Origin of the sequence: Dulcicalothrix desertica PCC 7102 (assembly GCF_003991905.1) — a bacterium.
In the GTDB taxonomy this organism is placed as follows: Bacteria; Cyanobacteriota; Cyanobacteriia; order Cyanobacteriales; family Nostocaceae; genus Dulcicalothrix; species Dulcicalothrix desertica.
Genome location: NZ_RSCL01000029.1, coordinates 1 through 50,232, shown reverse-complemented (window position 1 = coordinate 50,232; position 50,232 = coordinate 1). Strand labels below are relative to the sequence as shown.

52 protein-coding genes and 2 pseudogenes are annotated in these 50,232 nt (G+C 37.7%); 32 read left to right on the top strand and 22 right to left on the bottom strand.

Going from position 1 to position 50,232, the window contains the following annotated elements; all coding sequences use genetic code 11:
* The 11 genes and pseudogenes from DSM106972_RS41400 to DSM106972_RS41355 all read left to right on the top strand — a co-directional run.
* Positions 1 to 231, top strand: a 231-nt coding sequence (locus DSM106972_RS41400; protein ID WP_148129269.1) for a DUF1206 domain-containing protein, incomplete at its 5' end; no start/stop codon positions are given.
* 416 nt (positions 232 to 647) lie between these two features.
* Positions 648 to 1,481 carry a hypothetical protein gene (locus tag DSM106972_RS41395; protein WP_127086171.1) on the top strand — a complete coding sequence of 278 codons (834 nt, stop codon included), beginning with the start codon at positions 648 to 650 and terminating at the stop codon, positions 1,479 to 1,481.
* An 83-nt stretch (positions 1,482 to 1,564) separates the two neighbouring features.
* A complete protein-coding gene (locus DSM106972_RS41390) occupies positions 1,565 to 1,804 on the top strand; it encodes a hypothetical protein (protein ID WP_127086170.1) in 240 nt (79 codons plus the stop codon).
* Positions 1,805 to 1,892: 88 nt separating this feature from the next.
* Positions 1,893 to 2,882, top strand: a complete 990-nt coding sequence (locus tag DSM106972_RS41385; protein ID WP_127086169.1) for a DUF389 domain-containing protein — start codon at positions 1,893 to 1,895, stop codon at positions 2,880 to 2,882.
* 628 nt (positions 2,883 to 3,510) lie between these two features.
* On the top strand, positions 3,511 to 4,158 hold the full coding sequence (locus DSM106972_RS41380) for a PRC-barrel domain-containing protein (RefSeq protein ID WP_127086168.1): 648 nt from the start codon (positions 3,511 to 3,513) through the stop codon (positions 4,156 to 4,158).
* Between the two features lie 81 nt (positions 4,159 to 4,239).
* The gene (locus DSM106972_RS41375) at positions 4,240 to 5,643 is read left to right on the top strand and encodes an Nramp family divalent metal transporter (RefSeq protein WP_127086167.1); all 1,404 of its coding nucleotides are present in this window, start codon (positions 4,240 to 4,242) and stop codon (positions 5,641 to 5,643) included.
* A gap of 46 nt (positions 5,644 to 5,689) precedes the next feature.
* A complete protein-coding gene (locus DSM106972_RS41370; protein ID WP_127086166.1) occupies positions 5,690 to 8,086 on the top strand; it encodes a glycoside hydrolase family 15 protein in 2,397 nt (798 codons plus the stop codon).
* A 76-nt stretch (positions 8,087 to 8,162) separates the two neighbouring features.
* Positions 8,163 to 8,471, top strand: a pseudogene (locus DSM106972_RS56050) (HAD family hydrolase); the annotation flags it as partial.
* A gap of 147 nt (positions 8,472 to 8,618) precedes the next feature.
* Positions 8,619 to 9,143: pseudogene (locus DSM106972_RS56045) on the top strand (LLM class flavin-dependent oxidoreductase); the annotation flags it as partial.
* A gap of 472 nt (positions 9,144 to 9,615) precedes the next feature.
* Positions 9,616 to 10,458, top strand: coding sequence for a DUF2382 domain-containing protein (locus tag DSM106972_RS41360; RefSeq protein WP_127086165.1), 843 nt, complete (start codon positions 9,616 to 9,618; stop codon positions 10,456 to 10,458).
* Between the two features lie 89 nt (positions 10,459 to 10,547).
* Positions 10,548 to 11,297 (top strand): hypothetical protein, encoded by a 750-nt coding sequence (locus tag DSM106972_RS41355; protein ID WP_127086164.1) that lies wholly within the window; start codon positions 10,548 to 10,550, stop codon positions 11,295 to 11,297.
* A 49-nt stretch (positions 11,298 to 11,346) separates the two neighbouring features.
* Here DSM106972_RS41355 and DSM106972_RS41350 read toward each other — a convergent pair whose 3' ends face one another.
* The 3 genes from DSM106972_RS41350 to DSM106972_RS51810 form a co-directional block, all read right to left on the bottom strand.
* The gene (locus DSM106972_RS41350; protein ID WP_127086163.1) at positions 11,347 to 11,682 is read right to left on the bottom strand and encodes a hypothetical protein; all 336 of its coding nucleotides are present in this window, start codon (positions 11,680 to 11,682) and stop codon (positions 11,347 to 11,349) included.
* Between the two features lie 137 nt (positions 11,683 to 11,819).
* On the bottom strand, positions 11,820 to 12,716 hold the full coding sequence (locus DSM106972_RS41345) for a tetratricopeptide repeat protein (RefSeq protein WP_127086162.1): 897 nt from the start codon (positions 12,714 to 12,716) through the stop codon (positions 11,820 to 11,822).
* 360 nt (positions 12,717 to 13,076) lie between these two features.
* Complete coding sequence (locus DSM106972_RS51810) at positions 13,077 to 13,238, bottom strand: hypothetical protein (protein ID WP_158632963.1); 162 nt, start codon at positions 13,236 to 13,238, stop codon at positions 13,077 to 13,079.
* A 539-nt stretch (positions 13,239 to 13,777) separates the two neighbouring features.
* Between DSM106972_RS51810 and DSM106972_RS41335 the strand changes: the two genes are divergently transcribed.
* Entirely contained in the window at positions 13,778 to 14,710 is a 933-nt protein-coding gene (locus DSM106972_RS41335; protein ID WP_127086161.1) for an RpnC/YadD family protein, read from the top strand.
* A gap of 119 nt (positions 14,711 to 14,829) precedes the next feature.
* On the top strand, positions 14,830 to 15,189 hold the full coding sequence (locus tag DSM106972_RS41330; protein ID WP_127086160.1) for a hypothetical protein: 360 nt from the start codon (positions 14,830 to 14,832) through the stop codon (positions 15,187 to 15,189).
* 187 nt (positions 15,190 to 15,376) lie between these two features.
* Here the strand turns inward: DSM106972_RS41330 and DSM106972_RS55570 are convergent, their stop codons facing one another.
* Both DSM106972_RS55570 and DSM106972_RS41325 read right to left on the bottom strand, forming a co-directional pair.
* Positions 15,377 to 15,751 (bottom strand): response regulator, encoded by a 375-nt coding sequence (locus DSM106972_RS55570; RefSeq protein WP_325052269.1) that lies wholly within the window; start codon positions 15,749 to 15,751, stop codon positions 15,377 to 15,379.
* 20 nt (positions 15,752 to 15,771) lie between these two features.
* A complete protein-coding gene (locus tag DSM106972_RS41325; protein WP_325052268.1) occupies positions 15,772 to 17,094 on the bottom strand; it encodes a sensor histidine kinase in 1,323 nt (440 codons plus the stop codon).
* Positions 17,095 to 17,501: 407 nt separating this feature from the next.
* Here DSM106972_RS41325 and DSM106972_RS41320 point away from each other — a divergent pair, with 407 nt between their 5' ends.
* From DSM106972_RS41320 to DSM106972_RS56035, 5 genes are all read left to right on the top strand, one after another.
* Positions 17,502 to 18,476 (top strand): sodium-dependent bicarbonate transport family permease, encoded by a 975-nt coding sequence (locus tag DSM106972_RS41320; RefSeq protein WP_127086159.1) that lies wholly within the window; start codon positions 17,502 to 17,504, stop codon positions 18,474 to 18,476.
* A 3-nt stretch (positions 18,477 to 18,479) separates the two neighbouring features.
* On the top strand, positions 18,480 to 18,776 hold the full coding sequence (locus tag DSM106972_RS41315) for a P-II family nitrogen regulator (protein WP_127086158.1): 297 nt from the start codon (positions 18,480 to 18,482) through the stop codon (positions 18,774 to 18,776).
* A 36-nt stretch (positions 18,777 to 18,812) separates the two neighbouring features.
* Positions 18,813 to 19,514, top strand: coding sequence for a carbonic anhydrase (locus tag DSM106972_RS41310; protein WP_127086157.1), 702 nt, complete (start codon positions 18,813 to 18,815; stop codon positions 19,512 to 19,514).
* A gap of 116 nt (positions 19,515 to 19,630) precedes the next feature.
* Positions 19,631 to 19,966, top strand: a complete 336-nt coding sequence (locus tag DSM106972_RS56040; protein ID WP_411675387.1) for a hypothetical protein — start codon at positions 19,631 to 19,633, stop codon at positions 19,964 to 19,966.
* A 9-nt stretch (positions 19,967 to 19,975) separates the two neighbouring features.
* Positions 19,976 to 20,245, top strand: coding sequence for a hypothetical protein (locus DSM106972_RS56035; RefSeq protein ID WP_411675386.1), 270 nt, complete (start codon positions 19,976 to 19,978; stop codon positions 20,243 to 20,245).
* 13 nt (positions 20,246 to 20,258) lie between these two features.
* Here DSM106972_RS56035 and DSM106972_RS41300 read toward each other — a convergent pair whose 3' ends face one another.
* Together DSM106972_RS41300 and DSM106972_RS41295 are read right to left on the bottom strand one after the other, a co-directional pair.
* On the bottom strand, positions 20,259 to 21,797 hold the full coding sequence (locus DSM106972_RS41300; protein ID WP_127086156.1) for a sensor histidine kinase: 1,539 nt from the start codon (positions 21,795 to 21,797) through the stop codon (positions 20,259 to 20,261).
* Positions 21,798 to 21,906: 109 nt separating this feature from the next.
* Positions 21,907 to 22,296 carry a hypothetical protein gene (locus tag DSM106972_RS41295; RefSeq protein WP_127086155.1) on the bottom strand — a complete coding sequence of 130 codons (390 nt, stop codon included), beginning with the start codon at positions 22,294 to 22,296 and terminating at the stop codon, positions 21,907 to 21,909.
* 182 nt (positions 22,297 to 22,478) lie between these two features.
* On the opposite strand from DSM106972_RS41295, the gene DSM106972_RS41290 reads away from it, so the two are divergent.
* The gene (locus tag DSM106972_RS41290; protein WP_127086154.1) at positions 22,479 to 23,600 is read left to right on the top strand and encodes a site-2 protease family protein; all 1,122 of its coding nucleotides are present in this window, start codon (positions 22,479 to 22,481) and stop codon (positions 23,598 to 23,600) included.
* A gap of 52 nt (positions 23,601 to 23,652) precedes the next feature.
* On the opposite strand, the gene DSM106972_RS41285 is transcribed toward DSM106972_RS41290, so the two are convergent.
* The 3 genes from DSM106972_RS41285 to DSM106972_RS41275 form a co-directional block, all read right to left on the bottom strand.
* Complete coding sequence (locus DSM106972_RS41285) at positions 23,653 to 24,192, bottom strand: hypothetical protein (RefSeq protein ID WP_127086153.1); 540 nt, start codon at positions 24,190 to 24,192, stop codon at positions 23,653 to 23,655.
* Positions 24,189 to 25,019 carry a TIR domain-containing protein gene (locus DSM106972_RS41280; RefSeq protein ID WP_127086152.1) on the bottom strand — a complete coding sequence of 277 codons (831 nt, stop codon included), beginning with the start codon at positions 25,017 to 25,019 and terminating at the stop codon, positions 24,189 to 24,191. Before DSM106972_RS41280 ends, DSM106972_RS41285 begins: the two co-directional genes overlap by 4 nt.
* 140 nt (positions 25,020 to 25,159) lie before the next feature.
* Positions 25,160 to 25,744: a hypothetical protein gene (locus tag DSM106972_RS41275; protein WP_127086151.1), complete on the bottom strand. Its 585-nt coding sequence runs from the start codon at positions 25,742 to 25,744 to the stop codon at positions 25,160 to 25,162.
* Positions 25,745 to 26,068: 324 nt separating this feature from the next.
* On the opposite strand from DSM106972_RS41275, the gene DSM106972_RS41270 reads away from it, so the two are divergent.
* Together DSM106972_RS41270 and DSM106972_RS41265 are read left to right on the top strand one after the other, a co-directional pair.
* Positions 26,069 to 27,550 carry an ABC transporter substrate-binding protein/permease gene (locus DSM106972_RS41270; protein ID WP_127086150.1) on the top strand — a complete coding sequence of 494 codons (1,482 nt, stop codon included), beginning with the start codon at positions 26,069 to 26,071 and terminating at the stop codon, positions 27,548 to 27,550.
* Positions 27,543 to 28,277 carry an amino acid ABC transporter ATP-binding protein gene (locus tag DSM106972_RS41265; RefSeq protein WP_272954046.1) on the top strand — a complete coding sequence of 245 codons (735 nt, stop codon included), beginning with the start codon at positions 27,543 to 27,545 and terminating at the stop codon, positions 28,275 to 28,277. The genes DSM106972_RS41270 and DSM106972_RS41265 overlap by 8 nt, the downstream gene beginning before the upstream one ends.
* A 14-nt stretch (positions 28,278 to 28,291) precedes the next feature.
* On the opposite strand, the gene DSM106972_RS41260 is transcribed toward DSM106972_RS41265, so the two are convergent.
* From DSM106972_RS41260 to DSM106972_RS41250, 3 genes are all read right to left on the bottom strand, one after another.
* Positions 28,292 to 28,786 (bottom strand): nucleic acid-binding protein, encoded by a 495-nt coding sequence (locus DSM106972_RS41260; protein ID WP_127086149.1) that lies wholly within the window; start codon positions 28,784 to 28,786, stop codon positions 28,292 to 28,294.
* A 37-nt stretch (positions 28,787 to 28,823) separates the two neighbouring features.
* Positions 28,824 to 29,579 carry a hypothetical protein gene (locus DSM106972_RS41255; RefSeq protein ID WP_127086148.1) on the bottom strand — a complete coding sequence of 252 codons (756 nt, stop codon included), beginning with the start codon at positions 29,577 to 29,579 and terminating at the stop codon, positions 28,824 to 28,826.
* Positions 29,580 to 30,037: 458 nt separating this feature from the next.
* A complete protein-coding gene (locus DSM106972_RS41250) occupies positions 30,038 to 31,435 on the bottom strand; it encodes a TldD/PmbA family protein (protein ID WP_127086147.1) in 1,398 nt (465 codons plus the stop codon).
* A 68-nt stretch (positions 31,436 to 31,503) separates the two neighbouring features.
* Here DSM106972_RS41250 and fni point away from each other — a divergent pair, with 68 nt between their 5' ends.
* Entirely contained in the window at positions 31,504 to 32,553 is a 1,050-nt protein-coding gene (gene fni / locus DSM106972_RS41245; RefSeq protein WP_127086146.1) for a type 2 isopentenyl-diphosphate Delta-isomerase, read from the top strand.
* Between the two features lie 111 nt (positions 32,554 to 32,664).
* Complete coding sequence (gene sppA, locus DSM106972_RS41240; RefSeq protein ID WP_127086145.1) at positions 32,665 to 34,503, top strand: signal peptide peptidase SppA; 1,839 nt, start codon at positions 32,665 to 32,667, stop codon at positions 34,501 to 34,503.
* Between the two features lie 45 nt (positions 34,504 to 34,548).
* On the opposite strand, the gene DSM106972_RS41235 is transcribed toward sppA, so the two are convergent.
* Positions 34,549 to 34,797 (bottom strand): DUF2171 domain-containing protein, encoded by a 249-nt coding sequence (locus DSM106972_RS41235; RefSeq protein WP_201800851.1) that lies wholly within the window; start codon positions 34,795 to 34,797, stop codon positions 34,549 to 34,551.
* Positions 34,798 to 35,144: 347 nt separating this feature from the next.
* On the opposite strand from DSM106972_RS41235, the gene DSM106972_RS41230 reads away from it, so the two are divergent.
* Positions 35,145 to 35,411 (top strand): hypothetical protein, encoded by a 267-nt coding sequence (locus tag DSM106972_RS41230; RefSeq protein ID WP_233787217.1) that lies wholly within the window; start codon positions 35,145 to 35,147, stop codon positions 35,409 to 35,411.
* A gap of 273 nt (positions 35,412 to 35,684) precedes the next feature.
* Here DSM106972_RS41230 and DSM106972_RS41225 read toward each other — a convergent pair whose 3' ends face one another.
* Complete coding sequence (locus DSM106972_RS41225) at positions 35,685 to 36,059, bottom strand: SH3 domain-containing protein (protein ID WP_127086144.1); 375 nt, start codon at positions 36,057 to 36,059, stop codon at positions 35,685 to 35,687.
* 7 nt (positions 36,060 to 36,066) lie between these two features.
* Here DSM106972_RS41225 and DSM106972_RS54265 point away from each other — a divergent pair, with 7 nt between their 5' ends.
* Complete coding sequence (locus DSM106972_RS54265; RefSeq protein WP_127086143.1) at positions 36,067 to 36,285, top strand: hypothetical protein; 219 nt, start codon at positions 36,067 to 36,069, stop codon at positions 36,283 to 36,285.
* A gap of 591 nt (positions 36,286 to 36,876) precedes the next feature.
* Entirely contained in the window at positions 36,877 to 37,590 is a 714-nt protein-coding gene (locus DSM106972_RS41215; protein ID WP_127086142.1) for a choice-of-anchor E domain-containing protein, read from the top strand.
* A 37-nt stretch (positions 37,591 to 37,627) separates the two neighbouring features.
* Here DSM106972_RS41215 and DSM106972_RS41210 read toward each other — a convergent pair whose 3' ends face one another.
* Positions 37,628 to 38,254, bottom strand: coding sequence for a GDYXXLXY domain-containing protein (locus tag DSM106972_RS41210; protein ID WP_127086141.1), 627 nt, complete (start codon positions 38,252 to 38,254; stop codon positions 37,628 to 37,630).
* Positions 38,255 to 38,265: 11 nt separating this feature from the next.
* Positions 38,266 to 39,645 (bottom strand): DUF2157 domain-containing protein, encoded by a 1,380-nt coding sequence (locus DSM106972_RS41205; RefSeq protein ID WP_127086140.1) that lies wholly within the window; start codon positions 39,643 to 39,645, stop codon positions 38,266 to 38,268.
* A 119-nt stretch (positions 39,646 to 39,764) separates the two neighbouring features.
* Between DSM106972_RS41205 and DSM106972_RS41200 the strand changes: the two genes are divergently transcribed.
* A complete protein-coding gene (locus tag DSM106972_RS41200; protein WP_127086139.1) occupies positions 39,765 to 40,721 on the top strand; it encodes an RsmB/NOP family class I SAM-dependent RNA methyltransferase in 957 nt (318 codons plus the stop codon).
* A 283-nt stretch (positions 40,722 to 41,004) separates the two neighbouring features.
* Here the strand turns inward: DSM106972_RS41200 and DSM106972_RS54260 are convergent, their stop codons facing one another.
* On the bottom strand, positions 41,005 to 41,457 hold the full coding sequence (locus DSM106972_RS54260) for an amidohydrolase family protein (protein WP_233787218.1): 453 nt from the start codon (positions 41,455 to 41,457) through the stop codon (positions 41,005 to 41,007).
* Between the two features lie 70 nt (positions 41,458 to 41,527).
* Positions 41,528 to 42,229, bottom strand: coding sequence for a class I SAM-dependent methyltransferase (locus tag DSM106972_RS41190; protein WP_201800850.1), 702 nt, complete (start codon positions 42,227 to 42,229; stop codon positions 41,528 to 41,530).
* Positions 42,230 to 42,639: 410 nt separating this feature from the next.
* On the opposite strand from DSM106972_RS41190, the gene DSM106972_RS41185 reads away from it, so the two are divergent.
* The 5 genes from DSM106972_RS41185 to DSM106972_RS41170 are packed head-to-tail and all read left to right on the top strand — an operon-like array spanning position 42,640 to position 49,009.
* Entirely contained in the window at positions 42,640 to 46,806 is a 4,167-nt protein-coding gene (locus DSM106972_RS41185; protein ID WP_127086136.1) for a DEAD/DEAH box helicase, read from the top strand.
* Positions 46,790 to 47,185, top strand: a complete 396-nt coding sequence (locus DSM106972_RS41180) for a hypothetical protein (RefSeq protein WP_127086135.1) — start codon at positions 46,790 to 46,792, stop codon at positions 47,183 to 47,185. The genes DSM106972_RS41185 and DSM106972_RS41180 overlap by 17 nt, the downstream gene beginning before the upstream one ends.
* Before the next feature lie 23 nt (positions 47,186 to 47,208).
* Positions 47,209 to 47,361 carry a hypothetical protein gene (locus DSM106972_RS54255; protein WP_186538489.1) on the top strand — a complete coding sequence of 51 codons (153 nt, stop codon included), beginning with the start codon at positions 47,209 to 47,211 and terminating at the stop codon, positions 47,359 to 47,361.
* 36 nt (positions 47,362 to 47,397) lie between these two features.
* Positions 47,398 to 48,258 carry an SMP-30/gluconolactonase/LRE family protein gene (locus DSM106972_RS41175; RefSeq protein ID WP_325052267.1) on the top strand — a complete coding sequence of 287 codons (861 nt, stop codon included), beginning with the start codon at positions 47,398 to 47,400 and terminating at the stop codon, positions 48,256 to 48,258.
* Between the two features lie 13 nt (positions 48,259 to 48,271).
* A complete protein-coding gene (locus tag DSM106972_RS41170) occupies positions 48,272 to 49,009 on the top strand; it encodes an intradiol ring-cleavage dioxygenase (RefSeq protein WP_233787219.1) in 738 nt (245 codons plus the stop codon).
* A 29-nt stretch (positions 49,010 to 49,038) separates the two neighbouring features.
* On the opposite strand, the gene DSM106972_RS41165 is transcribed toward DSM106972_RS41170, so the two are convergent.
* The 3 genes from DSM106972_RS41165 to DSM106972_RS41155 form a co-directional block, all read right to left on the bottom strand.
* The gene (locus DSM106972_RS41165; protein WP_127086132.1) at positions 49,039 to 49,467 is read right to left on the bottom strand and encodes a type II toxin-antitoxin system VapC family toxin; all 429 of its coding nucleotides are present in this window, start codon (positions 49,465 to 49,467) and stop codon (positions 49,039 to 49,041) included.
* A 2-nt stretch (positions 49,468 to 49,469) separates the two neighbouring features.
* Positions 49,470 to 49,727, bottom strand: coding sequence for a hypothetical protein (locus tag DSM106972_RS41160; protein WP_127086131.1), 258 nt, complete (start codon positions 49,725 to 49,727; stop codon positions 49,470 to 49,472).
* A 220-nt stretch (positions 49,728 to 49,947) separates the two neighbouring features.
* A partial coding sequence (locus tag DSM106972_RS41155; RefSeq protein ID WP_233787959.1) for a CTB family bacteriocin occupies positions 49,948 to 50,232 on the bottom strand: 285 nt, incomplete at its 5' end.

Genomic DNA, 50,232 nt, shown 5'->3' with positions numbered 1-50,232 from the left:
AGATTTGGAATTGCTGCTCGTGGCTTTGTTTTTGGTATCATCGGCATTTTTTTAGTTTTAGCAGCTATTCAAGTTGATGGTAGTGAAGCTAGAGGTTTAGGCGGTACATTGGCTGTCCTGGCACAACAACCGTTTGGTTCTTGGATTTTAGGTGTAGTAGCCTTGGGTTTAATTGCTTACGGTATCTATTCTGTAATACAAGCTCGTTATCGAAGGATTGCCAATTTATAGTTACAGATTCGAGTTTCAAATTAACAGGAACTAGAAGAAGCTTTTGAGCCTATTAAATATTTCCATAACTGAGGTTAAAAAACTACGTTGCGCTTAAGTTATTACTTTCAGCGCAGTTAAATTACCTCTTAAGTAGTGATTTAATGTGTGATATAACTTTTCCACCAAATTTCCACTATTGAGATATACATTATAAAGTGCGTTTATTTTTAAAGAACATTAATTGTTTTTTTTAAATTTAGTTAATGTTCAAAAATAAATAATCATCTATTTTTTTACGACTTCAGTACACCTTAATACATTAGGTTTACTATATATATATCCTTTAAGTTATTTCCAGCAACGTTTGATGTAATAACTTGATGAATAGCTAAACAATTAAACCAATTACTTCATAGTTTTTAACGGAGGAACTCATGATACATCAATTGATTACTAATTTGAGTGGCAAGCGCGCGCGTGAATGCCGCAGACCCTTTCAAATTGGAACTATTATGCTTGCATTAACGACAATGTTTTTGGGTGCTGCTTGCACCAACAATCTAGAAGCAAGACGCACTGAAGGAGAAAATAACGTAACAGCACAGGAAGTAGCTGACAATACAGTCCAGCTTGTTGGTAAAACTGTTACGATCAGAAGCCAACCTGTGAGAAAAATTAGCCCGACTACATTCACCGTTAGTGACCAACAATTTTTTGGTAGTGAACCAATTTTAGTTGTAAATGCTACAGGAAGTGTGGCGCCGTTACCAGAGAACATTGATTTACAAATCACAGGCCCAGTCGCTAACCTTGTAGTCGCTGACATTGAGAGACAGTATGGTTTGGACTTAGACCCGACTTTGTTAGTGGAATATGAAAATAAGCCAGCGATTATTGCACAATCAATTGCTTTAGCACCGAAACCAGGGGAAATCAGCAGTAATCCAAGTGCATACTATAACAAGGTTATTGCCGTCCCAGCAGAAGTCGAGAAAATCGTCGGACAGAATTCATTTACCCTTGATGAAGATAAATTACTTGGCGGGCAAGACTTGTTAGTGGTAAATCCAAATCCAAAAGTACCTATTCGAGCAGATGAAAGAGTTGTTGTTACTGGTGTGTTACGCCCCTTAGTTATTGCGGATATTGAAAGAGAATTTGGTTTCAATTGGGATACTGGTTTTAAAAGACAGTTGGAAGTAGAGTATAAAAATAGACCAGTGCTAATCGCTCAATCTGTATACCCATCGGCGTTAGAAAGAAGATAGTAAGTAAAAGATAAAAGGCATAAAGATTTTAACGTATTCTTCATGCCTTCTGATGATTTACTACATTTAAGGAATCTTTATTTATGTATGTTCATCTTTTTGCTGCGTTTGTCGGTTGGTTATTATTCACCATTCTAGTCAAAATATTGAAAGTTACCGCAGTGATAGCCCTTATCATTACTGCGGTTGTTGTGACTATACAAATCAGCAACCGTGTAGACCCTAGGGAACTCTGGCAGGAGGTGACTCAGTATTCTCAAAGCATTAATAATGTCGAAACTGCTAGACCGTTCGTAATTATTTCATCTATGAATGGGATGTGAAAACCTTGTAGAGACCGTATTAATTCGGTCTCTACATTTTTATTCATAGCTAAATTCAGCAGTAAAGTGAAAATCTTAGAACTGACCAATGATTAACAGTACTAGCAAACTGATTGAAAATTTTCTGCACCAAAGAGTTGAAGCAATTGAATTAGAGCAATTGCAAACCGAGTTGTTAGAAGAATCCACACCCTCACTGGCTTACCTGATTTTAACAATTGGTTCTTGTACTATCGCAACCCTTGGCTTAATTACTAATAGTGCTGCCGTTATTATCGGAGCTATGGTAATTGCACCTCTGATGCTGCCAATCAGGGGACTTGCCCTAGGCGCCCTTACGGGTAATATCATACTCTTTCGCAGAGGGCTAATAGCTATTGTACTTGGAACTTTACTATCGATTGGGTTAGCTTATAATCTAGAGTTACTAGTCAAAATTTCCGCTTTTGACACTGAAGTGCTATCTCGTTCTAAACCCACCCTGCTAGATTTAGCAATTGCACTGACAGCAGGTAGCATTAGTGGTTATGCTAAGGTAAAGCCCGAAATTTCTGGTAGTTTGGTGGGAACTGCTATAGCAGTCGCACTAATGCCACCTATTTGTGTTATCGGTTTAGGGCTAGCCCAAGCAAATTGGTCGCTTAGTAAGGGAGCAGCTATTCTTTACCTTACTAACCTCTTGGGTATTACACTCGCTTGTATGCTGACGTTTTTGATTATGGGCTATTCTCCTATAAAACGAGCAGGTACTGCGCTATTTTGGACATTATTACTTACCAGTATTTTACTGCTGCCTCTGAGTGTTAGCTTTGCCCAATTAATTCAACAAACAAATTTAGAAACTAGTCTCAAGAATGCACTGCTGACCAAAACAATTACATTTCAGCGATTGGAACTACTTAAAACCAATATCAATTGGTTAACAAATCCACCGCAAGCCAGATTGACTGTACGGACAAAAGTACCTGTGACTCCCAAGCAAGTTGGGTTATTAGAAGATTTTGTGCAAAAAGAAATGGGTCAACCTTTGACTCTTATATTTGAAATTAGCCAAGTTCAAGAAGTAAGAAAAAAGTGATTGGTTTACGCGAAACAAAAGGAAAATATTCCTATCTAATTTTCAAGCTAATCAATATTACCTCACCGGAATGCAGCATTCTCAACAAATCAAAAGAAACCGGGCTTCTTTACGATAAATTAGAATTTTATAGCAAAATTTGTCAAGAAGCCCGGTTTCTAAGCCTGGTGCAAGATGTGAGTTACGCTTCTGTACGCGGAGACCGTATTTATAATGAAAAGGCATCGGCAAAGCATATATACTGATTATTTTTATACTTCGGTATGCTTTAATAGTCCAACTAGTACACTAGGTCAAGATTTTTGGTCGTACTTTTAACATTTTATTGTGTTCATCTTAAAAAATCATTATCATCTCTTCCCTCTAACTAATGGCATATAATATTAGCTTCATCCTTGCGTCGATTGGATGAGTTACTGTTCAATGGTAGTTATAAATTTACTCAAATCGGTCTATCTATAGTATTAATCTATAAAAAAAATAACTCCTATCCACGAGTTTTCCACTATTTAAGCTTAACATCCAAGGGAAGGTAACTGGATAAATGTTTAGACCTGAATTAAATATTATAATTTGGATTACAGTGTTTTTCTCTTTTTACAAACTCGTTCAAATTTAGGAATATATTATGGCTTTGTTAAAGATAGAGGATTTTAATTCGGATTATAACCAAATTTTTTCCGGTGATAGTAATATTATTAATCTCAATGTTTATTCGGATATTACAGATGAAAAAATCGGCGCCGTTAAAGACATATTAGTTGATGAGCATGACGGTAGCTTTCGATATCTAATTGTAGATTTGGGTTTTTGGATTTTTGGTAAGCAAGTTTTATTGCCTATCGGTCGCTCTCGCATTGATTACTCCCAACAGCGGATTTATACTAAAGGTCTAACAAAAGAGCAGGCAGAACATTTGCCAGAGTTTAGTGAAGAATTAAAGATTGATCATGATTACGAAGAGCGAGTGAGAACGGGTTATCGAGACAGCACTAGTTTTGACCCGATTTATACTGTAGACCCATTAGGGAATCCAATTGCACCGACTGTTCCTTATGGGCCAATGGCTTTGAATGAAGTTGCAGCACTATCGGTTCCCCATACAAATGAAAGGACAATTAATATTCCAGGATCAGGGAATCTCCCGTTTGACCGAAACACTTACAGATATGAGAATGACCCTTCGCTGTATGAAATTAATGAGAAAGACCACCCATCTTTGAAGTCTTATTCTCAACGTTTAGCAGAAAGTAGAATTTACAGAAGAAAAAGTTAATTTTAGGAGTTCTACATTTTATAACAGGCGCCATCTCAAAAAATTAGACAACCAGTATTATTCTGTACGAGATAGCAAAAAATGAATAATAGAAGCGACTACGATTTACCAACAGAGATTATTAACAAACAGCAAGAACAAAACGCAATAAGTATACCTGATTCACCACATGGTCGGGAAAACTTGAAATGGCTGGGTCCAAGCTTTTTATGGATGCTTTCGGCTGCAGGTTCTGGAGAGTTATTATTTACACCACGAATTGCTGCACTCTATGGTTATAGCTTGTTATGGGCACTACTTGCAGCTGTTATTCTCAAATGGTTTATTAACGGTGAAGTCGGTCGCTTTTCAGTTTGTACTGGCGCCACCATCTTACAAGGTTTCAAGCAACTTCCCGGTCCTAAAAATTGGGCAATCTGGGTAATCCTATTGCCGCAAGTTGTCGTAGCAATTTCTACAGTTGCTGGGCTTTCAGGCGCCGCTGCTACGGCTTTGATTTTGGTTACTGGGGGAACAGTGCAACTATGGACGGTGATTATTATCGTTGTCACCGCAGCAATTGTACTGCTTGGACAATATAGCGTAGTCGAAAAAATTTCTTCTTATGTAGGAATTGCCCGCACAATAGCAGTGGTAAGCGCAGCTATTTTTGTTTTTCCCAAAGTTCGCCAATTAGCAGCAGGGTTAGTACCGCAAATTCCTCAAAATGTGCAGTATCAAGAAATACTACCTTGGCTAGGTTTTATGTTGGCAGGTGCTGCTGGGTTAATGTGGTATTCTTACTGGGTAGAAGCTAGAGGTTACGGCGCCGCGAGTGTAGAAGGAAAAGAGAGCATAGACCCAAAACAACTTAACCATGAGGAAAAAAATAAGTTGCGCGGTTGGCTGAATTTGATGACCATATCCAATACTTTAGCAGTGGTAGGCGCGTTATTAGCAGCACTGTCTTTTTTAATTCTCGGTGGTGAGTTGTTACGTCCTCAAGGACTTGTACCAAAAGAAAATCAAGTAGCAGAAACCTTGGGTTCATTGCTGGGCGACCTTTGGGGTTCGTTTGGCTTTTGGTTTATGATTGCAATCGTTTTTATTACTTTCTGTAGCACTGTACTCTCGGTAGAAGATGGTTTTGGACGGATGTTTGCTGATGGTACGCAAATATTACTGCAAGGATTTGGTGTCAGAAACAGTCGCTGGACAAATGAGAAGTTTTTGCAAAAATTTTTTATTATTGTGTTGTTAGCTGTGCTACCGATTGCAATTTATCTATTTTTTGGCGAACCAGTCGCCTTACTGCAAACCGCAGGTGGAATTGAAGCTGCCCACATTCCGATTGTTACTGCTTTGACTCTTTACTTAAATCACAAGATGTTGCCCAAAGAATTGCGACCATCGAAAATTGTCTTTGGTGGTACATTGATTGCTGGAATATTCTTTGGTGTATTTGCAATTATCTATCTATTGCAACTGCTGGGCATAATTGGCTAAATGTGGAAGTTGAAGTTAAAGCAAAAGATATTTCTTACAAGCAAAAATGACACAGCAACATCAAAGCATAGCTTTTGGAAAACCAGGAATAGAACCCCGTTGGACTCAAGGTAATAAAAACGGAGTGGGAACTGCTTACGCTATTTCCAGTCGAGTTTGGTTTACTCTCTCCAACGGTATTCTTAATGAAGTTTATTATCCGACAATTGACTGTCCCCAAATTCGGGACTTGCAATATTTAATTACTGATGGTTCTAGCTTTTTGCATGAAGAACGGCGCCATTTACATACCAAAACAGAACAAATCTCGCCACATGTTCTAGGATACAAGATTACTAACTCGGATCCAGAAGGACGTTATACAATTACTAAGGAGATAATTACCGACCCGCGAGATTCATGCATTCTTCAACACACGCGCGTTGCTGGTGATAAAGAGATACTGTCAAAACTCCGACTTTACGCGCTATGTTCGCCGCACATGGGTATTGGTGGTTGGAATGACAACGCCAAAGTTGTAGAAGTAGCAGGAGTCAAAATTTTAACTGCCCATCAAGATAATAATTGGCTGGCAATGGCTGCAACCGTTCCCTTTACTCGCCTTTCTTGCGGCTATGTCGGAATAAGTGACGGTTGGACAGATTTGGCGGATAATTTTCAGATGGACTGGGAATATATTGAGGCAGAAGCAGGAAATGTTGCCCTAACTGGGGAAATCAATATAGAAGAGCATCAGGAATTTACCTTGGGAGTAGCATTCGCCAGTCGTCTTCATGACGCAGTGACAACCCTTTTACTATCACTAGATGTGAGTTTTGAGAAACATAAGGCACGTTACATCGAACAGTGGCAACGCGCTTGTGAAAATTTTCTACCACTTGAAAAAGTCTCGTGTGATGGTGGTAATTTATACAATAGTAGTTTTAGTTTGTTATTGGCACACGAAGACAAAATATACCCAGGCGCCATGATTGCTTCATTGTCAATTCCTTGGGGTGAAGCACATAGCGACCAACAGCAGGGCGGTTATCACTTAGTTTGGTTCCGCGATATGGTAAATAGTGTGACAGCGCTACTAGCTGCTGGACATTCGACAACTGCGTTGGAAGCGTTGATTTATATTGCTGCTAGCCAACAGGCGGATGGTGGATTTGCTCAGAACTGTTGGATAAATGGTGAACCTTATTGGACAGGAATTCAACTTGACCAAGTGGCGTTCCCAATTCTGCTTGTGTGGCGCCTTTATCGAGAGAAAGCTTTGCGGCAGTTTGACCCTTATCCAATGGTAATGAGGGCAGCTAAGTTTTTAATTCATCATGGTCCAGCAACGCAACAGGAAAGATGGGAAGAAGCCAGCGGTTATTCTCCATCGACTCTTGCATCTCAAATTGCAGCTTTGATTTGTGCGGCAACATATGCGCGCTCTAGAGGGGATAATTCAACAGCCCAGTTTATTGAAGAATATGCTGATTTCTTAGAAAGTCACTTAGAAACTTGGACAGTAACGACCGAGGGAAGCTTAGTTCCTGAAATTAAACGCCACTATATCCGCATTAATCCTGTAGATATTCATGACCCTCAACCAAATGAAGACCCAAATCAAGGGATGCTAGCCATTGCCAACTATCCAGAAGGAGAAAAATCACAATTTCTAGCAAAAGAAATTGTTGATGCAGGCTTTTTGGAATTAGTACGGTATGGAGTTCGCTCTCCTCACGACCCCCTAATCGTTGATTCTTTAAAAGTTGTGGATGCGGTGCTAAAAGTAGATACACCCTATGGTTACTGTTGGCATCGTTATAACCACGATGGTTACGGGCAACAAGAAGATGGCAGTCCTTTTGTTAGTTATGGCAAAGGACGAGCGTGGCCACTTTTAACAGGAGAGCGGGGACATTACGAGTTAGCCGCAGGACATGACGTGCAACCTTTTATTCAAGCAATGGAGGCTTTTGCTTCTGATACAGGATTATTGCCCGAACAAATTTGGGATGAACAAGACCTTCCTGAAGCTCATTTGTATCTAGGAAAACCAACTGGCTCGGCAATGCCTTTAGCATGGGCACATGCTGAGTATATTATGCTGCTACGGTCAGCTAAAGATGGGCGAGTATTTGAATGGATACCAGAAGTTGCACAGCGGTATCAAAATGGAGGTAAACAAACTAAATTTCTCGAAATCTGGAAATTCAACCGTCAAATTAACGCTCTTAAAGCAGGATACACACTGCGAATTCAAGCCAACACTCCTTTTCGCTTACATTGGTCAATTTCAGATTGGCAAACAGCGAATGAAACTAATTCAACGGCAACGACGCTTGATATTCACTTTGTAGATATTGATATTGAAGCGAATCAAAAACATCCTATCAAGTTTACTTTTTTCTGGATTGAAGCGAACCATTGGGAAAATCGTAACTATCAGGTTAATGTTACTGGTTAGTTTTGATAATGGCGCCTGATAGATATAGTACTTAAGTACGTTTTTGCCTTGATACCGTAGTTTATAAGATATTAATATGACAGTTGTAACAAAACCTTTTTCTAACCGTATCGCCGTAGTATTTGATTTCGATGATACCTTGGTACAAGATACCGTTGATGCTTTATTATCAAGCTTAGGTATTGACCCTCTTAAATTTCGTCAAGAAAAAATAAAACCTTTAATTGATAAAGGGTGGGATAAAATTCTGGCTCGGTTTTATGCCTTGATTCAAGAATCAAAGCGACAAGACAATAAAATTACACAGGAATATATTGCTAAGTTTGGTCAAGAGCTAGCTCCCTTTGATGGTGTAACTGATATGTTTGACCACCTAAGACAACGTACACATGAACTCAATCCAAAGGTAGAACTTGAATTTTACCTAATTACTTGTGGAATGGTGGAAATTGCCCGCCATAACTGTATGGCTCCAAATTTCAAAGCAATGTGGGGTTGTGAGTTTTACTACGGAGAAAGCGGTGGAAATAAAGGTAAAGTATGTGTTGAATAAGCAAAACTTTATACTCGTCCAGAAATCATACCCCCAATTATTGGCGCCGCTATTACTCCTGAAACTGCGGAATGGTTAGGTAGTTGGGCTGAAGGGTTAATTACTATTTCTCGTCCACCAGAAAAACTGAAAACAGTTGTTGATGCTTTTCGTCGGGGTGGTGGAGAAGGCAAACCAATGATTTTAAAAGTACAGCTTTCTTATGACCGCGATGAAGATAGTGCATTACAAAAAGCATATCAACAGTGGCGCAATAACATTTTTAAAAATATTTTGATGACTCAATTACAAACTCCCCAGCAATTTGATGCAGCTGGAATGTTTGTACAACCGGAAGAATTACATGAACATGTTCGTATTTCCGCAAACCCACAGCAGCATATCGAGTGGCTACAAAAAGATATTGAGTTGGGATTTGATGAACTAATTCTACACAATGTCAACAGAGGGCAGCAGCAGTTTATCGAGGTTTTTGGCGAAAAAGTTATTCCGGCTTTGACATAAAGATATTTTAAATTTATTAATAAGTAAGTTAAAAAAAAATGAATAGAAATCAACGTCCTAGTAATATTTTTATCAAAGTAATTGTTGCAATACTATTACTATTCGGCTGTTATTTAATTGGAACATTTATATTTAATGCAGTTAGAAGGAATAATGATGATTATAAGGAGTCTAGGAAGTTTAATGTTCATTGTAGTAATAACAATTATGATTTGATATGCGTAGCTAGCAAAAACGTTTATTCTGCAAACATTTTACGTATGCAAGATATAAATAGTATCTTTTTTCACTCAATATAATTATTTCTTATAGTTAGAGTAATTAAGTTTATAAATATTAAACAAAAAAATAAACAAAAAAATAATTTTATATCATTTGATAGAGGTTATATTTTCAACAAAATTTTAAATTAAATATAAGTTAAATGGTTGTCGAAAAGAAAATCAAACACAACAAATAGGAGTTGATTTGAATGGCACTTGTAAAAGTTAACGATTTTTACCCCACTTACAACGAAGAATATTCTGATTTAGAGTATGTTGAGAACTTCGATGTTTACGCAGAAGGACGTGAAAAAGTTGGTAAAGTGTCCGATATTTTAGTTGATGAAGATACAGGTCGTTTACGCTATTTAGTAGTAGATACCGGATTTTGGATTTTTGGTAAAAAAGTCTTGCTTCCTATCGGTCGCGCACGTGTTGACTATGGAGACAAAGAGGTGTACGCATCTGGTCTGACTAAAGAGCAAGTTGAAAATTTACCTAACTTCGATGAATTAGAAAAAGTTGATTACGACTATGAAGAGCAAGTTCGCGGTATATATCGTCCGATGGCTGCTACTTCTGGAATGACTCAAAGTACTACTGATTACGACCGAAGCACTTATAATTACGAGCAAGAACCGTCATTATATGATGTCGATGAACAGGATAATCAAACCCTGAAACTTTATGAAGAGCGATTAGTTGCTAACAAACAACGTCGTAAAGCAGGGGAAGTCTCTATTGGTAAACACGTAGAAACTGATACTGCTCGTGTAGCTATACCTATTGAGAAAGAACGAGTAGTAATTGAGCGTACTAATCCTTCAAGCACTACAACTAGTAACCCGACTGGCGCCTTTCGTGAAGGTGAAGTTGCTAGAATGGAGCTTTACGAAGAAACACCAGATATCCACAAAGAAGCTGTTGTGCGAGAAGAAGTCCGAGTCAAGAAAGTTGTAGACCGCGATACAGTTGAGTCAAAAGAGACAGTTCGACGCGAAGAACTTGATATTGATACAGATGGTCGTCCAATAGATGAAAGAAAAATCTAGCATAAAATTTGGCTTACAGGTAAAATATATACTTTCATCTGTAAGCCACAATGATTTGCTTTGATTAGATACTAGTACAAATTACAAAAATGTCTGCACCTAATTATAATAACTTTGTTCTATCAGGATTAGTTGTAATTTGTCTAGCACTTACACACCTATTTTCTGGAAAATTAAGATTTATAAATATTCCTCGAAGTCGTTGGCTTTCCGCAGCAGGAGGTGTTTCTTCTGCTTACATTTTTGTACATATCTTACCCGAATTAAGCAAACATCAAGCCGTGCTGAAGGAAGTAGGAGAAGGAGTAATTCCGTTTGTAGAACACCATGTTTACTTGATTGCATTAGTAGGACTAACTGTGTTTTATGGATTAGAACGAATAGCGCTCATTACTCGCTTGCATCGTAAACAAATTGGTAAAGGTGATGCAACTAGTTTAAATGTATTTTGGCTGCATATGGTTTCGTTTGGTTTTTACAATGCTTTAATTGGTTACTTATTACTTCATCGAGAAAAAGTAGGTATTGTTAGTTTATTAGTATTTAGTTTAGCAATGGCAACTCATTTTATTGTAAATGATTATGGCTTGCGTGAACACCATCAGCATATATATGACCGGGTTGGCCGTTGGATTTTAGCAGCAGCAATTATTGTCGGTTGGGTACTTGGCACCCGTACACAACTAGATGAGGCTGCAATTGCTGTATTATTTTCTTTTTTAGCAGGTGGAATTGTTCTGAATGTATTAAAAGAGGAATTACCTCAAGAGCGAGAAAGCCGTTTTTGGGCTTTTGCTTTGGGTGCAGCAGGTTATGCAGCACTTCTGTTGGTTATTTAATTTTTTCAGCAGATTAAAGCCCGTTGCGAAAGAAGCGTCTTGCTTGTTTTTACGGGTCAAAGTTTTCTCCTCCAGTAATTTGACGTAGTTCTTCAATACGTTTTATGACTTCTGGGTTTTTAAAAAATTCTCCATATTCTTGAAGCAGTTTTTCTTGAGTTTTTCGCAGTTCGATAATGCGCTGTTGCTGTGTACTACTACGTTTGTCACGGGGAATGGTTTCTAAGTCGCTGAGTTCTTTGCCAAGGGCAATAATTTGATTTTTCGGAGTGCTATCAACACCTTTACCCGCGCGCAAATAATCTTGAACTTCTTGATATTTGAGTAGTTCTAATACCTGTTGTGCTTCTGCGGTACGTCCAAGTTTTAGTAATAATGTTGGCATAGTGACGGTAAATGTCAGCCCTTTTAACTTTATCAAAGTCTACCGTAGCTAGTAAATAAGATGATTGGAGTTCTTGTGGTAGTCCTTGGATGTTACGACGCACGTTTTCTATCTGGTTAATTGCTTGACGGTACTATTTAATTGCTTCGTTGGGTTGCGGTATGAATATTACTGAGTGTAGAAAAAGCAGTTACTTCTCCATAATAGTTTTTACTATTACGCGATAATTCTAAAGACTTTTGTACTAATGGAATTGCTTGCTCATATTGTCCTTGGTTTTGATAAACGCGCGCGAGAATTAACAAGGCAATAGCTTTGCTACCAGAACTATTTGATTCTTCTGCAATCGCTAAAGATTGATTCGCAGCCTCTAAAGCTTTCGTAGTATCGCCCAAAGATAGATAACTTTCACTTACATCAATCAAAGCAGCCATCTCATAGTAGCGAATTTTTAATTGTTTTGCAAGTACTAATCTTGAATCTGCGGTTGCAGCAGCTTTTTGATAATTACCTTGTTGATTATAAATTTTATATAATAATCCTAATGCGGTATTTTGAAAATTAGGATTCCCCTTGTCTTTCGCACTAACTAAAATTTGATTTGCAGAATCTATTGCTTGGATGTAATTTCCTTGTTTAATGTAAGCATCACTTAAAGACTGTAATGCCTTTATTTCAAGACTAGGTTCTTTAATTTGTCTTGCAATCGTTAATGCTTGCTGACTAATTTCGGCGGATTTTGAATAATTTTTATAACTAAGACTATATAATGAGGCTAATCTCAACAGTGCATCTACTTCAAAATCACGCTTACCAAAAGCTTGCGCGCGTTTTAAAGCTTGTTCTGCTGATTCTAAAGCTTTATTATTTTCTCCTAGATTATCATAACTAATACTCAAACCGATTAAAGCATTAAATTCTAATAGTTGAGGAGAGTCTTGTAAAGAAGGAGGCAACTTTGCATTATCAATCTTTGGAATTATTGCCAAAATTTGTTGGTATGATTCAATTGCTTTTGGATATAAACCAACCACATTATAGTTACTGCCGAGAGTCAGTAAACTAAATCCTAATCCCCGAATATCATTTTGCTCTTTACTAATTTCTACTTGTCGTAAATTCGTTTCTATCAGCTTGCGATTGTTTCCTTGTCGTATATAAATATCTGCAAGGTGATTAAGAATAGTTGTTTCTTCGTTAAGTGAGCGGTTTTTGCGCGCAATATTTAACGCTTACTCTAAGAGGTTGTTTGAAAAGTCAGATAAGGTATAAATTGTCCCAAGCGAGTGGAGTCTTACGGAACGTAAACGTAGTTTTCCCGCAGGGTAGAATCTAGGGTTTGAAACTATATACCGAGATGCTTCGTTCCTCAGCATGACATGAAAGCACACTTTTCAAACATCCTCTAAGATAGTGATAGCTTTATCTTGTTCTCCTAACTCTTTATATGCTAACGCTTGGGCGCCTAAAGCATTCGACTCAGATAATGGTTTTTTCAATTCCCTAGCTAAAATTAAAGCTGACTGCGATAACTCAATAAGTTTATTTATGTACACCTATATTTCTCACAGCCTTAAACTCATGCACTAATTTCCACCACATGATTTAACATATTTTTGTAGGTTGGGTGGAGCGTCCGCGCGTAACCCAACATCTTAATATCTATCCATCAAGTATCAAGCTGACATATCATTTACATAGCAAATATATAGAATGAACCACAAAAACACAAAGGACACAAAGGAAGTTTCTCTTTGCCCACAGAACTATCAACAACGGATTGAATCAGCTATTTGGTTAGGTAAGACACCGTGAGCCTACCAGATTTAATCACAAGACCACTAGTATCCAAGTTATCTTTTGAAAGTTTCATCAGTTCACGCGGTTCTAGGCGCCGCAACTACACAGTAGATTTGTTTTATTAATTTTTTGTGAAGACAGGAAAATATCAATTAATACAAGATATAGTTAGTACAATTATTCGACAAAGGACATTAAGTGTAAAAAGCATCTACTCAAAAACAGCGCTTTCTTAAGGTAGGCGCCTTTTTGTTGCTGCGTTCATATGACATGTAAAATCAATACAGGTATAAGAATGACAAAAAATCCATTTGACCAATTCTCAAAACAGTTCTTTGAAGAATTCCTGAGTCCATACGGTCAAGTTAAAATTAATGATGAAGTACCAGGCGAATCGACTTTTGTAGACATATACTTCAAACCTACAGTAGAACCAGAGAAAATACCCAAATCTCTGGGTCTATTGCGTCGTATAGCTTCAACACCGTGTCTAATAGAACCTTTCCGTAATCAACCAACAGATGAAGAAGTCGAGAGTTGTTCATATAAGCTACTTGCTACTCGTAAGGAATGTAGACGTGAAGCAAAGCGCGATGAAAGGAAAGTTACTGAAGAAGAACTGCCGAAGTTATGGATAATTACACCTTCAGCATCAGAAACCTTACTTAATAATTACGGCGCCCAATCTCGTAATGGCTGGGTTAATGGTATATACTTCAGCCCAGATGGTGATCATAGAAGGTTTGTATCAGTCAACCTACTGCCTAAAAGAGCGGAAACAAGATGGTTAAGACTTTTTGGTCGGCAAACAGTACAAGGGGAAGCCATAGACGAAATTCTTGCTTTGCCCAATAATGACAAGCAACGGAATGCAGCATTGCGTCTATTATCAGCATGGAAAGTTACCATAGGATTAAAACCACAAAACGATGAAGATTTGGAGTTCATGATGATAGTATCAAAAGCATATGCAGAGTGGGAAGAAGCTACCGAACGTCGAGGATTAGAACGTGGTATCGAGCAAGGTATCGAGCAAGGTATCGAGCAAGGTATCGAGCAAGGTCAACGTATTGTGATTGAGAATTTACTTAAAGCGCGCTTCGGTACACTTGACGCTGAGTTAATCAACATTATTCCATCGCTTTTAACGCAACCTATCGAAGAATATACTCGTTTACTACTCTCATTATCTCGCGAAGAGTTAATCACTCGCTTTAATCAACCATAGTCACTGTTATATTATCTTAATATTAGGCGCCGCTATCTACTTCCGATGAATACAGGCGCCTTTATAAATATGGCTCAGGGCACCTTGTAACATGTAAGTATAAATTATGCCGCAAATTCATGTCAACGGAATTGACTTATTCTACAACATTAAAGGTTAAGAAAAATTGCTGTGACTTAACGTGGATAGCTTGGTATTTAAATACACCTTTGGATACTTGTTATACTTGGAATCAAAAACGTGGGCGCCAGGTTCCCGAAAATATTATTAAAATGATGTCAGAATCTGTGCATCAGTTTCCACCACTAGCAGCAGAAGGATTTGGTTGTGTAGAGGAGATAAATGTTACCTCTCCCAAATTTAGCAATGATTTAATACCTTATCGAATCAAAACTTTAAACCAAAGCATTATTAACAGTAACAATAGAACATTATATAAAAACATCACTTTACATCGCTATAGTAATTTAATTGATTAAGGTAGTTAACTTAACTCAAACAAGCTCTTTCTCGTAAAATGGTTTGGGAAATTCAGTTTTGCCACGAAACACGCAGTCAACTTCAAACACTTGATTGTGGTTTGGATAGCCCTCTATATATATGTGACAGGCAAGGATGCCTATCCCACAAGATACAAATATATGGGACTTTTCAAACATCCCCTTATTAAAACTTTCCTGTTCTTCCTGTTAGGCTGGCAATTACCGTTGCTAACTCCTCTGGTTCTACGGGTTTTGGAAGATGCATCTGAAAACCTGCTAATAGAGCCTGCCTGCGATCTTCGCTCTTTGCATACGCCGTTAGTGCAACGGCTGGCATCCAACCACCACGCTGTGCTTCAATTTGCCGCAGTTTCCGAATTAGTGAGTAGCCATCCTCATTCGGCATCCCAATATCGCTCACTAAAACATCTAAGCTTTTCACTGTGGCGTTTTCGATGATTTTCAATGCCTCACTAACAGAGGCAGTGGGAATAACTTGAGCGCCATACCCTTGTAGAATTGTACTTAGTAATTCCAGGGAATCTACCTCGTCCTCCACAATTAATATTTGTAAGCCTTCTAAGCTTGGCGCCGATCAATATTATTATTAACAAGGGGGATTACGTCTAATGGCTCTGGCTCACTCGGTGTTTCGTGGATAATCATGACGGGCAACTTTATAGTAAAGGTTGCCCCCTGTCCTATTCCTGGACTTGTCACGCTTACTGTGCCACCATGTAATTCAACTAGTTGACGAACAATTGCTAACCCCAAACCTAGTCCACCATAACTTCGGGTGCTGGTACTGTCGTGTTGGCGGAAGCGGTCAAACACATAAGGTAGAAAATCTGGGCTGATGCCAACTCCTGTATCGCTAACTATTATTTCGACATGAGAATTGACGCACTCCAAGCGAATTTGTACTTGCCCTCCTAGAGGCGTAAATTTAATGGCGTTTGAAAGCAGGTTCCAAATGACTTGCTGTAAACGGTCGGCATCTCCAGATATGTAATTATTTGAAGAATCCAAGATGCTTTTAATGCGAATTGACTTTGCCTCAGCTGCTAACCGCACAGACTCAATGGCTGCCTCAATTATTGTAACTAAATTTACTGGTTGGACTTGCAAACGTAGCTTGCCTGTTATAATGCGAGAAATATCCAGGATGTCTTCAATGATCTTAGCTTGGGATTGAGCGTTGCGCTCGATCGTCTCCAAAGCACGCATTGCTCTATCCTGACTCAGATGTTGTTTCCGTAAGATTTGCGACCACCCCAAAATCGCATTAAGCGGTGTTCTCAATTCGTGAGAGAGAACCGAGAGAAACTCGTCTTTTGCGCGATTAGCTGCCTCAGCCTCCGCTCGGACAACTTGTTCGCGGATTAAAAATTCATCTTTTGCGCGATTGGATGCCTCCAGTTGTGCTGTGCGTTGCTGCACCCGTTGCTCCAGTTCCAAATTAATCGATTGGATGCGGTTTCGGCTATCTTCGAGTTCCTGGTTTGTGATAGCTAGCTGGGCTGGACTTGGTGCATCCAGAGCAACTGGAATTAACGGAATCAATAAAAAGGTGAACGCATAGGATGACCATAGGGCATTAAAGACTTTCAGCAGCCCTGAAAACCAATAAATGGGATACCAGAGCGTAACAACTCCCATTAAATGGGTACTACCACACAGGGCAAAGACAAAAAAGTACCCAGTGAGGAGCGTGACAGTGTTGGCTGGAAGGTCTTTGCGCTCATTTCTAAAGTAAACAATTGCGATGGCGACCGAGTAATAAGCCATTGCGGTCAATGCATCTGAAGCCAAATGTAGCCAGACTAAACCGGGCTTCCAGAGGTAACAATGCCCGTGAGGAATAAAGGCAGTTGAAAGGAAGTTGCTGAGTAAGTCAGGCATATTGTTCTGATTTTCGGCTGTTGGATATTGGTTGCAGTCGCTAGCGGCATACGGTCTAAGTCAAATCGTGCCACAATGATATATATTAAATTCAATTAGGCGCCATATCCTATAGTTTATACTAATTTCATATTTACGTATATAGAATAAGCACATTAACATTACTTAGGTTAAATAAAAATTTTAAAGCGTTGTGTAAGAAAGAAGATATAGCGCGTCCAGTATTGCGATAACTTAATATTTATTCTCAGCAAAGACTCGAACGAATACTCCTGCAACATTATATGATAACCATAGCATAAGACCGTTTTAAATCACTAAGTGCGGTCATTACTCAGGTATCAAAAAACTGTGATGAGAAAAGCGTGTTTTTACTGGCGGTTATGTAGTAGGGAGGAGATTTAGGAATGGATATCAGCTTGGTAATGTCCAATATCCTGAGTCCAGCAGTCCTTTCCTTTTTTCTGGGAATGTTGGCTGTGACTCTTAAATCAGATTTAGAAATTCCTCAACCTTTGCCTAAACTTTTTTCTCTATATTTGTTGTTTGCAATTGGATTTAAGGGAGGGGCAGAATTAGTTAAAAGTGGTATTAATTCGGAGGTACTTTTTACCCTTTTAGCTGCTATATTTATGGCTTGTGCTGTACCAGTGTACACATTTTTTATTCTCAGACTCCAACTAGACCTGTATAATGCAGCCGCTATTGCAGCTACTTATGGTTCCATTAGTGCCGTCACGTTTATTACAGCAGGGTCTTTTTTGAATGAAATCGGGATTGAATTTAGTGGCTATATGGTAGCAGCCTTAGCTCTAATGGAATCTCCAGCTATTATTATAGGACTGTTGTTAGTAAAAATATTTGCACAAGACGACAAAGAGGATGGGGACTTCTCTTGGTCAGAAGTTTTGCGAGATGCTTTTCTTAACAGTTCTGTATTTCTCTTGGTGGGTAGTCTTGTAATTGGGATTGTTTCTGGAGAAAAAGGCTGGAAAATGGAGGAACCATTTACTCAAGGAATATTTTATGGTGTTCTGACTTTCTTTTTGCTAGATATGGGGTTAGTAGCAGCTGGCAGAATTAAAGACTTGACTAAAACTGGCCCATTCTTGATTACTTTTTCTATCTTGATCCCAATCGTAAATGCAACAATTGGCATACTGTTAGCAAAACTAATTGGAATGTCCCAAGGAAATGCACTTTTATTTTCAGTTTTGTGTGCTAGTGCTTCTTACATAGCTGTTCCTGCTGCTATGAGATTAACAGTGCCAGAAGCAAACCCCAGTCTTTATATTACTGCCGCTTTAGCACTAACATTTCCTTTTAATATCATTGTTGGAATCCCTTTATACCTTTATGGTATCAGTATCCTTTGGAGGTGAATTATGCACCCAGTAAAAAGAGTAGAGATTATCGCCAATGCGGTAGAACTGGGAAAAATTTTAGATGGCTTAGAGAAAGCAGGGGCGCCAGCACACACAGTAATTCGCAATGTGGCGGGCAAAAGTCCTGGTGCAACTGCAACTGAACTGGACAATATTTTTATCATAGTTTATTGTCCACCAGAACAACTCAAGCCAGTGGTAGAAAAAATTAGACCTATTCTCAACAAGTTTGGGGGTACGTGTTACATCACTGATGCAATAGAAATTCGTTCTACCAGGTGCGTTGCTTCTCTATAAAAAATTTCCCGTTTTTTACTTGATGAAATAAATAAAATGACCCGAATAAATGGATTTTTAGGTCGGCGCCAGCTTTTACAACTTGCGGGCAGTAGTATTCTAATGTCTATTGGTGGTGCTATTGTTAGTCAAGCAACTGCTGTAGCCGAACAAAAGTTTGAAACCATAACTCCTGATGCTGCATTAGAAAGACTATTAGATGGTAACAAACGGTTTATACAGCAAAAATCTCAACATCCTCACCAATCACAAACTCGTTTAAAAGAAGTCGCACAAGTCCAGCATCCTTTTGCGACAATACTAAGTTGTGCTGATTCTCGCGTATCTGGAGAAATTCTTTTTGACCAAGGGATTGGGGATTTATTTGATATTCGCATAGCAGGCAATATTATTACACCTGAAGCATTAGGTAGTATTGAATATGCCGCTGTTAATTTAAATTGTCCCTTAGTTATGGTGCTAGGTCACGAAAGATGCGGCGCCGTAACTGCTGCGGTAAAAGGCGAACCATTACCTGGGCAAATGAGCGCTTTTGTTAAAGGCATTAAACCAGCAATTAGCGATATCAAGGGTTTTTCAGAAGAAGCAGTTGAGAAAGCTGTGGTTGAAAATGTGAAATATCAAGTTCACAAAATGAGGCTATACTCTCGACTTTTATCTCAATTGGTAGATGCAAGTAAGCTCAAAATAGTGGGCGGACGTTATGATTTAGATACAGGAGAAGTCGTAATTATTTAGTTAAAGGGGCGGGCTGTTGTTTAAAGGGGCGGGCAAGGATGCCCACTCCACAAGAAGATTTTGATGTTTTTAAGGAGCGCTAATTTGTCTCAAAGGTTAAAAATAAAGGTGGAAAAATGGCATACAGTGATTTTACTCTTTCTCAGGCACAAAGCAGCTTTAATTTAACACTTGATGAAACTGTAAATTTATTTAATGATGTAAGTCCAGTTTCACCATCAGAAATTTTAAAAACAATATTGGCTGACTATATTCCTTTAGCAACTTCAGTAGGCACTCAAAAAGCTCGTTCTGAATTAATGATTGCACCAATTTTAGTTGAATTAAGAAAGCTATTAAGCAATAAGATATCATTCTTTTCTGGGAACGAATTTAATATTGATGCGACAAAAGGGTTACAAGGGCGTTGCGATTATATTCTTAGTGGGTCACGCGAACAACTCTTTATTTAGGCGCCTGTAATGTTTATTTTTGAAGCGAAAAAAGAAGATATTATTGGAGGTCTTGGCCAATGTGTTGCGGCAATGCTTGCAGCACAATTATTCAATCAAGCTAAAGGAAATGAAGTCAAACGAATTTATGGTTCTGTTACGAGTGGAACTACTTGGAAATTTTTATTTATCGAAGATTCTACTGTTTATATAGATTCTGTTGAATATTATATTAAAGAGGTGGATAAAATTTTGGGTATTTTATTGCAAGCATTTCAGCCTATTGTCTCTCAAAATTAAAAGATTTGATCAACTACAATAATGGTAATAACAAAGTAAAGCAACTACCGCGTCCTACCTCTGACTTAAGTATAATATCGCCTCCATGTAATCGAGCTAAATTTCTCGACACAACTAACCCCAACCCTGTACCTTGCCGTTTTCTATACTTGCTACCAACTTGCTGAAATAATTGAAACAGCTTTTCTCCTTCCTCTGGAGAAATACCAATACCAGTATCGATAACAGCAAATTTAATATATTCTGCCTCTCTATCAACTTTTAACGTCACAGAACCAGATTCAGTAAACTTGACGGCATTTGAAAGTAAGTTCAATAAAATTTGTTTCAAACGGCGTTCGTCAGCGTTACAAATTGTAACATCTGGTGAAATCTCTAATAATAATTGTAAACCTCGTCTCGTTGCTGGCTCCCTCACCACCGAAATACACATATGACAAATCTCTTCTACCGATAAAGTGACGATTTCTAGTTCTTCTCTTCCTGCCTCAATTTTGGCTATATCTAGCAAATCGTTAATTAAGTTTAACTGCTGATATCCACACTCGTGTATTACATTTATATATTGTCGCTGCTTATCGTTCAATGCACCAACTGTTTCCTCTAAAAGGACGCTCGAAAACCCAATAATTCCATTTAACGGTGTTCGCAGTTCGTGATTCATATTGGCTAAAAATTGTGTCTTGGCTTTGTTAGCTGTTTCTGCTGCTTCCAAAGCCGTTTCTAGTTCTGCTGTGCGCTGCTTAACAAGTAGTTCCAGCTTTTCTTCGCTTTGTCGTAAAACTTCTGTTTGTGCTACTTCTGCACTCAGGCGCCGACCAAAAAATGCAGAGAGTTCCGCTAATGTCAAGATAATTAAAGCCGCAATACTAATGGCAATTACCAATGGTGTGTTGTCTACGGGAGCAAGCTCAGACACGTTCAAAGATTTTACCGTGCGGTAGCGAATACCAGCTATTGCAATATAATGCATTCCACAAATCGCAATTCCCATTAACAAAGAACTGCCAACTTTTTGTACATTCCAAGGCGCCCTTAGCTGTTTGTAGAATGTTACCCATAATCCCATAAAAGATGCAGCAATTGCCACTACACCACTCAGTATAAATAACTTTAGGTCATGTGACTCTTTAGCTGGGACTAACAGCGATGACATAGCAGTAAAGTGCATCCCAATAACGGCGCCGCCAATGAAAAGACTGCCAGCAAATAAAGTTAACCATCCGACTGTTGAGGCGCGTGTAACAATAAAAAATCCGATACCCGAACCAACAATTGCCACAACCATTGAAATCATCACGATTGTGTAATTATAATCAACTTTTATCGGTAATTTATACGAAAGAAGAGCCGTAAAATGCATCACCCAGATACTAATACCCAAAGTAGTGGCGCCACCTAACAGCCACCTAACGCGCGCGCGTCCTGATGCAACAAAAACTTGTTCAGATATATCTAAAGCAATACAAGAGCCAACTATTGCAATGGCAACTGAAAGGATAATTAGACGGACATCAAAGGTAGCTGTTAAAACCGCACCTACTTCAAACATGATATTTTTTCACAAGTAATTATAATATTGCTACATACAGAAACCGGGTTTCTACGATAAATTGTCATTTTTAGAATAAATATGAATAAGAAACCCGGTTTCTAACATGTTATAAATTTTCTAAACTAATTCTCCATAAGCCTTCGAGAGGATTTGATTGCGGTAAACCACTACCTCCCCACTGCGAATCATAGACTAATCCAACACTAAATGTTTGATTTACAGGATATTGTCCTAACTTTCCAAAACCTTCAATAACCTTTGAGTCAGTTATAATCTTTTGGTTTAACTGTATAGTTGTTTGGTTGCCATCAGAAAAATAAATAGTTGCTCGTCTTTTATCAAAACGCACCTGAACATTGTAAACTCCGCCAGTCGCATAATAATAAGCTTTAGCACTAAACTTTCTACCATCTATACTCTGTCCTTGATACTCAACAGCAACAGCAGGAGTTGTCAGCAGGAACAATGCAGCCAAAGCTGACCCGAAAACTTTCATTTTTTAACTTTCGCTTCACTAATAGTTTTTGTATATAGACAAATTCTATCCTTATTTGCCTTGTCAGATAACCCCTGATAGGAAAAACCACACCATAACAGACGGACACCACTACCGTTACAAAGATTAAAATTGCTTAACATTTCGTTACTATAGAGATATCGAAATCAAAGGTAGGCGCCATGAATGGAACAATTCGGATAGGCAACCTCTTTAACATTCCTTTTTACATCCACCCATCCTGGTTTTTAATCTTAGGTTTAGTAACTTGGAGCTATAGCAGTGGACTAGCAGGGCAGTATCCTTACCTAGGTGGTGGACTTGCAGCACTACTAGGACTGACAACAGCACTATTATTATTTGCTTCTGTCGTCGCTCATGAATTGGGACATAGCTTCGTTGCCCTGAGTCAAGGTATTGACGTAAAGTCAATCACACTCTTTATATTTGGTGGTTTAGCAAGCTTAGAAAAAGAATCAAAAACCCCAGCTGATGCTTTCTGGGTAGCCATTGCAGGCCCTTTAGTTAGCTTATTACTATTCGTCATATTTACAGCTATTAGTTTCGGCGCCTCTGCAAGTGGGCCACTCGCTGCAATCCTAATGGTGCTAGCATCTGTTAACTTATCATTAGCACTATTTAATCTAATTCCCGGCTTACCACTTGATGGTGGAAATATATTAAAAGCCATCGTCTGGAAAATTACAGGCAACCCTTATAAAGGTGTAGCTTTTGCTAGCCGAGTCGGTCAAATATTTGGTTGGGTAGCAATTGCCTCTGGCTTAATTCCCCTACTCATGTTTGGTAGCTTTGCCAACTCTTGGAACTTATTGATAGGTTACTTCCTGTTGCAAAACGCTGGTAATGCTTCAAGAGCCGCAACCATACAAGAACGACTAACAGGACTAACAGCAGCAGATGCAATCACTCCAAATAGCCCAATTGTTAATTCCAATATGAGCTTGAGAGAGTTTGCAGACGAACAAATATTAGACGGGCAATATCGTCGCTTCTTAGTTACAGGCGCCCTTGGAGAATTAGTAGGAGCAGTATCAGTAGATAACTTGCGCGCGGTACCTACTACATTATGGTCAGAAACGCAAATCAGCCAAGTAATGCGACCAATCGAAGCATCCACAACTGTAGAATCTGATAAATCATTGCTAGATGTAGTACAACTACTAGAACAACAAAAGTTATCCGCACTTGCTGTAATTCGTGATAACGGCGTACTACTCGGAATCTTAGAAAAAGCTTCCGTCATTAACTTGCTTCAGAAGAAAATGCAAGCAAACCCTGCATAATTTAATCCCCCTTAGTCCCCCTTCCGTGCGCGCGGGGTTGGGGGGATTAATTTCACTCATGTTGTAAATAAAAGCGTTCTACAAAGTCAACAATTAAATCGCATGGGTCTTCCCCTCTTTCTTTAAGAAAGAGCATTTCCTTCAAATCTTCCTTTGTAATAAAAAGAATAACTTTACGGCGCCGACTATAAAGATTGTTACGTTGAATATGGGCGGCATTATTCGGAATCTTGCTACATACTATAATTGCAAGTCGCCCCATAGGGTCAGTTAAATAATTCTCAGTTTGAATAACTTCTTGAGACCCTATTTCCATTTTGTCATAGTTTTTGAACTCAAAAAGAACCATTCTTGCTTCTAATTCTCGAAGAAGCAAACCCCAATTATGCTTTTCATCAAAATTACGGTTAGGAAATACAGCATCGCGTCTATTTGTACCAGAATATGTTCGTGCTTGAATAATTGGTCTCACTAAAGGTGGAACGAATAGAAATTCAAGAATCTCCACACATAAATCTTCAAATTCTCTCCAACCTTTGTCTCCAGCAGGACAATTATCAAGTCGATTGGTTAAATCACTTACTCGACTCATCTAATTACACCGTTACTAGTAGCAAAGTATTTAGATACCAAATCAGTATTTTGTAGAAGAAGTCGTTTTAACTCAGTTCCATCAACTACACGGATAGGGACTCCAGTAACTTTTGGTGCATCATTAACCCAATCAAGAGCAACAGATGTAAGATTTCCGTCAGTAACTACAAGTGCTTTATCTATATTTGAATTGCTTTTTGCATGAAGAGCTAGTTTTCTAATACTTCGTAGATCAGCACGCGACTCTCGATATAATTTAGTTTCAAGAGCATATATATCGCGAGTTTCGGCGCCAAACGGGTCTTTGTGACGAAACTCTACGACACCATTAATGCCATTATTTTTTTCCTCCATCTGCAAATTAATAAAGCCAAGTTTTTGAAGAAGTTCCACAACGAGTTGTTCAAATATTGGCGAAGATAATTTTTCAAAGTCAATCTCTGAAGTATTTTTGAGTGCATCAACAAGTTTCTCTAAGTTTTCTTCGACTGGGTTTCTAAGATCGAAATGCTGGTAAGAAGTAAGTGATAATGGAATATCACAATCATCTAGTAGTACTGGTATAAGAGTAATGTCTCGGAATTGTAATTCTCTAAGGGCAACTTCAATATCATGATTACAGCAAAAATTTGTTGATTTGGATAGTAACAGTATTAAGTAAGCATTTGCTGATAACGTAGTACGGTTAAATTCAATCCAATTTATATTAGCAGAAAGTTCTGATAGCGAAACATCAAGCCCTTTAGAACTAAGTGCTTCCATCAGTATTTTTGCTACTGCTTGGTCTGGTGTTGCGTAACTTATAAATACATTTGTTTTTTTCATAACTTCACTTTCGCTCTAGGGTAAGAAGTTAAGCAGATAAGTTAAATTATACTATAATTAATATATATATTGGTAGAGACGTGATTAATCACGTCTCCCTATGTTTATTAAGGCGCCGACCAAAAAATATCAATCAGCTTTTAAGTTAACTGTTCAATACAGCTAATCTCTGTCACCCGACCACCTTCAATTTCAAAAATAAAAGCAGCGGGAATATCTTTCAAATCTATTTGATAACTTAGATAACTTTTCCGACCTTCTTGCTGTGGAGATACCTGACCATAAGCTTTTATGACTTTCGCTCGATTGTCTCCCACACGTATACTACCTGGCGTGACATATTTACGACTTCTCGTAGAAAATCTATATACAGAAAATTTATTAGAATTATCGCTATCCTCAACCAAACCCACAGAGATATCTTCGTATTGCAAGTAGCGAAGTTTACCGACTGCTGGACTATCCTCATTTTTGACACTTTTAGGTTTGCCCAGAATTTTGCGAACTTGGGCTTCAGTTATTGATAGACTAATGCCACCCAGCTTTGCTTTCGCGTGAGGAATTAATGAAGCTTTTGGGGTTTGGTTGCTTGAAGATTGAGCAAGTAAAAGCTTTTTGGTTAAAAGATTAGTTTGGTTAGCGGCAGTTGCTGGCATTACCATCTGTACGTGAGATAACCCAGTTAGTACCGTTAGACTCAAAACAATCATCAAATGCTTAATCATAAATTTAGTATATATTGATACTTGTATTATAGCAGTATGATGATTAAGGCGCAATTTTTACAGCAAATTTCAGGTACATGAGGTACATGCATAATACCCGAAACATTGTAGAGACGCGACATGTCGCGTCTTTACATGTGTCGTATGAACACACAATCTGCTGTATTTGAAGAAGAAGATGATGAAATTGAAGATGATGAAAATGTTTTTAAAGAAGCTTGAGCAGAGTACAACTTAAATAAGTAAAACTCTTGTGGGGTGGGCATCCTTGCCCGCCCCATATATCCCCTATATAATAAACTGTGCATCTACATTATTGGATAAATGAAAAAGCGGAAAAAGTCTATATTTAACATACTTCTTGCAGCAACATTAGCAATTAGCATCATTCTCAGTCAGAGTAATCCTTTACAAGCGTTAGTTGGTAAAGACACACTGACAATGATAACCTCTCCCGATTATCCTCCTTATGAGTATTACGATACGGAAGGGTCAGGAAATATTATTGGGTTTGATATTGATATTGCTAATTATATTGCCAAGGAATTAAAATTTAAACTGAATGTCATTGAATCTGATTTTAATGGCTTAATTCCTGCGCTTGCTACAAACAGGGTTGATTTTGTAATGGCTGGTATGTCTCCAACGCCAGAACGTTTAAAAAATGTTGATTTCTCTATTATTTATTATACTGCTCAAGATACAATTGTGGCGCCGAAGGGTAGCAACCTGCTCAAAGCTCAACAGTTATCAGGTAAAATAGTCGGGGTGCAATTAGGAAGCATTCAAGAAAAAAACCTTAAGGAAATTGCTAAAAAAGTTACAGGAATTCAATTAAAGCAGCTTAATCGAGTTCCAGAAGCTATTCAAGAACTTAAATCTAAGCGTATTGATGCGGCAATTATTGAAAATAATGTAGCGTCAGGATTTGCAGGAAGTAACCCAGATTTAGAGTTTAATGCAATTCCTTCACAAGAAAATTCTGGTTCGGCAATTGCTTTTGCTAAAAACTCTCCTCTAGTGGCGCCTTTCAATCAAGTGCTTCAAAAAATGAAGGACAATGGTACACTTAAGCAACTCGCGACTAAATGGTTTTCTCAAAAGACAAACATTGCTAATTTATCCTCAACAGAAATAAAAACAGGACTGAATTTAGATTTTAGTAGAATTAGTAGAGATATTCCTTTTATCCTTCGAGGTATTCCTTTAACTCTATTGTTTACTATTATCTCTGTATTTCTAGGCTTAATTTGGGGAACTGTATTATCTTTACTCAAAATTTCTGATATTAAACCGCTTCAGTCACTTGCCAATGCTTACACCTCAGTATTTCGAGGTACTCCATTGCTTTTACAGTTAGCGTTGGTTTATTATGCAACACCCCAACTTACGGGTTATAACATTTCCGCATTACAAGCAGGTGTATTAACTTTTACACTTAACTCCGGCGCCTACATGTCAGAAACCATCCGGGGTGGAATTCAGGCAGTAGATAAAGGGCAAAGTGAAGCTTCCATATCTATGGGTATTCCCAAATGGTTGATGATGAAGGATATAATTTTACCCCAAGCTTTGAAGAATATTTTGCCTGCATTGGTAAATGAAACCATTGGACTATTGAAAGATTCGGCGTTAGTGTCAACAATTGGTGTAGTGGAAATTTTACGCAGTGCCCAAATAGTCGGCGCCAATAAATATATTTACTTTGAGCCTTTACTATTTGCTGGATTAATTTATTATATTTTAGTCATGGGTTTAACACAAAGCGCATTTATTTTAGAAAAAAGGTTAAGACGCAGTGAGTGAAGCAATTATTCGTACAGAATTTTTATATAAGTCTTTTGGTAAGCTCAATGTACTAAAAGATATTTCGACGCAAATAAATAAAGGCGAAGTAGTTGCAATTCTTGGACCCTCCGGTTCTGGCAAGTCAACCTTTTTGCGATGTATGAACTTACTAGAACGCCCTACCAAAGGACAAATATTCTTTAAAGACCAAGAAATTACCAATCCCAAAGTAAATATAGCCAAAATCCGTACCTCTTTGGTAATGGTATTTCAGCACTTCAATTTATTTCCTCACATGACAGTGCTGCAAAACGTTACATATGCTCCCATCAAAGTCAAAGGAATTACTAAACAACAAGCAAACTCACAAGGTTTAGAATTACTCAAAAAAGTTGGACTGTCTGAAAAAGCAGATGTTTACCCATCGAAATTATCAGGAGGTCAAAAACAACGAGTAGCTATCGCGCGCGCGTTAGCAATGGAACCAGAAATGATACTATTCGATGAACCAACAAGCGCACTCGACCCAGAAATGGTCAAAGATGTCCTAGAAGTTATGAAAGATTTAGCAAAAACTGGTATAACAATGGCAATAGTTACTCACGAAATGGGATTTGCGCGCTCAGTTGCCAGTAGAATTATGTTTCTAGACCAAGGAACTTTAGCAGAAGATACTACACCCAACGAATTTTTTGCAAATCCCAAATGCGCGCGGGCAAAAATCTTTCTAGAGAAAATGCTTTAATAATAATTTTGATTCTACTGCGACTTTGAAGGCTGTGGATTAAAGCAATATTCAACCGTTATATCTTCCCATCTTCTAGCATCCGTATATCTTCGTAAGTCACTTACATTGGAAGTAGGGATAATGGAATATTCTCCTGTCTCTTGAGACAAAATAATTGATTGTGCTGCTAAAATAACATCAACATCTATTTTATCTGCGTTCGCAGTTTGTTGTCCTGTTTTTCTTGCCCAACCCCATAATTCAGATGCTTTTGGCATAACTGCTGTTGTGATTGGAGCATAAACTATTCCCATGTCTCCTAGTTTATTTAAATTTTCTATTCCTTCTACTTTGTTTGCATAAATTAATACCCTACGAAGTTCATAATCAATTATTTCTGGAGTGACTACAAATACTTTATGATTAATTAGTTGCTTAACCCTATTCTTACAATTTAATGCTTCTGCCTTTGAACTTGGATGCGATACAAGTGACAGAGGGTGTGAGTCAAGCATTACAATAGGCATTTTGGTAACTGCAACAAGTATAATTAATAATTTTATACTAATTTAGGAATTTTTCAAGAAAATCTAGTATATCTGACTGTTTTTTAGCTTCTTCAGCATTTTTTGCCTCTAATTCGTCAAGTCGATGAACTCTTTTTTGGCTTTCTTCCAATAATTCTTGGTAAGATTTTTTACCTACTATTAATTTCCAAGATGTATTTGATATATTACTTTCTGCTTTTCTGAGTATAAAGCTGGCTGAATTTTTTAGGCGCCTCTTATAAGTTTTTTTTTGAGATTCATTATCATTTCTAACAGAAGCGACAGCTATTATTTTTTTTGCTAATTTCTCTATATTCATCCAAGTCTCTTCTGAAAAAGTATTCGGATTATCTATTGCTTCTGAGAAAAGTTCAATCCATTCTGTCCATTCTTTTAAAGTTTTTAAACTACTATTTTCTGTGAAGTCTTGATGAATCTTAGAAACTGCGATAAAAACGTCAGCCCATAATTTGAGATTATTTGAATGTGAAACAATAATATCGTATTCTTTTTCCGGCATTAAATAAGAGTATTTGTTTGCTAAAATGCTCAAATATTTTGATGTTTGTAAAGCTTTATCAGCAGTATATTTAAAGTTTGTACTATCCTCAATCCTGTCTATGGTGGCTATAATTTTATGGCAATCTTCCTGAAGCTCAATAGATGCACTAGATTGAGTATAAAAAAGTTTTTCTAGTTCTTCTTTGATAATTTTTAACTGTGCGATTTCTTGACTTTCTTTCACTAATTCTTCTGTGGAGATTGTAAACATTCTCTTAATCCCTCCCTAACGTTGATTAAATCGTACTAATGATTTTAGCGTATTCTATATGTAAATGTATTCCAAGCCTTACCAAAGCTAACTTATACACACATCGTTCGATGCAGTTACATATTTTCTTTGCGTTCGCGCGCGGTTCGTAAAAAAATAACTACTGTTTCACGTCATTAAAGAAAGGTGTGTTGTTTGCAACGGATATAAACGTGGATAAGTTATTGCTTACAAACAAAATTTAATTATTTAAAATCAACCATCCGTTACATCCGTTTATAATCCGTTGCCAACCTTCTCTGTGCCGCGCCAGTCGCCTCAACGGGGGAACCCCCCGAAGTTTTGTGCGCTTAATCCCCGACACACAAACTTCTCTCCGCACGGCGCTGGCTTCTCTGTGTCTCTGTGGTAAATATATATACCATCTAAATTTATAAAAGAAAGCACTGAAGTGCTTATTACGTAGCTTCTCCACCTACTACTACATTTTTAATTCTCAAAGAAGGGCCACCGCAACCTACTGGTAAACCATTTTGTCCACCTTTGCCACATCCCCCTGACTCATCCCAATAAAAGTCATTACCAATACCCTCAATATCTTCTAAGGTTTGAAACACATTTCCTGATAACGTTACATCTTTAACTGGTTCGGCGATTTTACCATTACGAATCATCCATGCTTCCCCAGCGCTAAATGTAAACATTTCACCATTCGTCATTCCACCCAACCAGTTTCGTGCATATACACCTTCTTTAATGTCGCTAAATAAATCTTCAACAGGTGTTTTACCACGCTCAATCCAAGTATTCGTCATGCGTACAATGGGAGCATAGTGATAATTTAAACATCTAGCGTTACCTGTCGGCGCCTCATCTAATTTCCCAGCAGTTTCGCGTGAATGTAATCTTCCTACCAACACACCATCTTTAATTAATTGTGTAGTTGTCGCAGGTACACCTTCATCATCATAAAAATAACTTCCTCTGTGCCCAGCAGGCGCCGCACCGTCAAAAATTTGTAATTCTTTACTTCCAAAACGGCGCCCTATTGTCATAACCTCAAGTAAATCAGGGTTTTCATACGCCATATCAGCTTCACTTAAATGCCCAAAAGCCTCATGAACAAACAACCCTGTTAATATGGGGTCAATAACCACAGTATAAGTATTACCTAAAACCGATGGTAAAGATAAAGCATTAATCGCGCGTGTCGCAGCACTTTTAACTTGGTCGTCCAAATTAGTCAAATCTTCAAACGCTTTACGTGAACCTGTAGTCTCACGTCCAGTTTGTACAGTTTCGCCATTTCTTGCAGTTGCAGCAAAACGCATTTCCATGTCAACCCAAGATTGTTCAATAAATGTACCTTCACTGGTAGCAATCATTACTTTTTGCGCGCTGTCAGCATAGCGAACCGAGGTTGTAGTAATGCGACCATCTACACTTTTAAGTAGGTCTGTATAAAAATCGCACAATTCCTTTTTCTTTACCAGAGGAATTTTGCGGGGATCAGTTCCTGTTAATGGTAAATTACAACTTGCTCGCACTGGTTTAATAGGCGCCAGTATAGTTTCCTCATCACCTATCATGCGTGCGGCAGCAATAGCTTCTTCGATACGCTCTGTAATTGTATCAATACGGTTAAAACTACTTAAACCCCAGCCACCTTTATAACATGCACGGACATGTCCACCAATTGAAATTGCTTCGCTGAGAGTTTCCACTTTGTCACCACGCAACAAAATATCTGTTCCAAGAGCTTCTTCAAAACGAATCATTAAATAATCGACACGCGAAGAGTAGCGCTTTATCAAGTCTGAAAGCAGGTTCTGTAAGTTAGCTAATTTTGTTGCCATTTTCGGAGGTGTGCGAGTAACTATATTATATTGAACGAAAAACGACATACTTTATTGACTTAAAACTCGTGAACGTTCCTGTAAATATCTCGGCACAAACACAATCGCGTAAAGCAGACCACATCCGTATCTGTTTAGAAGAGGATGTCCAGTTTCGACAAACCACCAACGGTTTCGAGAAATATCGCTTTACTCACTGCTGCTTACCAGAAATCGACTGCGATGAAATAAATCTTAGTCAAACCTTTCTGGGCAAGACACTAAACGCACCTCTACTAATTTCCTCAATGACTGGAGGTACCGAACAAGCGGGTATCATCAATCTTCGTCTTGCCCAAGTCGCGCAAGACTATAAAATTGCAATGGGTGTGGGGTCACAGCGGGTAGCAGTAGAAAAACCCCAAGTTATCGATACTTTTGCAATTCGTAAACACGCACCAGATGCATTACTGTTTGCTAACTTAGGCGCCGTTCAGCTTAACTATAAATACGGCTTAGACCAATGTCTACAAATTGTGGACATGCTAGAAGCTGATGCATTAATTTTACACCTCAACCCTTTGCAAGAATGCATTCAACCGCGCGGGGATAAAAACTTTAAAGGTTTACTTGACAAAATAAATATATTATGCTCAAAGCTAACAGTGCCAGTGATAGCAAAAGAAGTAGGTAACGGTATTTCTCAACAAATGGCGCAAAAGCTTATTGCAGCTGGCGTAAAAGTAATTGATGTGGCAGGAGCAGGTGGTACTTCGTGGGCAAAAGTCGAAGGTGAACGCGCAGAAACAGTTTTGCAAAGGTGCCTAGGCAGAACTTTTGCAGATTGGGGTTTACCGACAGCAGAGTGTATAAATAGTATTCGCGCAATAGCTCCCGATATACCTTTAATTGCATCGGGAGGACTACGTGATGGTTTGGATGTAGCCAAAGCTATTGCACTGGGCGCCAATATTGCCGGGTTAGCAATGCCATTTTTACGTGCAGCAGCAGATTCAGAAGCGGCAGTTTACGATTTAGCATCAGTTTTAGTCGCCGAAATCACAACAGTGTTATTCTGTACTGGTAACACTACTTTAGCTTCCCTTCAATCTTCAGGAAGTTTGCAACGTTTAGAATAGATAATAGTGGTGAAAGAAGTGGAAATGTAAATATTTCAATAGTCATTAGTTTTTGTCATTTGTCATTTGCTAATTGGCTATTAACTATTGACTACTTGAAAGTGGATTATAATGCGTAATTTTATCAAACAAACATTTGCTAGCGTAATTGGAAGCTTACTGGGGCTATTTATATTTTGCGGGGTCGGCGCCACAGGTCTTTTGGTACTGCTATTTGCCGCAGCATCAAGCGATAGTGGACCCCAAGTTAAGGACAAGTCGGTTTTAGTATTTGACTTGTCGATGAATATAACCGATGCTGCTCCCAGTTCGAGTGAAGTATTTCAACAAGCACTCTCAGGTTCAGAAGAACAACGCATGACTTTGCGAAACGTTCTAGATGCTATAGAAAAAGCCCGAACCGATAAGCGAATTGTTGGTATTTATCTTGATGCAACAAAAGGAGCAGGAACTGGTGGCGCCGCTGGGTTTGCCACCCTCAAAGAAGTTCGACAAGCTTTAGAAAAATTTCGTGCAGCAGGTAAAAAAGTCATTGCATACGGCATGGAATGGAGCGAACGCGAGTACTATGTAAGTTCAGTTGCTGATACTGTAGTAGTAAATCCTTTGGGAGCAATGGAAGTCAACGGTTTTAGTTCGCAACCAATGTTTCTAAGTGGCGCCTTACAGAAGTATGGTGTAGGTGTACAGGTAATACGGGTTGGTAAATTTAAGGGCGCCGTAGAACCTTTTGTACTTAATAAACTAAGTCCTGAAAACCGCGAACAAACACAGAAACTACTAGGTGACGTATGGAGCGAATGGCGAAGTGCAGTTGGAAACAGTCGTAAAATAGACCCAACGAAGTTACAAAATATAGCTGACAGTCAGCCAATATTAGAAGCAGCAGAAGCCAAAAAGCTAACTTTAGTAGATAAAGTAGCTTACCAAGACCAAGTAGTTGATGAACTTAAAACCTTAACCGACGCCAAACGCGAAGATAGAACCTTTAAACAAATTAGTCTCAGTGACTACGCCGAAGCAACAGATAAAAAGCTTGACTCAGAAATTTCGACAGCAAATAAAATAGCTGTAGTATACGCAGAGGGTGAAATAGTAGACGGACAAGGTGAAACCGGACAAGTTGGAGGAACTCGATATGCCAGAATCTTAAATAGAATTCGCCAAGACAAAAACGTCAAAGCAGTAGTACTGCGAATTAATAGTCCTGGTGGTAGTGCCACTGCTGCCGAAGTAATTCAACGCGAGGTAAAATTAACTCGCGAAAACAACATACCCGTTGTAGTATCAATGGGTGACGTTGCAGCATCAGGCGGTTACTGGATAGCCGCAGACTCCAACCGTATTTTTGCCGAACCCAATACAATTACAGGTTCCATCGGAGTATTTGGACTATTACTTAACTTCCAAAAGCTTGCCAACGATAACGGTATAACTTGGGATGCAGTCAAAACAGGCAAATTCGCAGATAACCAAACGGTCGCACGTCCCAAATCACCCGAAGAATTAGCAGTATATCAACGCAGCGTAAACCGTATTTATAATTTGTTCCTTAATAAAGTATCCAAAGGACGCAAATTACCCCAAGAAAAAGTTGCAGAAATTGCCCAAGGTCGCGTATGGTCGGGAACTGCCGCAAAAGAGATAGGTTTAATAGATGAAATAGGTGGTTTAGACGCAGCCATAGGACATGCTGCCCAAATTGCAAAACTAGGAGAAAATTGGAAACTGCAAGAATATCCTAAACGAGGCACTTTTGAAGAACGCTTTTTCAGCCGCGCGGCAGATGAAGTGCAAACCGCTTTGGGCATAGACAACACAAAACCAAATCCCAAACACCTGTTAAATTCAGAACTGCAAAAACTCCAGCAAGAAATTCAAGTATTACAAAACCTCAACGACCCACTCAACGTATACGCACGCTTACCGTTTAACCTCAAAATCGAATAATAAACACACATATGTAGAGACCGGATTAATACGGTCTCTACAATATTAAACAGGTTGTTCGTTAATTAACTGTTCTGAAACCTCATCAACTGTTTTATTCAAATAGACCGCGCGCTCATCGACTGCTCTCACCCAGTCAATAGGGAACCAATGATGCTGTCCATCAGCAGCGCTAGTTTTAGTAAGTTTAATATACTTGCCACCTTCGAGCTTATCTACAGTACCAATATGCACATCAGCAGCTCCGCGTGAAGCATAAATTGGTTTATCCTCTCTAATCTCATCTAAATCCATTTTTAGCCTCTTGGTAAAATATAACTTTGAACTTGTCGCTTTTGGTGTTGTAAGCTACTGTTTAGCCTATCGCCCCAGCTAGGCATAAATCCTCATCCTCAAGAAATAAACGCGATATGTAAGGTGGGCACTGCCCACCCGAAAGACACTTAGATTTTTAAGCGCAAACGCAGGCTACGCCAACAAAAACAATTTATAATTTCTATATCTAATTATAGATGCGCTCTACTCAGTATTTATATAAAATTATGTATCCGCTCAATAAGTAGGGTAGCGACAATGTGCGAGCGCACGTGCCTTCCAAAATGTAAAATAAACATATTGTCATATTTAGGCAGTGATATTAATTGACTCCGTTTTTTCCTTGCCACCAGGAGATTTTAGACAAATTTCTAACAGAATTTTGGGACTATTACCGAGAATTACTTGCTTATAGAGATTCTCCAAGCGAAAAGAGAAAACTTGAGTTGGCATCAAAATTTTGGGAAATTTTTGGTACTAAAAGCGGTTATGAGCAGTTGGATGAGCGACGCAACATTAGTTATGCAACTCAAACAACTCAGGGTACGCTCATCTTGGGACATTTTTATGTCTCTTGTCGCGACTACTCGTAAACTAGGAATAATCCGCCCCGCGATACCGTAAACCCAGCGGGTGCAAATATCAATTATTCAACTTTCTGTAAGCTGAGAGAAGCTTATTTTGATGAACATTAATCAGGACTTACGCACACTCTATAATTTCTTGCTACTCTTGGCATCTAGCCTGTGGGAAAATCTCCAGTTTTGGCAGTTTAGTAAATCATAATTTCTGAGATTTTTGCGTAAGTCCTGTTAATATCCAAACGTTCTGGAGCTAACAATTATTCTGCTTGAGTTGTTAATTAATCATTCCTGGTAGCAAGACAGAAAATTAGAATTAACCCAGCCTTCCAAACCATTAACTTTACGATTCGGTCCATTAGTTACACGAACATAAGCCCAAGTCCCAGAACCATTCGCTATCAGTGCAACTGTATTAGCATTATCCAAACCCGCTTTGGATTTTGATTTTGCATTTGGTGAAAAACGCAAAGCTAATTGACCCGACTTTAGATTGATTACAGTGCAACTGAATGTTGGTGCTTGCGCGAGAAGTGTTTTACTTGTTTTCGTGTTGTTGATTTGACTAGAATTAGCAAAAGCTACAGATGTAAAGTTGACAGCGAATAAAGATAAAGCTATTAAAGGAATATTAAACAAAGAACAGGTAAGTTTTTTCATTGCTTTGATGGTAAATTTGCAAAAAGATTTGTTAAAAACTGATTTAACAAACAATTACTATCTGGAACCTGGGTTGATAGCTGAGTTAGGCATCTGCATCATATCTTCTAAGACTTTTTTCCTAGTTGCACCAGAGACTTTACATCGAATTCATTACGACACTGCCTCTTGTGTCCAACTCAGAGATGAATCTCCGCATTTTGAACAGGTGACTTCTAAAAAATAACCATGAATACCCTTTGCGAAGGTTTTATTATTTTCATGATTCGTGTAGATTCATGCAAAGCTTACTTTCCTAAAGTTAGCTTTAATAAAAAAAATTGTAAACATAAAATATACGGAAAGCATAGTTACTTTTATTCTTTTTTTTAAGTATTATTACATATTAATGGCAATAGATGTAGGAGAATAGGGGACTAAGTTATCTAACTCTAAGTTGTTTTCGTGCGCTATTGTGGGAAAACGGCACCGTAACAGACCTCAACACTCTAATTGACCGTAAGTCCTAATAATGTAAAAGCTTCATATATTTAATATAAAACTTTATAAATTAACAATATCTAGCTAAAATTAAAAATTAATTTTATTTAGATTAGCTTCTTTTACAGTAACTTTATGAACATTAAATAAATTCTTTATAAAGAAATATTATATTTAAGTAAAAATTACAATCAGAAATATTACACAAATCTATTAATAAAGATTCAATCAAGATACTGTAAGTGATATTGCTTAAATATAGTGATTACCATTAATGTCTTAGCAAAGGGTGTATCACTATAAAAAGTTAAAAATAAATCAGAAGGGAATACAGATAATGCATCGCCATTTTTCTATACAATTTGCAGCGGCAACTTTGATTGCTTTCGCGGCGCCAATCACTGCTGCACAAGCTGCAACATTAACAACAGTAAAGTACGAAAGTTCAGTTAATGTACAAAAAACAAACTTTGATAAATTCGTCACTATACCAAAATTTGATCCGAATTTAGGCGAATTACAAAAAGTCTTTGTACAATTAGGCTCAGAAGTTCAGGGTTCAATTCGGCTAGAAAACCTAGATGCACAATCTGCCGATGTCACAGCTAACTTAGCTGCTGAAGTTAGCTTACTCAAACCAGATAAAAGCATCTTATTAACAACACTTCCCACTGCATCAATTGCACAGTCATTTGCCGCAGACGATGGAGACTTAGATTATAAAGGGCCATCAGGCGCCACCTACAACAACTTATCCAACACAAAAACAGCATCAACATCATTCACAAGTGACTTTGGTCTGTTTATCGGTTCAGACACATTAACACTGCCAGTTACCGCAGTCGCAAAGTCTTCTGGTACAGGTGCAGGCAACCTAGCTCAAATATTTAACACCTTAGCAGCAGCAAAAGTAGAAGTAGTCTACGAATACTACATCAAAAAACCAGAAGAACCAAAACGAAAAGTCCCAGAATCCAATATCCCCCTTAGCGCACTAGCAGCAGTCGGAGTTTGTACCTTATTAAAAAGTAAATACCCACAGCAGGCATAATAATGTAGAGACGCGATAAATCGCGTCTCTACAGATGTTAAAACCGATACTTGCGAATCCTCCCATTCGCAGATGTATCGGTAACATTCATTTCTAGCGGCGCCGCATTACCTTGTGAATCAACTTTGATATGCATAATAATAGGCTTAAGTTGTCCAAGTCGAATTTGACGAGTTTGGAAAATATCCTGCTTGCTAAAATCCGCTTGAACTTCTGGCATGTAATACTTTTCTAATCCGTAAACTATCGAACCAAATTGATAGCGACCTCGTAACGCAACTTGATTCTCTGGTAAACTTGCAGGTAATGTAGTTGTGACTCGTAACGGGCGCCAAGGTTTATTTTTATATTCGCTATGTAAAATTACATATAAGTTAGTTCCTTCTGCAACTGGATAATACAGTGAATTAATACCAGGATATTTTTTTATCAAATCATTCCAACCAGGTAATTTTTTCAACGTCTCAAGTCGCGAAATATCATACTCCAAAGCGACGTATCGACCGCGCAACGTGTCATTAGCGTCTACAGGCATTGTTCGTAAAATAACAGTCTTACCTGTGTACTGTGTAAATATAGAAGGCGCCAGTAATGTGATAATAGTACTCAATTGCAGAGCAAAACTAACTAACAGGCGCCAGTACGGCAAATGTTTTTGACTCATGAAAACAAGTTTTATTTAATTCTGCTTTCAAACCACGTACCTGTTCCTATTACTGCTAATCCACAGAATGTTAGTACTAAGCTGCCGAAGAGTAAATCAGTTTGGTACTCGTACATTCGAGTAAGGACTAATAGTGTTAGTATCAAAACGCCACCCCAAAATTCTTTACGTTCACGCTTTTGCATGGCATGACGTATTAACAGTAAGCAGAAGAGGATATTCATAGCGTTGAAAAGTATAACTGAGACATCAGGTATATCAATGTATAGATAATTCAAAAAAGGCGCTAATCCGCATATTACAATCCAACTTAAAATAACTAGGTTCTTCCAGCTAAATTTCTGCTGTATTAAAAATAGCCATTGAGTTACTGCAATTACACTTAAAAAAGCAATATCAATAGAAGCAGCATTATTTAATGAAACATTTACTGGCTTTATATACGAAAGGGTTAAATCCGGCGCCTGCCAGTGATAATTAAATCCAAGTATGTAAAAAAATATGCATAAACACGCCAAAGCAAGATTGCGTGCAACTCGTTGAAAGTAGCGTTTACTAACTTTGGGAAATAACAAATCATCATAACTCCACAGCAAAGCAGGTGGGAGTACAAAGGCAAACGCAGCTAACCAAGAAAAGTTATTTGTAGTGTTGAGATATTGTAACGGCTTGATATTAAACAGCAAAGTTAGAGTAAATGCAATTGCCGTTAGAATAAAACAGGTGCGCGACTTACACCAAATAGCCAGTGGTACAAACACAACCCATAGTAACAGAGGTATGTGTTGGAGTATAATTACTATCCAGTTAACATCATTATTCAGATATGGTAGTTCGTTTGAAAAAATAAGATAACAAACTAGTACAATAACTAGTCCAAATATTGCCAGCGTTTGCTCTTCGTAGCTGTATGCCATCAAGGTAACACCTGCACCCCACATCAGCAACAATTCGTAATTTGCCTGATTGATATGGAATAATTGCGCTATTACCGATAAATTTACACCTAACAGCAGAGCGTTAAGAATCAATAAACTCTTTCCCAGTATGTATTTCCTGAAGACTGGTTTACCTTCTAACTGTGCTTTGATAGGTTGCTGCCACAAGTAAAATCCGGTAATATTTGATGCAGCCAATAAACTCAGTAGCAGCAAAACTTTGATTTCTCGTGTTACTACTTGCTCTATCGCAGCAATAAAAGTAATAGCACCAGTAACTATAAGTATGCTTGCTAGAACAATCACAGTTTTAGCGCTGCGGTTTTGTACTGTTTGTTCTAAATTTGCTTGATACTGAGTGATTTGCTGGTACTGTACATCGTTAATTATGCCAGCATCGCGCCATACTTGTAGTGAATTGCGTAATTTTGCGCGAAAATTGTCTAGTAACATGACGATTGAATGCGGGCAAATAGTATTTTTTAGTATGATGCTATGTTTATTAACGGTTTGTTCAAATGTGACAGTTTAATTCTTGGTTGAATATCTATATAGCTTTTACACATATTATTATGGAAAAAATATCTAATTTATTACTCAAACTATCACGGCGCCTGTATGTAGATACTGAGCAACAAGAAGAGTTTATTAACGCATTAATCAATCCGCAGGTGTACAACCCTAGCATCCTTTGGTGTAAAGACAAACCAGACGACTTTAGCTTAAGTATAGCCAAACCTGTTGATTGGCAACCAGCATTTGTAGACAGGTTAGAATTAAATCAAAAACCCGGTCAACATCCTTTACATGAACAAGGATATTTCTACTGTTTAGATTTTTCATCAGTATTTGCCGCGTCAATTTTTTTAACAATATCTCAACCAATTAACTTGATATTTGATATGTGTGCGGCGCCGGGAGGAAAAAGCATCTTTGCCTGGAGAGTTCTGCAACCTGAGTTACTAATTGCCAACGAAGTCATAGGTAAACGTATAGGAATGCTATTCTCTAATTTCAAACGCTGTAAAATTACACCAACAGCAGTATTAAACCGTGATTCAAGTATTTTAGCCGAAGCCATACCAAAATCAAGCGACCTAGTAATAGTCGATGCACCCTGTTCCGGACAATCTTTACTAGCCAAAGGAGAAAAAGTTCCAGGATGCTTCCATCCCACCAACATCAATAAAAACGCCAACCGTCAAAAAAGAATTATCGCCAACTCCGCTCAAATAGTGGCGCCGCAAGGTTATCTTGCATATACAACCTGTACCTACTCACCCGAAGAAAACGAACAAGTATGCGAGTGGTTACTACAAAAATTCCCTCAGTATGAACCAGTCGAAGTAAGTCACTTAAAACACCACCAATCTCACTTAACCACAATACCATGTTACAGAATATTCCCCCAGTCAGGCTTGGGAGCAGGCGCCTTCGCAGCACTATTTAAAAACACCGAAACCGAAAACACAACCAAAATAAACGAACAAACCCTACAAAAACTAGGAATTCGATACACCCAAATCTAAAACAAACCCAAGAAACCCGGTTTCTTTTACACTAAACACGAAAAAACCCGAAACAAAACGAAAAGAAACCGGGTTTCTCACTAGTACGCAAAAATCTAATATATTTAAAAAGGGAGCAGCGCGATTTTGTTAAGCGCCTAAAATTAGGGCAGAAATCGCCTCGAAACGCGGTACTTTTAGCTCAAAAACTATGTGTTTATTGAGAATGAGTCTATTTAATTGAGAATAAAGACCGAATTTGATTTCATTTTAGCAGGCGCCCAATAAATTAAAAATACTATTTTCATGGATTTGATTGGTAGAGAGATAAAGCATTGTCACGTAAAATAGCGGTAGCTATTATCTCAGCTTCAGGCACAGTAATGTCAGAATCTATAACTGCTTGTGATAGCACTTCTCCTAACAATTGGCGCCCCCATTTTGCACCCAAATAGTACAATTCGGGTATTGAATGGGCATCAGAAGCATACATTAATTTGGTAGTGGGAGTTAATTCTAGTAACTGTCTGATAGTTTCTCGCATCCCAGATACGCTTAAAAACGGTACTGCCGACCCAAAATCTAAATAAACTTGAGGTCCTAAATCACTTTTTGGTACAACCGCATCATACATTACAGGAACTCCCTGCTGTCCTGCCGAAATACCGACCCCATGATCAAAGTAGTGCGATAGCATCTCCGTATGTACAGCTTTGCCACGGATAACATTGGCATTATCGCACCAAAAAAATCGCACGAACTTAATATCGGTTTCTTTTAGAAATTTATGTATTTTTTTTTAAACTATTCTTTTCAGCCATTGTTATTTATTTGTTAAAATTTAGGGTATAAAAAGAGTTGACTGCTGGTTGACCAGTGTAATTGGCGCCTGCACAATCATCTGCACCAAGATATTCTAGTTCAAACATAAGCTCTTGGCGATTTTCAAGAAACAAAAGTTTTTTTCGATTATTATATTTTAATCCGGCATTGCTAAGTAACTTTTTTGACATAGGCTTGACTTTATCATCTTCAACAATCCACAAATTAGCCAAATCAAGATGTGCAATTAGAAGTCCGTTGTCGGTCAACCAAGATGCTGCATTTTCCAGTACCTTAAGCTTGTCACCAAGATAATGGAGACCATGAACGCAGGTAATTAAATCAAACTTTCTGCTACTGGTAAACGTATGAATGGAATTATTAAGCAGTTCCAAGTTAATTAACTCCGGTGGATATGCGTAAAACTGAGAAACAATATCCACACCAACGAGCAATGTTTGAGAAGTAAGTTCCAATTTATACAGAGACTCCGCAGCTTGAATTAATGCTCGTCCTGTACCACAACAGACATCCAGCCAAGCTGTACTTTTCTGATTTTTAATTCGGGTTGTTATAAAGCTTAATGGATTAAATCCTAGTTCTTTAACGTAACTATTGCTACCCATAAGCTGACGTTGCCGATTCATCAAACAATTAGCAACAATAGCAGACGCTTCAAGTTCGGCATCAGTCAACAAAGATTTCACGATGGGAGTAAATAGTTTATGTGTACTTTTGATTATAACTATAGCAGTATTTAGGCATTAAAGCAGAAAAAATTTTACGTTCTGGGCTATAACTACGTAATGTTACGGTTGGCTATACGGAAATAAATCGTTCAGAATAAAAATTGAACTAAAAAAATATACCAATCATAAATCATTTGTGAAGATGCAATTCATATACCCGATTTCAACGCTGCTTGAAGTCGGGTATCCGGGCGCCAGCGATTTTCACCCTTCGAGATAAGATTGCTATACAAAAAATTTAATCCATGTCTGATGTGTATTAGTAAAAACGTATTAAAATCTAATCCATATTAGGTATCAATCAAATTTTGCACAGATGTAAAAAGGCGCCTTATAGGGTGTGTCCATAAGAATATTTTGCCAAGACCATGAAAAAATTACACTTTCCCAAGATACGTATAGAACTTAGTAATAATGCTTGTGAAAACTTGAAAAAATTAGACTTACTCAATTCATTTAAAGAGCATATAGGGGATGTAGCACACGTCTTCATGTCTAAATTAGACGGTCAAGATCAAAAAACAGGATTGCCTCATTTGGGTATGCGAATACCAATGGATTACGAATTAGGAGGTCTTCAGTTCAGAATTGCCGTGAGTTCAAATTATGTTGTTGCTCTTAGTGCAACTAGATGGACAGGAGCTAAACAACGCTGGGAAGTGGAGATGACGTGTCACCTCAGTACAGATGATTTGACAGCTAATTCTATTCCAAAAGATTGGATAGAAACTTTATTGAGTCTTTCAACACGCGAACAAGCGCAAGATGACCTCAATAAACGACTGAAAAACTCGGAAGTTTACCTAGATGTGTGTGAGCAATCTATTCTAAACAAGATGTTTCAAGTCCCTTTTGTTTCTTATCAAGTAGACAGGGATAATCCAAAGTGCTTACATTTAACTCTTGCTCCAGTAATTTCGGCAGACATATTAAAAACTATTAAGCAGTGTCGCCGAGATGATAGTATAAACTTATATACAATCAGCCCATTACAAAAGTATAAGGTTATATCTACAGTTTCTTCTCTTCTCAAGTTCAAAACATTTTATCAGCAGCATTATCAAAGCAATAGCTTTTTCTTGTTAACAGGTGAAACTGGCGCCATTATTGGATATTTACCACCTGATATCATAGAAAAACAATCTGAATTACAAACGTCAGAAAAACTTCTTATTACACAAAGACAAGAGATAGTTTATACAGATTTTAACAAAATATCAGTTAAATTTCAGTCATTGAATCAACAAACACGTATTCTTAAAGTCTTATTAAGCGAAAAACATATAGAAATCAATCCGTTGCCAGGAATAATAGTTAATTCTCTAATTCGTGAATTAAATCAAATACATATACAAAAAGATGCCATTAAACGTTTGAAAGAAAATCGCGCTTATATTGCTAATCTAGATATAATTATTTTCGGTCGTAATGAAGAACTACAGCTTCCAGCGATATCCACTCAAAAGCCAATACCTGTAAACAAATGTTTAAATAAAGACAAGCTAAACGAACTTCAGAAACTAGCAATAGCTCAAGCTCAAGCTTCACCAGACATTTTTGCATTACAAGGGCCACCAGGAGCAGGAAAATCAACATCTATTTCAGAGCTTGGTTATCAAATAGTTCTTCTAGACGGAAAAGTTCTTATAGTTTCACAGTCTAACTTAGCTGTAGATAATGCATTGTTAAAATTTCCAATTCGTCCAGACTTACTTATTATTAGAATAGGTAACAGTGAAAAAGTGAGTAAAGATGCTCAAGAACTTCTTGGTAAAAAAGCAGTTATAAGATGGTTAAAGTCTTGTATAGAAGAATGTCAATTAAGTTTGCTAGAGCTTCAAGAAAAGGCTAAACTACTAGATTTATTTATTAATAATTGGGAAGACATTTCTAAATGGCTGTACTGGCAACAAGAAAAAGCTGCGTTATTAGCTGATGCAGTAAGAAAAAAAGCATTAGCTGACGAGTATACGAAACAACTAATAGAGCTAAAAGAAAGAAAATTAATGTGTCAAGACCAAGAAAAATCATTAAAAGCGCTGATTAAATTACCAAGTAATCAAGTTATTGAAGATTACACTAATGAATTATGGCAACCCTTAGCTCTAGTGGAAATCAGCGCATATAATAATATTTGGACAAACGTTGACTCTAATACTTTAGAAATAGCAATTCAGCTTCAAGAGCAACTTTTACGTAACAAACCTGGTGGCAATATTTTTCAGTTTAAACAAGATTGTAATTCCTTGTGCCAAACAATTGCATCAATTATTTTAGAAATACAGGGTTCTATACAAATTCAGAAAGATATAAAAAAGTCTGTTGAAAACATAGGTAAAGACATGGAAGAGCAGCAAAGTATAGAAGAGAAGCTCAAACATGTACTTGACCACGGAATTACAACTGAGTCATCTGAAGTAGTTTCTTTAAGCCCCACCTATACTAGCATATCTAGAACATTAAGCGAAGTTACAAAATTGATTAAACAAAAAAATTCTATTAAAAACACTAATTTTATCAAGTTATTTTTGGATGCTTCTAGCATTTTGCGGCACAAAATAAATTTTGTCCAGTTAATTCGTTCATGGTCAGAAGCAGAAATAAATGTATTACCAAATCAGATTAATCAATACAAGTATCTATATAATAAATTCTTACATCTTAAAATACTATCATCATTACCTATTATTGGGCGCCTTTTTAAACCAACTTTAGACCGTGCCGAAGAACAATTGAAAAGCTCTATCGAAAATATATCTAACGCTAGCCGTTTGTTTCATACCCAAAGCTCTAAGAAAGCAAAGCAAATATACGATGAATATAATTCACAATTACAAGTTATAGAAGTTAAAGTCATTGAACTTTATACTCAACATCAGCAAGAAATAAAAAACTTAGAAGATGAAGAATATTATTACTCTACTTTATTCACAGAAGATGCTCAATCTTTATTAGATAAGGCAAAAGCTCTTCTACAAGTATTTAATGATATGTTCCAATACTCTAGTAAAAGAATAACTCTAAAAATTGAAGATTCTCTAAATATTGAAAACCTGACACGGGTTAATATAACTATTGATTTCATGGCTAATTTTACAGAACATTATATTCGCGTTTTTGAAAGTGAAATTATTCCATCTTTCAAAGATGCATTAGTTTCTATGTACAACTCAACTTTAAGCTTAAAAAATGAACACGCACTCGATGAACAGTCAGTTTCAAAAAAAGCTAACCCATTAAATCAAGAATACAATGACATAATAACTCATATTGAGCGCCAAGATAATAAATATCAATTAGGTAATCGCTTATGGGAAAAACTACGAACTCAAAAAGCTGTACAAGCATTATTTGATACTCCTATTTCTAAGTATGATTTATTAAATATGGAAAGAGAAGACTGGATAATATCTGTTGGTGGTGAAACAGGAGCTAAAACGCTAACAACTAAAATTAAAATCAAACAAGATTGGATTGCTCGAATTAGTACAAATGATATAGAAATTAGTGATGAAACATATGAACTTTTCTTGAAACATGCTAACATTGTCGGCGCCACTTGTATGCAGACAGGCAAAAAAACTTTTTTGAAGCACTTTCCAAAATTTGATGCTGTCATTATAGACGAAGCATCGAAAGCTACAAAAATAGAGTTACTGATTTCTTGCTTACTAGGTTACAAAATTATTTTTGTTGGAGACCATAAACAGCTACCACCTATAGTTAAAGAAGAATCTTGGTTTATTGAAGCTGCTCAAACTTTAAGGGTAAATGCTGCTGAACTACAAAAAAAATTAACTACATCTTTATTTAAAGAGCGGTATGAGTATTTAGACAGTATAAACGCTAATCGAACCTTAATGCTAATAAATCAATACCGTATGCACTCGCAAATTATGGAAGCAGTTAATCAGTTTTATGGAAATAAACTGACTCTTGGCTGTACAAAGCAAGACAAAGAACGCGCGCACGGAATAAAAATTTCCAATTTGATAACAAGTGAAAATCATTTAATGTGGATTGATTTACCTCACAATAACAGTGATTGGTATCATCAGCAAGTTGAAACAGGTCGTCAAAACCCACGCGAAGCAGAGTTGATAATTGAAATAATTCAGAAAATGAAGAAAAGTTTCACTTACAAGAGAAATTTATCTAAGAAAATTGAAATTGGTATCATCTCCGTATATAAAGCTCAAACAGACCTGATAAAAAGCTTAAGCCAAAAAAATCTTGACCTTCCCTTAAATGTTACGCTTACCATTGGAACAGTAGACGAATTTCAGGGCATGGAAAAAGATATAATGTTTGTAAGCCTAGTTTTGAACAAACCTGGAGTATTACCAAGCGACTTTTTACAGACTCCAGAGCGTATTAATGTAGCAATGAGTAGAGCCAAAAACCTACTAATTATAACAGGTTCTTCCTATAACTACACAGAATTAGAAAGTGAAGCTAGTCCAATCTATAAACACATATTAGACACCGCTAAAAAATATCAAGGACATTTACTAGCCAATGAATTCATGGATTAAAACAACAATCACAGACAAACACCGCGAAGCAATGAGTGGCAAAAAAATACTAGGCGCCTATTCTAGCGAGGTGTTTTATTTACCCAAACAAACAGAAAGAAAGTACGACACAATCGAGCAATACATTTTAAGATGTTTCAGAGAATTACCACCCACACCATCCGCTCAACAAATTGCCTCAATACTCGGATTTTTAAAAGTTGAATTGATCTTAGAGTTCACTCAAAAAATTCAAACCATACCAGTAGTTGTACTTTTTTACCAAGAACCCACTAATTCAAGCCAAAGTTACTCAGTATTTGACTGTCAACAACAAAAACTTAACCCCTTACTACAAGATGCTGTAGAACTATCAGGTCTAAATATAAAGTACCCATAGAACAGGCATCCTTAATTAACACAATGAGTGGAATGGGCATCCTTGCCCGTTCATCTAGCATAGTTTTTACTTCTTCATCTGTAGGTGGCGCCGTCTCTCCTTATACAATATCCCAATGGAAAATTTGGGTTAAAGTTGGGTTCTGTTCCTCCACCCAACCTACAATTAAATTATAATGTTCCAGTAATATTAATTAGCGTTGCATAATACTCGTGCTGAAAAACATTCTCGAAGTCAGGGCACGTTTAGGGGAAGGACCCTGTTGGAACCAATCGGAGCAACTGTTGTACTGGGTTGATATTTACAACCATCGTGTACACCAGTATAATCCTGCTACTGGCGCCAACAAATATTTTGATGTGGGTGAAGTGGTAGGTTGTATTGCACCAGCAGGAACCAACCGTCTCATTATGGCTCAACGTAACCGACTAGCTTTTTTGGACACTGTTCACGGTCAAGTTACGCCAATTATAGATATAGAACATAATCACCATGACATGCGCTTCAATGATGGTAAGTGTGATGCAGCAGGACGTTTTTGGTTTGGTTCGATGAATCCTGAAGAACCAAAAGGTCGTTTGTACCGTTATGACCCCGATGGTTCCTTACACACACTATTAACCGGACTGACAATATCCAATGGGTTAGGATGGAGTCCTGACGAAAAGACATTTTATATCACTGATTCGCCCCTCAAAACTATTTACGCCTTTGATTTTGATGCAAAAAGTGGCAATATTAGTAACCGTAGAGTATTTATTGATTTAACAACTGAATCCTTTTTCCCAGATGGTTTAACAGTAGATCGAGAGGGTTGTATATGGTCGGCAATGTGGGACGGTTGGTGTGTTATCCGGTTTGACCCCTCTGGTAAAGAGATGATGCGAGTAATGATGCCAGTTGTGCGTCCAACCAGTTGCACTTTTGGTAATAAAGATATGACGACACTTTACATTACAACAGCATCAGTAGGTTTGAGTGAGACAGAAATTCAAAATAGTTTTTATTCTGGCGATTTGTTTACTCTAGCCACAAATACTTCAGGATTTCCCTCTCATCATTTTAATGGGTAGGTTCTCAACAAATATGAAAAATCAACTAACCCGAAGACAAACACTAACTCTACTTCGAGCAGCCGGAACAGCAATACTTGTAATAGGATGCACAACAAAAAAATCAGGCTCCGCACAAGCACAATTTAGTTCAAAAGCTAAACTTACCTCACTAGCATGTATCGTAAGTCCAGAGCAAACCGAAGGACCATACTTCGTAGACGAAAAGCTCAACCGCTCCGACATCCGCTCCGACCCAACAGACGGTATAGTAAAAGAAGGCGTACCACTCCAATTAACACTAAAAATTTCTCAAGTCGGCAGTAATGGATGTGTACCCTTAGAAAATGCAATTGTAGATATTTGGCACTGTGATGCACTAGGAGTTTATTCGGACGTGGAAGAGCGAAGTTTTAATACCGTTGGCAAAAAGTTTCTACGCGGTTATCAAGTAACAGGTGCCAATGGAAGTGTTAATTTTACAACTATTTACCCTGGTTGGTATCCAGGCAGAACTGTGCATATACATGTAAAAGTTCGCACTAATGCAACCAATGGGCAGGGTTATGAGTTTACCTCACAGCTATACTTTGATGATTCGACTTCCGACCAAGTGTATACAAAGGCGCCTTATGTGAGCAGAGGACAGCGCACAGGAAACAATGCTCAAGATGGAATATTTAATGATGGTGGCGCCCAAATGTTACTCAAGTTAACTCCTACTCAAAATGGCTATGCAGGAACTTTAGATATTGGAGTTCAAATGGCATAATTCTATTTTTTAACTATTTTTCAGCACAATTATTCCACTAAATAGACCCAAGGCAAAGCAGAATTAACTTTGTTAAATAGGCGTTTATCACCTGTGTAAAATGAAGCCTGAAATTTTTGAGCTAATGCCAAGTAATGAGCATCATAAGTAGCTGAGAGATTAAATTGTTGTGCAATTTCCCAGGCTTGTTGATGAAGTTGCTGATCACCGTAATATTGAATGGATAAACTCAGAGCATTATTAAGAAATTCCTGAGCTTCTGTAATTAATAACTGTTTAGCCAGTTGCATTCGATGAAATACATTTGTAACTTCGTAACATAAGAGAGTTGGAGCAATAATCTGAGTCTGGTTTTGCTCCCAATTATTCCACAATTCTAAATGAGGTGAGGTTTCTGAAGGATTGTTAATTAATTTAACTATAAAATTAGCATCTACACAAATAATTTGCCTGGTCATACTTATTCTTGACTGTAGGATAAACCTGATAATAACTCCTCATCTCGCTCTTCTCGCATCTGATGAATAATTTGGTCAATATCTGGCTCAGAGGCTTGACCATTACGCCTTTGCTGGACAGCTTGAGCATCAGCTAAAATTTTTGTTCGTAAGTTTTGCCAATTAGATTTATGTGTTAATTTTTGGTTTAATAACTCCCGTTCTTCAGTAGACAAAGCTTTAATTGCATTAGCTAAAGATTCAACAAGTTGAATATTCATATATTTATGTTCCTTTTTCTGAAACTGGTGCTGCCAGACACTTATATATTATAGCTATCCACTGTCATTGATTAACAGGTATCACACCTCAATTATTCCCTTCTTGCTGAAAAATATGTGCCTAATGTCAAAATATTGAATAAACGGCGCCAATATTAAATCACTGGCGCCGTGTAAAGTTATAAAACGAATGTGGTTTTAAGAGACTTATAAATAGAGATTATTTGACAGCAATAGCTTGACCAGCGTTGCTAAAGATGTCTGTTAAATTAGTTACAGAAGCTGTACCGCTACCAGTGGGGCCAGCAAATGTTTGTTGACCAACTTGGAGTTGTTTTAGTGAATAGCTATTCGATGCGTCAGATGCAAAACTACCAACGTCACCTAAAGTAATTGCCAAACCACCAGCTACAGTATCAAGTTCGTCATTAGATAATTCAACTGCATTAAGGTAGAGTCGATGCCCGGTATTATCCGGGGCACCTCTCTGTTCGATCTGGACGTA

Coding starts and splice junctions, on each gene's coding strand:
- DSM106972_RS41395 (WP_127086171.1), top strand. CDS start 648: ATGATACATCAATTGATTACTAATTTGAGTGGCAAGCGCGCGCGTGAA.
- DSM106972_RS41390 (WP_127086170.1), top strand. CDS start 1,565: ATGTATGTTCATCTTTTTGCTGCGTTTGTCGGTTGGTTATTATTCACC.
- DSM106972_RS41385 (WP_127086169.1), top strand. CDS start 1,893: ATGATTAACAGTACTAGCAAACTGATTGAAAATTTTCTGCACCAAAGA.
- DSM106972_RS41380 (WP_127086168.1), top strand. CDS start 3,511: ATGGCTTTGTTAAAGATAGAGGATTTTAATTCGGATTATAACCAAATT.
- DSM106972_RS41375 (WP_127086167.1), top strand. CDS start 4,240: ATGAATAATAGAAGCGACTACGATTTACCAACAGAGATTATTAACAAA.
- DSM106972_RS41370 (WP_127086166.1), top strand. CDS start 5,690: ATGACACAGCAACATCAAAGCATAGCTTTTGGAAAACCAGGAATAGAA.
- DSM106972_RS41360 (WP_127086165.1), top strand. CDS start 9,616: ATGGCACTTGTAAAAGTTAACGATTTTTACCCCACTTACAACGAAGAA.
- DSM106972_RS41355 (WP_127086164.1), top strand. CDS start 10,548: ATGTCTGCACCTAATTATAATAACTTTGTTCTATCAGGATTAGTTGTA.
- DSM106972_RS41350 (WP_127086163.1), bottom strand. CDS start 11,682: ATGCCAACATTATTACTAAAACTTGGACGTACCGCAGAAGCACAACAG.
- DSM106972_RS41335 (WP_127086161.1), top strand. CDS start 13,778: ATGACAAAAAATCCATTTGACCAATTCTCAAAACAGTTCTTTGAAGAA.
- DSM106972_RS41330 (WP_127086160.1), top strand. CDS start 14,830: ATGTCAACGGAATTGACTTATTCTACAACATTAAAGGTTAAGAAAAAT.
- DSM106972_RS41325 (WP_325052268.1), bottom strand. CDS start 17,094: ATGCCTGACTTACTCAGCAACTTCCTTTCAACTGCCTTTATTCCTCAC.
- DSM106972_RS41320 (WP_127086159.1), top strand. CDS start 17,502: ATGGATATCAGCTTGGTAATGTCCAATATCCTGAGTCCAGCAGTCCTT.
- DSM106972_RS41315 (WP_127086158.1), top strand. CDS start 18,480: ATGCACCCAGTAAAAAGAGTAGAGATTATCGCCAATGCGGTAGAACTG.
- DSM106972_RS41310 (WP_127086157.1), top strand. CDS start 18,813: ATGACCCGAATAAATGGATTTTTAGGTCGGCGCCAGCTTTTACAACTT.
- DSM106972_RS56040 (WP_411675387.1), top strand. CDS start 19,631: ATGGCATACAGTGATTTTACTCTTTCTCAGGCACAAAGCAGCTTTAAT.
- DSM106972_RS56035 (WP_411675386.1), top strand. CDS start 19,976: ATGTTTATTTTTGAAGCGAAAAAAGAAGATATTATTGGAGGTCTTGGC.
- DSM106972_RS41300 (WP_127086156.1), bottom strand. CDS start 21,797: ATGTTTGAAGTAGGTGCGGTTTTAACAGCTACCTTTGATGTCCGTCTA.
- DSM106972_RS41295 (WP_127086155.1), bottom strand. CDS start 22,296: ATGAAAGTTTTCGGGTCAGCTTTGGCTGCATTGTTCCTGCTGACAACT.
- DSM106972_RS41290 (WP_127086154.1), top strand. CDS start 22,479: ATGAATGGAACAATTCGGATAGGCAACCTCTTTAACATTCCTTTTTAC.
- DSM106972_RS41285 (WP_127086153.1), bottom strand. CDS start 24,192: ATGAGTCGAGTAAGTGATTTAACCAATCGACTTGATAATTGTCCTGCT.
- DSM106972_RS41280 (WP_127086152.1), bottom strand. CDS start 25,019: ATGAAAAAAACAAATGTATTTATAAGTTACGCAACACCAGACCAAGCA.
- DSM106972_RS41275 (WP_127086151.1), bottom strand. CDS start 25,744: ATGATTAAGCATTTGATGATTGTTTTGAGTCTAACGGTACTAACTGGG.
- DSM106972_RS41270 (WP_127086150.1), top strand. CDS start 26,069: ATGAAAAAGCGGAAAAAGTCTATATTTAACATACTTCTTGCAGCAACA.
- DSM106972_RS41260 (WP_127086149.1), bottom strand. CDS start 28,786: ATGCCTATTGTAATGCTTGACTCACACCCTCTGTCACTTGTATCGCAT.
- DSM106972_RS41255 (WP_127086148.1), bottom strand. CDS start 29,579: ATGTTTACAATCTCCACAGAAGAATTAGTGAAAGAAAGTCAAGAAATC.
- DSM106972_RS41250 (WP_127086147.1), bottom strand. CDS start 31,435: ATGGCAACAAAATTAGCTAACTTACAGAACCTGCTTTCAGACTTGATA.
- sppA (WP_127086145.1), top strand. CDS start 32,665: ATGCGTAATTTTATCAAACAAACATTTGCTAGCGTAATTGGAAGCTTA.
- DSM106972_RS41235 (WP_201800851.1), bottom strand. CDS start 34,797: ATGGATTTAGATGAGATTAGAGAGGATAAACCAATTTATGCTTCACGC.
- DSM106972_RS41225 (WP_127086144.1), bottom strand. CDS start 36,059: ATGAAAAAACTTACCTGTTCTTTGTTTAATATTCCTTTAATAGCTTTA.
- DSM106972_RS54265 (WP_127086143.1), top strand. CDS start 36,067: ATGGTAAATTTGCAAAAAGATTTGTTAAAAACTGATTTAACAAACAAT.
- DSM106972_RS41215 (WP_127086142.1), top strand. CDS start 36,877: ATGCATCGCCATTTTTCTATACAATTTGCAGCGGCAACTTTGATTGCT.
- DSM106972_RS41210 (WP_127086141.1), bottom strand. CDS start 38,254: ATGAGTCAAAAACATTTGCCGTACTGGCGCCTGTTAGTTAGTTTTGCT.
- DSM106972_RS41205 (WP_127086140.1), bottom strand. CDS start 39,645: ATGTTACTAGACAATTTTCGCGCAAAATTACGCAATTCACTACAAGTA.
- DSM106972_RS41200 (WP_127086139.1), top strand. CDS start 39,765: ATGGAAAAAATATCTAATTTATTACTCAAACTATCACGGCGCCTGTAT.
- DSM106972_RS41185 (WP_127086136.1), top strand. CDS start 42,640: ATGAAAAAATTACACTTTCCCAAGATACGTATAGAACTTAGTAATAAT.
- DSM106972_RS41180 (WP_127086135.1), top strand. CDS start 46,790: ATGAATTCATGGATTAAAACAACAATCACAGACAAACACCGCGAAGCA.
- DSM106972_RS54255 (WP_186538489.1), top strand. CDS start 47,209: ATGAGTGGAATGGGCATCCTTGCCCGTTCATCTAGCATAGTTTTTACT.
- DSM106972_RS41170 (WP_233787219.1), top strand. CDS start 48,272: ATGAAAAATCAACTAACCCGAAGACAAACACTAACTCTACTTCGAGCA.
- DSM106972_RS41165 (WP_127086132.1), bottom strand. CDS start 49,467: ATGACCAGGCAAATTATTTGTGTAGATGCTAATTTTATAGTTAAATTA.
- DSM106972_RS41160 (WP_127086131.1), bottom strand. CDS start 49,727: ATGAATATTCAACTTGTTGAATCTTTAGCTAATGCAATTAAAGCTTTG.